Raw genomic sequence first — 57,671 nt, forward strand, 5'->3', positions numbered from 1 at the left:
TTTTTCCATGCTATCCCTCTCAAACCTTTAAAATCTGCATACCGACTCTTTAAAAAAGCCGGTATGTGAAAATACTATATTCTATTTAGAAATTGTTCCTTCAATGCCTTTTACAAACCAGTTAATTGAAAGCATTTGTTCATCCGTAAGTTTCTGACCTTTGGCAACTTTCAGGTTTCCTGACTGGTCATATATAGGTCCTTCAAATACATTGAGTTTTCCATTTATAATATTGCTTCTATCTTTTGAAACCAATGACTTTACATCACTGCTTACCATACTTCCGTAAGGCCCTATATCGATTATTGAATTATCTTCAATTCCACCCCAATATTGTGATGACTTCCATGTACCATCAGCTGCAGCTTTGACTGTTTTCACATAATACGGACCCCAGTTCCACACTGCTCCCCCAAGTACCGCTTTTGGAGCTTTGGACCTCATGTCCGAACTGAATCCAATTGCATACACTCCTCTTTCCTGGGCAGTCTGGGGCACAGTTGTAGAATCCAGATGCATTGCAAGCACATCAGCACCCGCATCTATAAGACTGTTGGAAGCTGTTTTTTCAGTTGCCGGATCACTCCAAGAATTTGTATATACCACTTTAACCTTTACGTTTGGATTTACCGATTGGGCTCCCAGTGTAAATGCATCAATATTTCTTACCACCTCAGGTATAGAAAATGGGGCTACAAATCCTATTACATTGCTCTTTGTATACTTTCCTGCAATGACTCCAGAAAGATATCTGCCTTCATAATCACGTCCAAAGTATGTACCTAGATTACTTGACGTTTTATATCCACTGCAGTGCATAAAAACTACATTCGGAAACTTTTTTGCCACATCAGTCATATAATCCATATATCCATAAGTTGTCCCAAATATAATTTTATTTCCTTTTTGGGCAAGCTGCGTAAATACTTTTTCTGAATCGGCAGTTTCAGGAACATTGTCCACATATGTCACTTCTGCATTTGGCATATGACTCATCAGATATTTTCTTCCCTGCTCCTGAGCAAAATTCCATCCTGCATCACCTATAGGGCCTTCATAGACAAAAGCAACTTTAATCTTTTTATTACTTGAAGCAGATTGCTCCTGTGTCTTGCTTTGACATCCAACTATAAAACTTGACATTGCCACAATGACACACAATAAAATCAGATTGATTTTTCTACATCTTTTCATAAAATTTTTCCTCCCATATTATAATTCATCATCAAAAAATTTTTGAGCAAAACAAAAAAGGGACCCCCTACGGATCTCAATTATTTACATCTTAATGTAACCATTTACGTATATCTTACAAATAAAACGCAATTTAGCAAAATGTATAATACCTCCCTCCGAAAGAATTAACAAAAACGTCAGGCAGGCTTCCTGGCTCAGATTCATTTTACTCCCTTATCTTCCCAGATACATTACCAGTGATATAAACAAGGTTTCATCCTCCATACAGTAGCGGTGGGGCTGCAGTGCTTCTTGCACTTTTCCTTTTAACTATTAAAAACAGCACCTAACATTAAATATTAAATTTTTAAAAACAATTTATTATCTTATTGTTAAGTATATGATATAAAATTTATCCAGTCAACTTATATTTAAACCAAATACTCCTAAAAAAGAAGTGAGCTACGTTTTCACATAAATCACTTCCTGTATATTATATCACGTATACAACACATTTTGACATAGTATATTATCTACTCACAATATCTGCATTTAAGCCTGCTTTCAAATTCTTCTATAAGTTTATCTCTAAATTTTGGATGAGCAATTTTTATAATCTCTTTATGTCTTTCTCTCAATGACTTTCCTTTAAGCTGGGCTATTCCATACTCAGTAACTATATACTGTATATCATTCCTTGAAGTTGTAACCGCCTCTCCCTTATTTAGAAAAGGAACTATTCTTGATATTTTTCCGCCTGCTGTAGTGGATGATATGGCCATAATGGATTTTCCGCCTTCAGCCATACTTGCCCCCCTTACAAAATCAATCTGTCCGCCGACACCGCTTATCTGCTTCACTCCTATACTTTCAGAAGATATTTGTCCAGTCAAATCTATCTCCACACAGGAATTTATACACACCATTTTATGATTTTTCATGATAACCATGGGATCATTTACATAGTCTACGGGATAACATTCAACCATAGGATTGTCATCTACAAAATCATATAATCTGTTACTTCCCATGAGAAAAGTAGTGATTATTTTCCCTCTGTGGATGCTTTTTCTGCTGTTTGTGATAACGCCGGATTCCACCAAGTCTACAACTCCGTCAGATATCATTTCAGAATGTATTCCCAAATCCTTTTTGTCTTTTAAGAATGAAAGCACTGCATCGGGAATAGCTCCTATTCCGAGCTGAAGAGTGGACCCGTCTTCTATTAGAGAAGCACAGTACTCGCCTATTTTCTTTTCCACATCCCCTATCTTAGGAGATTCCATTTCAATTATAGGTCTGGAACTTTCAACTATATAATCTATGTTTGAAATGTTTATAAAGCAGTCTCCTAAAACTCTAGGCATATTTTCATTCACTTCTGCAATAACCAGTTTGGCGCACTCTGCCGCCGGCTTTATATAATCATTGGACACTCCAAAACTGCAAAAACCATGTTTGTCCGGCTTGCTTACCTGAATCAGTGCCACATCTACGGGTATATAATTCTCTTTAAACAACTTAGGGACTTCATGAAAAAAGCAGGGAATATAGTCTGACCTTCCAGAGTTAACAGCTTCTCTTGTATTCTTGCCGAGAAATAAAGAAGTGTAGTGGATATATTCTTTCAGCCCTTCCTGTACATATTCACTTTCAGACATGGACAGCATACTGTACAGTTCCACATCTCTATATTTTGTCTTATTTCTTACCAGGGCATGTAAAAGCATCATAGGTTCTGCAGCCGCATGTCCAAAAACCACGTTGTCACCAGACTTAATTTTAGACACAGCTTCATCAGCATTAACCAGCTTACTTTTATACAAACTTTTTAATTTTACGGAAACCATTTCAACACCATCCTTTCAATTCAATATTAACATATTAGTATATAATATAAAACTTATCCAGTCAATAAAAGACAAACACGTCCGAGATGCGTATTTATATGGCAAATTTAAAATAGATAATTTTCTGTATATTTTGAATATTATCCATTTTAATGCTATAATGTGAATATATTTTTCCACTCCTTCTTCTGCATATTCACTTTGAGACATAGGTATCATATTATATAGTCCCAAATTCTTATATTTTTCCTTATCCTTTATCAATGAATGGAGAGGAAACAAAGGCTCTCCACGACCCTGTCCGAAAACTACATTATCACCATTCTTGATTTTAGATACAGCTTCATCTGAACTGACTAATTTATTCTTATATAAATTTTCCAGCTTCATAGAGATCATTTTAAAACCACCTTTTAAAAGATTTGATTTACTCTACTCAAAATAAAAAAGAGAATCCAAATGGATTCTCTTTTTTATATGTTAATACAACTGTTTACAAATCAAAAATATACTGCATAATGTACAAAAGTCATGCAAAATATCGCCTTCCGGCAATACTCCTTAACCTTCACATATGCAACAGTTTGCTTAAGCCATGTAATATCTCCCCCTCCGAAAAAATTAACAACATATTAGGCAGGCTTCCTGGCTCAGATTCATTTTACTCCCTTGTCTTCCCGGATATAACCAGTGACATAAATAAGGTTTCATCATCCATACAGTAACGGTGGGCTGCAGTGTTTTTTACACTTTTCCTTTTAACTGTTATTTAAATGTCCTCCAAAATAACAGCACCTAACAGTACATATTAAATTTTATAAAATACTTGATCTTACTTGTAGTATATCAAAAATTTTTACAAGTCAAATACATCTATATTAGTTACTGCTTTTGAAGATTCTTCAGCAAGTTTCCCTACTTCTTCTGCAACTACTACAAAGCCATTTATATTATTAGCTCTTTTATTTTTCCCTTTATCTTCTCATCCAATTTTACATTATAATTTTTTAGTGATACATTTATATTTAGGCCCAATGAAATTCTTACTGCTTCCTTTAACGCTACTATAAAAGGATCTACCTGATTGTATAATTCCATAAGCCCATTTATTTTCTTCTGATAATTTGATATTTTATCCAAATCATTATTTAGAAATGCCTTGTAAGTGTCAATAAAAAGGTTAGCTTTTATATTAGTAAGGCCCCCTATTATACCATCTCCACCGCAATTTAAATTAGGTATCAAATATTCATCAAATCCAGAAAATATAGAAAAATCTTTTTTATACGACTTAACTTTTTGTACATAACCTCTTACATTGCTTATAGAATCAGTCGTATCTTTTATACCGACAATATTTTCAAATTCGGTTACCAATTTAAGCACGAAATTCGGAGATAAGTTTGTAGATGTCCTTGCAGGAAAATTATAAAGCAAAATAGGGAGTTTAGTATTTTTGGCTATAGTTGAATAGTATTCATGGACATACTCCTCATTCAAACTGAAAAAATATGGGGTTATAATTAAAACGGCATCTGCACCACATTCTTTAGCATATTTATTTAATTCTATAACTTCCTTTATATCATTACTTCCTGTGCCAACTATTAGCTTTACCCTTCCACCAACAACTTCACTTATGAATTTTACATAGTCTTTTTTTTCTTTCAGTGAAAGATTAAAAAATTCTCCTACACTTCCCAGAGCAACAATACCATCCACTCCATCTGAAATCAACTTTTCAACTAAAATACTTTGATTTTTTGTATCTACTGTTCCATCATCATTAAAAATAGTAACCATAGGTGTAATTATTCCCTTAAACATTTCAATCTCTCCTTGTATAATTAATTTATTTTTGTATCATTTCTTTAGGAAATTCAGTAAACAACTCCGTACCCGTATCTGTCACCCGCAATATATCAGTTATATCCACAAAATCCATTCCCCTTAAACCCTTATGCAGGGCATCAAATACACTAAATTCCACAAAATACTTGCTGAAACCAACTCTAGGCGAATCAAATCCCATATCTTCTTTTATTACCTGCACTAATTTTTCACCTAAATTACTCTGAGGGAAAGCATATCCTACTACATTTGAAATAACACAGTTCTTTTTTATAAATGGTAAATCTATACCTAAAGTGATACAGACACACTTTCCACTGGCAGGAACAACAAGAGCCATACATTCAATACTCGTCAATCCGGTATAATAGATTAAATTTTCTCTATCTACCAACACAGCTATGCTATACCTGATTTTAAAAGTTCCTGCTGAAATTTAATGAATCTTTTATCATATATTTTCTCCATAAAACTCCCTCCTGCAGTTGTCCGTTTAAACTTCCTGTTCTATACTTTACAACATCTACAGTTATATACTTAAACCCAAAGCTCTTTAGATACATTTTCAAATAAATTATACATTTTTATACCCTAATGTTTCAGAAATCTTCATAATAATCTCTTTAAGATCTTTTGCAATAAGATTCATTTTTTCATGGTTCATCCTGCTTGTAGGTCCTGATATGCTAATAGAACCTACAGCTTCGCCATTATAATCCATTATAGGTGCTGCTACACACTTTAGACCAACCTCTATTTCTTCATTATCAATGCAGTACTTTCTTTTCCTTATTTTCTTTAACTCTTCTTTCAGCTCATTTGAATCCGTAATTGTATTACAAGTAAATTGATGGAATTTAATATTTTTCATAATTTCTTCTGCATCTTTTTCTGGCATAAAAGCTAACACTGCTTTTCCCACCCCAGTACAATATACATGTGCCCTTTTGCCAACTTGGGAACTCATTTTAATGCCACTTTCCCCTTCTACCTTATCTATATATATTATCTGATTTCCATCCCGCATGGCCAGGTGAGCGGTTTCGTCATATTTATATACTAATTTTTTCAGGTAAGGAAGTGAACTTGTTCTCAAATCCATACCATCTTCAACTAATTTTCCTAATTCAAAAAGCTTTATTCCCAACCTATATTTTCCATTTTCCAAATTTTGTTTCAAATACCCTCTGTTTTCCAACGTACTAAGAAGCCCAAAAGTAGTACTCTTGTGAAGATCTAATCGATTGGCAATCTGGGTCACTCCCAATTCATTTTCTCTCTTTGAAAAACATTCTAATATTTGTAAGGCTCTGTCCACCGATTGAATTAAATTTGATTTACTTTTTGGCATCTTATATACATTCCTTCCTTATTTTACATATAACATCTCAGTTACTTACATTTATTATACTTTTGTTTTACATAGCTGTCAGCTGATAATTTCACCATATCATACACTTTCTTTATGGGTATATTATATTCTTTAGCTTTAGCACAACATTCACCATATTCAGGAGATATATTCGAGATTTCGTCACCGTAAAATGCTATCTTTATTGAAATTTCACCTAAATCAGTGGATACCTTTTCCATTTTATAGTAAAGCATATATTTATGAAAATTAAATACTTTTACTCCAATAGTAGTAGTTTCTTCAAATATAGTCTTTAAAACTCTGTCTAAATCTTTTTTCTGTGCATTTACATTTAAAATGCTGGCAATTCTATTTTTCTTAGTAAAAGCAGTTTGCACATACACATCTTTTGCTCCCTGTGAAAATAGTTTTTCTGTTATATACTCATAAAATTGCGGGTTCATATCATCAATATTTACTTCTATTTTTACAGCTTCTCCTTCTTCAGTCAACTGTTTACTGTGACAATTTGCTTTTTCATCCTCTGCTGCTGAATCTCCTATACAAATTCTAAGTAAATTAGGTATATCTAAATCTCTAGTTCCTGCTCCATAACCACAATTTTGAATATTCATAAGAGGTATTTCTCCAAAATCACTGCAAATAGTTGATATAATAGCAGCTCCCGTAGGAGTAACCAATTCATTTTCTATACCATTTGAATAGACCTTAATTCCATGCAATAATTCAACAACAGCTGGTGCCGGAAGTGGTATAATTCCATGAGCACATTTGGCAAACCCAGTTCCCACGTGTATGGGAGAACAATATACTCTTTCAATATTTAACAAGTTCAGTCCAATAACGGCTCCACATATATCAACTATGGAATCCAACGCTCCCACCTCATGAAAGTGTATTGATTCTATAGTAGTATTATGTATCTTGGCTTCAGCCTGGGCTAGTCTTGTAAATATCTTCATTATTTTTTCTTTTACTTTTAAACCTAACTGACTGCTCTCTACAATAACTGCAATGTCACTCAAATGTCTGTGTACATGTTCTTCCTTTACTATGGCATTTACCTTGGTACAACATATTTCCTGTTTCATTACCTTTTTTTCTTCCAGATCAAAAGGTATATTTAGCTTTACAAGTTCCGCCTTTAAATCCTCCAATTTCAGTCCGGCATCTACTAATGCACCTAAAATCATATCTCCACTTATCCCTGCAGCACACTGAAAATAAGCAATCTTCATATCCTATTCCTCCTGGAAATTCCTTTATACATTCAACCTGTATCTACAACAAATAGATACAGGTGAATATATAATCAAGCTATTTTTAAACTATTCTTTTAATACGGATATATCAACACCCCTTTGACGAAGCCATTTAGGAAGTAGTTCTTTATCAACTCTTTCACTAACTTCAGGTGCCTTTTTGAGAAGTAACTCTGCAAGGGATTCACTTACATTCAATGCTCCCATTGCTCCATCAAATATGATAACATTCTTGGTCCCTGTAGCTGCATATGCAAAACTCATTGCTGTTTTAGTATCTTTGACAAGAGCTGCATAATCCATGTAATTCAAATTAAGAGGATCCCGATTAAACAGCTCTGCCTGTTCACTTCCTACAACTAATGTAGGTATATGTTGAGCAAAGAAAGCCGAAGGATACCCTGTCCATGCGTAATTATGAATACACATTTTTATGGCAGGATTTATAGGAGGTATGCTCCCCAATAGAGGTTTACCGTTCTTACCATAGAAAGCTTCAGTATACCAGGTGTATGGGGCCATAGGCCTATCCAAATCATAGAGATCCGTATTGGCACCTGCAAAATTAGCATATATTACTCCCGCCGAAAATACATAAGGAACAGGACAAGGGAAGTCAAGTACCGCTATACATTTATCTATTTCACCAAATAATGTCATTATCTTTCCATATTGCTTACATCCTATAAAAGTTACTTTATTATTCAATTCATACAAATCATTGTTTACATCTACACCCACAATACCATTTGGTGCAACGTCCAAAAATGCTGCAAATGCGAACTTTTTCTGTACAAAATCCGAATCAAAAAGAGCTCTTGCAACAAAATTTGCTCCCCTTGGTCCAAGATTTTGATGATAGGTGGATCTAGTTTCAATACGGGCATAAGACATTCCAAAAGGTTTTACTGCCTTATCCACCTGGCGATGAAAATGTACTTCACGAACGTCACTGTGATGTGCATGTACTATCCAGTCTGCATCATAAACCTTTTTAAGTCCATATAATGTACCTATTTCAGTTTCAATGGGAATTCCTTGATCTACTGGAGCTACCCCTATTGCCTTACCATTAAAATACTTATCCAGTTCATATCTTTTTATATATTCTTCGGTTTCACGAAAACGCATTCCAACACCTGCACGTAGACGCACATCCTTACATCCAGTTCGCTTTTCTATTACATCCTTGATGGTTTTTAAAAGTTCTGCATAAGGTTGTCCACCTAAAAGAGTAAATCCATGATGAGAGGCTAGAATATTAACTGAATGCTCAGGCTTTATCATACTCATGTCAACCTTCATAAGAGCTGCTTCTGCAGCTTTTCTTACTTTTTCTATACCATTTTCTCCTGGAAAGATCACATCAGGCAAATCAGGGAAAAGCTCTTTCAAGTGAATTGAAGTCATACCCGGAAGGTCAGCTGCTCTGGTTTTGACCAAGGATGGATCAATACCATACTGTGATGTTTTTGGAGATATTGGAGTAATTGCTGGTCTCATTATTTATCCTCTCCTTTCTTACATCCATCAATAATTTTGTCTAATACTTCTCTATCTTCTTCAAAATAAAATCCGCGTGAAGAATATTTCTTTTTAACTTCCTCTGGTAAATCCCATGCAGTAGCTGTTTTACCATACCATTGCCATCCACCTTCGACTGGATTGAGCTCACATCCTGCAGCATCCAAAAGCCTTAATATAGGTTGTATACATTCTATGGTACACCCTGTACGAATACCTGTTTCAAGTGAAACTTCCTCTGGAGTTTTTGCTCCTTTTAAAATAGCTGCAGCCACTTCTTCCGCTCTTACCCCTACACAATAGCAAAGGGTTTGCTCTGGATGAAGATGCGCTTTTACACAAAGATCTATTATGTCATCATAATTTACACTATTTACGTCTACACCTATCTCCAAAGGTTTATCCCTTTTTATCATAGTTATAGCATCAAATGGACATCTTTGTTCGCAATTTGCGCAACCCCTGCACCTGTCAGCATCAACTACAGCTTGACGATTTTTAACTTTTATTGCCAGAACAGGGCACACTTTTTCACATGTACGACATGCTTTACATTTATCATTATCTACATAAGGTAAAAGTGTAACTTTTTTCATTGTATTCATTCCCTCCTTAGTATAAAATAAATTACATAAATTTTATTTTCCTAATAATTCATTAGGTTTTATATTTTCCTCCTATATAAAAGTGGTACTCTAATATAGGAGGGGAATATACTCATTTTATTTGATCATTAAACAAATTTTATACTTACACTTCCAAGCCCATGAAAAGAAACTGTAAATATATCTCCTGCCTCGGCTTTTTCTGCTGCCGTAAATGCACCTGCAAGAATTATTTCACCTTTTTCAAGTGCAATATCAAAAGCACTTAATTTATTTGCGAGCCATGCTACAGCTGCTGCAGGATTCCCCCAAACTTCTGCACCTACTCCACTGCTTACCATCTCGCCATTTTTCTCAAACATCATTCCAATCAATTTCAAATCCAAATCTTTAATGGAAGCCATTTTGCTTCCTAAAACCAATCTGGCACTGGAAGCATTGTCTGAAATAGTATCTGCCAATTTAATGTGCCAGTCTTTAATACGGCTGTCGACAATCTCAAAAGAAGGAAAAACTCCTTCAGTGGCCCTGTATACATCTGCAATTGTTATTCCCGGTCCTTTAAGGGTTTCTTTTAGGACAAATGCCAGTTCTCCCTCTACTTTAGGGGCGATGAGCTCACTGCGATTTAATGTGTCGCCTTCAAGAATAAGCATATCATCTAGCAGATGACCATAATCCGGTTCATTTACACCCAGGAGTCTTTGCATTCCACGACTTGTAAGTCCAATTTTCTTTCCTATTATTTTGCGTCCTTGAGAAAGCTTCATATCAATTCCAGCAAGCTGTATATGGTATGCATCTTCAATGCTTAGATTAGGGTACTCCTCTGTAAGCTGTCCTATAGGAGTCTTATTCACCTCTGATGTCAACAGTTTTTTTGCTATTTCTTTATAATTCATATTCGAATCCTCCATCATACATTTTTTATTTCATTTTATTTCTCCATCGCTGACGCAAAGCACCAGCAATAGTTTCTGCCAATAAATCCTTTTTAAGTCCCTTTTGTATTCCCTTTATTAAAGTATCACATCCCAGTTTTGCCTCTTCATGAGGTCCTGGAAGAGCCACTATGTAACTCATGCCCACTTTTCCTACCCCAATGCGCACTCCTTCTTTATGATGTCTGTGATAATCCGGTTTAAATTTTAAAATCCATGGTGTACAAGCCTCTTCATCTATTCTCAATATAGCTTCGACACTAAAATCCTTGTCTTCAGCTCCAACACCGCCTGTAGTTACAATCAATCCATACCCTTCTTCCAGCGCTTCTTCTATACCATTGGCTGCAGCCAATACATCGTCTTTAAGAATGCCTCCAAATTTAACTTTGTATCCTGAGCCTTTCAGAGCATTTATAATATATGGAGAATTGGTATCCTCTATTTTGCCAGCTATAACTTCCGCACCTGAAGCAAATACCTTAGCACGTTTTGAAACTGCCTTTTTAATTTGTGTAGTAAGTCCGGCAGATTTTTCTAGGACATCCTTCGCCTCTTTAGAATCAAGCGCAATAAGCCCAAGTATACCTTCTGAATGTACTGCAGCATTATCTCCTACCTCCACTCCAGAAATTTGAGATAGTCTAAGTAATATTTCCTTTTCCTTTCCTATAACCGATTCAGCTTTAACTTTGCGTTTCATAATGTCAAAAGCCAAAAGTCCAGGTCTTACATCTACAACCATAATTTCTTTGGTTGTCATATTAAGTACATTGGCAACTTTTTCTGCAATTTCGCCAAGATTGGCATTTTTTAAATTTACATCATCAATCCAGAACGTAGTCTTTTCAAGTAAATCCCATTCCAATTAGAATCATCCTTTCAAATTTTCTATAACATCCAGGCTAAAATCAAGTATTGGAGCATCAATAATTGCCCTTCCTACATCAACAATATCAGCCCCACAATCTTTTATAATTTTAATATCTTCTAAAGTAATTCCTCCTGCATATGCTATCTTAATATTTTCACGCCATCCACTTTTTTTTGAAATATTTACAATAGACTCCAAATCCTCTATATTTCCTGTATCTACCATAAGTATTCCTGCTCCAGCTTCCACTGCCTGAACTGCTTCCTGAACTATAGGATCTATTTCCCCCCGAAGCTGTACAACCACAATCCTGCTGCTGTCATACTCTCTGGCTTTTTTTACAGCCTCTTTAACACATCCTAAAAGCCTGACGTAATTTTTATCTAAATAGATAAAAGGTTTATCTGTTATGCGGACTCCTATACCTCCTGAAACAATGGATTGACGAATATCCTTTCTGACTTCACCAGGGACTTTCTTGAATGCACCGCATACAATTTTTATATCATTACCAGCTTTTTTAAAAAATTCATATGCAGCAGTGGTAATTCCTGAAAATTTTCCAATAGTTCCTAAAAGTATTTCTTCAGCTCTTATAATCTGCTCCGCATCTCCAACTCCGGAAAATACACAATCTCCTATTCTAATTTTATTCCCTTCAGGGCACACTCTTTTAATTTCTATTTTTAATTCATCCGACAATTGTTTTAATCTGTCGGTTCCTGAGAAAACACCACTTTGCTTGGAAACTATTTTAAAATTCCACTTATAATCTTTTATCTCAGAAAAAAGATATTCCCTAAGTTCCACAATTATTGCCCCTCTCATAAAAATTATATACCACTATTTTATTTTAAAATATTTACAGTATTTCTCCCTATTTTATAGCAACTTTTTCTTTTTTAAAATCCTTACTTTCCACCAATAATGAAATTATTACTCCTCCTACAAGTGCAAGCAGTGGTGCACTGATTTTAAATATAGTTATGTTGCTCATTGCAATAACAAGTGCAAAGAATGAACCATATTTAAATTTATTAACCGAAAAAGCATCATGAAATGAGCTGTAAAGTACATTTATCATCGCAAGTCCTGCAATAATATTGGTTAAAGCTGCAGGTAAAGCTGAAACAAATGCCATGGCAAGACTTGCTATAAGTCCAAAAACTATAAATAATATTCCGTTTATAACACTGGCTGCATAACGACCTTCCTTGTCTTCTCCCGCTTCTTCGCTAGCACAGATTGCTGTCATAGGACCTGCAACATTTGCATTATGTCCTCCAAAGAAAGATGTAATCATACTCCCTATTCCACTTACTATAGTCATTACATTAATTGGAGGTTTATATCCTTGTGATATCAAAACACCAGTTGCCTGAGCATTCTCAGAACCTATAATCAATATGGCAAGAGGTATTGATACAGATAAAGTAGCTCCTAAACTAAATTGAGGCATAATAACCTGAGGTGCAATAAATCTAAAATCTTCTGCCTTGAAATGCAATGAACCAGTTGCTGCTACCGCTATCATTCCCAATACCAACGCGCCTAATACAGGTGGTACTTTTTTGCTGATTTTAGGTATTATAAAAAATCCTGCTAAGGTCAATAATCCTACTATTGGCATTGACTGAGTGGAGGTAATTATTCCTGTCCCAAATTTTATCATGGCCCCTGCTATCATTGCCATAACTATGGGAAGTGGAAGCCATCTCATTATCTTTCCAATTAACCCTGAAATACCTAGTAGAAGCACTATAATGCCTGCAATAAAATATGCACCAGAAGCTTCATATATATTAAATGTTTTGAGTACGGTTACAAGCATGACAGCAGCAGGTATATTAAAAGCTCCACATATAGGTTGTTTATATTTTAGAGCTAAAAATATACTGACTAGGCCTCCTATAAAATAAATGGAAAATAGCCATGAAATAGATTGTACATTAGTCAAACCACCGTCAGCAGCAGCCTTTATTACTAAAAGCGCAGGACCTGTACATCCAAAAATCGCAGCTACAGCACCAGCTGTTATTGTACTTCCATTAATATGCTTAGGTAATTCCCTCAAGCTATCTAAAATTTTGTATCCCTTTTCAAATCTGAATTCCTTTTCATTTTGTTGAATTTCCATAGTTTCCCCCCATATTCAATAAAATAATTTTTGTTCTGCATTATCGTATCTTGTTCTTGTATATTTTTATCCGAAAACCATCATTGCTAACACTCCTAACTTCATAAAGTTTAGAATAAAGCACTGCTACGTCCCTGGATAAGTTCTTCTAAGGTTCAGATAAAAAAAGTGTTCCACATGAGCAAACTCCACCTGAGCCTAAGAATCATTTGATAAAAAGACCAAATAAGATATAATAATATGTCTAATATACTTAAATCATATCCAGCTGGAATATAATTTTGTTCTATATTATCGTATTGTGTTTCGGATTATTTCTTATAGAATAATTATAGATAATTATTTTTAATATGTCAATAATTTAACTAAATCTTTTTAAATAAAAAAGCTCAGACACAATGACAAATATCTGCCATTATATCTGAACTCTGCTATTTATTATTTACAACATGTATTTTCACCGATGCATTGTCACCTATGGTGAATTTGCTTTTTAGATTACTGGAATTGTCAAACTTGATTTTTACAGGTATTTTTTGAACTGTTTTTTTATATTTACCCTTATCCGAATAGGAACTAGGCGTTAAAGCAGACTGGGACATATGCCCTATGGATTTTACCTTTCCTGTAAATTTTTGTGCTCCATACTCATCTATGCTTATATCCACTGATTGTCCTACTTGTAATCTCCTGGTTTCTGTTTCATCTATATTGGTGATTATGTAAAAATTATCCGGATCCGCCAGAAGTGCTATGGTTTTATCCGGGGATAAATTTTCTCCCACATTTGCCTGCTTTTTTACAATTATGCCATCAATAGGTGCTCTTATTAAAGATTGATCTATGCTTGAATCAGGAAGACTTCCCATATCCTGACGGGCCAGTATCTGATCTTTCACAACTGTATCACCTTCATCTCCATCAAATTGCAATAACTTTCCACGAATTTGCGGGCTTACATTGATTAAATCAGCAGTAACCTTTGCATCATCAGTAGAAACATAGTAAATATGCTCATATATATAATAAGAGATCGCACCGACTACTACTACTGCCACAGCTATCAATGCCCCAATAATTACTTTCTTTCGGTTTTTTCTCATGCTGGAAATTATATTAAACTTCATATTAACCCCACCTTCTCCATTACTTCAATCCAATTTCCGCAAACATACCCGGTTTCAAAAGCTCATTTTTATTATCCAAGGTTACTTTCACCAGCACATCCGAGCTCTGTGAATTCAGTTTTGAATTTATGACAGCTATTTTCCCTGAAAACTCATTGTCTGATACATCGGGTACTTTTACAGCTACACTTTGTCCCACTTTAATTTGATTTAAGATACGGGTCGGGGCATATGCATTTACATATAAATTATCCGTGTTAACTATTGAAATAAGTGTTTTACCTGGAGTTACCATATCTCCTACATTTACATTTCTTGAACTTGCCGTACCTGAAATAGGTGCTGTAATAACAGCAGCATCCAGAGCTGCCTGAGAAGCTTTTAACTCCGATTGAGCCTGAGCAAGCTGGGATTGATATCCGCTAATATTGGAGGTATCGGAATTGGCAGCACTTTGTGCACCAGATAAACTTGTCTGTGCGGCACTTACTGCCGATTGTGCCTCATCCACCTTGCTTTGAAGTTCTGTAGTATCCAATCTGACAACCACATCTCCTGCATTTACTTTCTTGCCTAAATCCGTAGATATCTCCGCAACTTTTCCCGCAATGTTTGAACTAACATCTATGCTGTCATTTGTTGCAATTTTCCCACCCATAATAAATACGGTGTCAGTGCTTGGCCCATTTATAATAATAGACTTGCTGCTGTTTTTATTAGGACTACATCCACTAAAAAGCAGCCCTACAACTAAACAAAATAATATAGCTCTTTTCATTTAGATCCTCCTATGAATTATATAATTTAAAGTTCATTTATATACTAACATTTATTCTATTACATGAACACCCTAACAGCAACATCGTTGTAACAAATCCTATGACTTTAACTTTTCCTTAAGACAGTTTTCCTAAAAAACACCCTTTACCTGACGCAGCTGTAAAGAGTGTTCTTATATTATTTAACTGGTATTTTTATAACATCAGAAATGGAATTCATTTTCATATCCTCTCTGATTAAAGTATTTTGGTATGTCGGTTGCCATTTCATTCACAATTTACTTGAATTTATATATACCCGTACCTGTATTTTGCTTAAACATGTTATACGCTTCAAGAGCCTGAGCAGCCTGTTCTGTTGCCATGGCATTATAGCCTGTTCCCTTTGTATGACTAAATCCGCCTCCAGATACTTCATAACTCAAAGGTGCATCTACAGGTGTCTTCCCACTTTTGGTAAAAGCAGCACTTCCAGGGTCTATTCCATTTGCACAAAGACCTATTATGACCTGTGAAATACTCTCGCTGTTGCTGACTTTCCATGAAGAAAATCATCCGTCGCTGTCCTGCATGGAGGACAATTTGTCAACCGCCCTTCCACCCTGTTCACAAGGCATCCTGAATAAAATTATATTTTTCTGTTTTTCGTAAAATAAAAAGGCCTTCTTTTGAGGGTCTTCATATATCATATTAATATATTTCACAATTTAAATAAAAATATATCTTATACCAGTCTTTCCTTCCAAAAGAACTATATATATCGCCAAACAGGTATAGGTATACTGGCTTGGAATCATCTTACTCTCCATACCTTCCCAAAGGTTGTCCCTTCAGTGGTTTCTCATGGGTTTCATCTTCCTTACAGTAGTGGAGGCTGCAGTGGTTTTTAACCACTTTCCCTATTAATTCCCGGGGAAGCCTGCTGCAAATATTATTTAATTTATAATTTTCATTACCTTGATGCCATATCACATTCAAGAATTTGTCAACATATTTGTTGAAATATTTTTATAATGTAATTATATTATTTATATACAAATTTTTACATAATAAGCTACTTTATAACTAAATATTCTTTTTATGGTGAATGCAATCTTCAATTTTACATTGTTTGATGCCTGTCATTGATGCCTTACTTTAACTTTATACTTAACAATTAATTAAATAAACAATCTACTTTATAAAAAATAGTATATGCAACAAGCACACTTATTGCATATAGCCCCATATAATACCTGTCTTGCTTATGCAAAAAAATAATATCCCGGGTTTTATTTCCCAGGATATATTATAACAATTATCTACATAATATTTGTCATCACTCTATTTACTTGATCCGAAAAGTTCAAAACTCAAACTATATTCAAAGTTCACATAAAGTTAAGGTTCATGAGTTAAGACCTCTTTTAAAATCTTTTCCATGAACTGGTATTACAGTGCACCTCCCATCAATATATGTAAAAAACTTATGGCTACCACTTTGCCTAACTTCAATAAGCCCAAATTTTTTGCCGATTTTTCAATATATACAAAGATGAAATTTCGTAAAACTACTTTTAAAAAGTATTTTTGCCAAACCCCATTTTATTTTACTGCATTTTAACCTATCATAGTTCCATATTCACTATTCACTGTCAATTGTTAATTAGAAAAAATTACCATCATGTAATATGGATTTTGCCCTTAATTATCTGATATAGGGCAGGATTAATTTTACCATATTTTCTATTAGATTCAATTCTTTTTTGGAACACCTCTCAAGCAGCTTGTACAATATAGCATTATCTTCTGTTTTAGATAACTGGTATTTCTTAAATTTTTCCTTTATCAGAGTATCTTTAGTTTCTTCTTTATGTTCTCCGTATATTAAATAATCAGTTGTAACGTGGAGACAATTAGCTATTTTAACTAAAGCCGTAAGGCTCATCTGTCTTTCTCCCCGCTCCAATTGTCCTATATAAAGCGTAGAGAGATCTACCATTTCAGCAAATTTTTCTCTTGTTAAACTAAATTCTTCTCTTTTTTCACGGATTCTATGACCTATTTCCCGTCCATTGATTAATTCCTCATTCTTCATTTGTCTTCACTCCTGTCCTTAGCCTCTTACTCTAACTTTATACGTAACGATTAATTAAATAAATAATCTATATGCCAAAAAATTATATATGCAATGTGCGCAATCATTGTACATATCATAAATAATATCTATATTATTTATTCAAATTGGAGTGCTAAATTTATTAAAATAAAAGAACAATTTAGATGAGCTTCTAAATAAAAAGTGCAAAAAAATTAATATCCCGGGTTTTGTTTTCCCAGGATATTTTACAAAAAATTATCTATATAATATTTTGTTTGGCAGCAGCCTGCTTTACCATATCGTATACCTTTTTAATAGGTATGCCATATTTTTCGGCCTTATCACAACATTCTCCATATTCAGGAGATATATTCGAAATTTTGTCACCATAAAACGCTATCTTTACAGAAAATTCCCCCAAATCCGTATTTACTTTCTCCACTTTATAGGGCAGCATGTATTTATGAAAATTGAACACTTTTACACCAATAGTAGTTGTCTCTTCAAATATAACCTTTAAGATGCTATCCATGTCTGCACCGCATGCATTGACACATAATATATTGGCAATTCTATTTTTCTTCATGAAAGCCGTCTGCAGATACACATCTCCTGCTCCTGCGGAAAATAATTTTTTGGATATGTATTCGTAAAACTGGGGATTCATGTCATCTATGTTGACTTCTATTTTTACGGCCTCCCCTTCTTTTGCCAAATTATTATTTTCATTGTCTTCCAATTGACCTATACAGATCCTAAGTAAATTAGGTATGTCAAGATCCCTGTCCCCTGCTCCATAACCACAGCTTTCCATATTCATAGGTGGGATTTCCCCAAAATCACTGCAGAGAGTGGAAATAACAGCAGCACCAGTGGGGGTTACAAGTTCCTTTTCCACTCCTTTTGAATATATCTTTATGCCGTGGAGCAGCTGTACCACAGCAGGTGCAGGCAGCGGTATAATTCCATGGGCACATTTTGTAAATCCTGTACCTATATGTATGGGAGAGCAGTATATTCTCTCAATCTTTAAAAGATCCAACCCGATAACCGCACCACATATGTCTATTATTGAATCCATTGCTCCCACTTCGTGAAAATGTACAGCTTCCACAGTGGTATTATGTACCTTGGCCTCTGCTTCCGCAAGATTTGTAAATATCTTAATTATATCTTCCTTAACTTTTTCTCCAAGTTCACTTTCCTGTACAATAGTTCTAATATGGCTTAAATGCCTGTGAACATGGCCTTCCTCTACAATAACCTGTACTTTTGTACCTCCTATTCCATTTTTCAATACATGTTTTGACTTTAAGTCAAAAGGTACTTTAAGCTTCATAAGCTCATTTTTTAAAACATCCAGCTTTAATCCGGCATCCACCAGTGCACCTAAAATCATGTCTCCACTTATTCCGGCAGTGCATTGAAAGTAAGCAATTTTCATGTTTGTTCCTCCTTAAAAAATGACCATGAAAGCAGCTGTTATGTAAATTTACTTTCATAGTCATAATAAACTAATTTATTCTATAATATTTTCATGCATATTTTGTCATTTTGTATTGTCACTGCACTTCCCCTGCTATTGGGTCCACAGCCATCCGTAATAATAAGTCCTAGATTCACATGGTATTTCATCATATTGGATAGTATGTTAAACATCCTATGAGAGGCGGATTTATCCTCCAGCATAGATTCTTCATATATTTTTTTAGCTGTGTTTTCATTGCTTCCAATTATAAATCCAGGTCCTCCAGGTACTGAAACAACCACCAGACCGCCTTCCAGGCATTCTATATCTTTATCTGAAGAAGATATATCCTCCCTGGGTGATCCAATTATTCCACCAGTAGACTGTCTAACACCATCAATATTGATGCTGACACCCAATGCTTTTATATAATCAGGTGATATGGTTTTCACTCTGTGAGCTAATTTATAATCAATAAAAAATGGATCCTTTAAACCATTGAATTTGATTTTTTTTAGTTCCAAAATCTTATCCAAACTTTCTTTCTTCTTGTTTTTATTACATACTCCGCATATAACTATGGGATATGATTCCACAGTTACAGTTTTTACTATAAAAGTAGTAACATCATTTATACTATACACAATCATTTAACTTAAAAAATTATACTTCAAGAGTTTCTTTTGTAACAAATTCACTACTGTTTATTTTTACCGGCTTCTCCACACCTGGTACAATCTCTTCTGCTTTTGCTATAATCTCTTCTTCAGACAACTTTTCAACTGGAGCTTTCAAATAGTCAAATGTAATGCCTACACTTGCAAGCTCTGCTTGAGCTTTTTCAGTAATATTATCAAAATCTATGTCAATGCCTAAATACTTGGCAATTGTTAAAACCACAGGGGAACATCCAATATGTTTTCCCGGAATCATGCCAGCTTTTAATGCATCAATTGTATATTTAGCAATAACTCCTTTAGGAGCCACTATACAAGGAATATGTTTTTTAAGGGTTTTTGCATACTCTCCTGAACCATGAGCCGTATCTCCTGCCTTGAATTGTCTGGTAGGGAATACTCTTCCATATTTTTCAGCAACTGTCATTCCAATTCCCACAGATATAAACTCTCCTGTATAACCTATAAGTACATCCTGATCCTTCATTATTTGAAGTTGTCCAAAAATAGGTAATAAAATCTCTTCCATAGTAACCACATTCATCATTTCAGTAGCAGAATTATTGTTAACAGCTCTACCTGTCATAACTGCATTATGCACTGGTATCATTTTTTTTGCGGGATTAGGTCCTCTAAAAAGTTTTCTTCCACTATAATATTTCTTCCACTGTGCGAGATGGGGTTCTTCGGAGATTAACTGATCTGTAACTTCCATCTCCTCCATTGGAAGCATTCCAAATTCCTTATGGATTTTTCCGTTATCTGATGCAGCCATTTTAACTATTGCACTGTCCAGCACAATACCATCACTGCTGGTAGTGCAGGCATCCATATCAAATACATTTATGCCCGCTGGTCCTTTTATTTGCTGAGCTATTTTTTTAATTGCCTCATCTATTTCAAGTCCTGAGTTTTCAATATCTTTTTTATCTACAAATACTATATTTAATGGAATTAAAATATCTCTGACCTGACCCTGCTTTATCATTCTATATAACAGCTTTTTCATGATTATTCCTCCTTAATGTTTTCCCAAAGGTGGTCTTCTATCTTCCACTTCTTCACAATCTGCAGTTTCCACCTCTTCAGTAGGATGTATAATGTTGATAACTTCTAAAATTGCTTTTTTAGCCTTTCCATTTTTGTCAATTCCCTTGACAATGACAGTGTGCATGGTTTCAGGAACTCTTGGTATAACAATGAGTTCAACCTTTTCAACATCTTCTCTTTTTGCCAGCTCTTCTACTGAAAGTTCAATTCTTCCTGTTCTAAGGGACTGCATTTTAGCAGATTTTAAATTTTCAAGCCCTTTTATTTCAATAGTTTTATCTGGAGTGTTTTTTACAGCTGCCCTCTTCATTTTTTCAATAAATTCAGGAAGCTTGGTATGCATCAATTTCATAACTCTCATCTCCTCATCTAAAATAATAATTTAATATCTTTTATATATGTCAGGAGCAATTTTAATGCCAAATATATAAATGTTTACTATTGCTTATAATTTCACCATCTATTATGTATAATAGATACTTAAAGTAATGAAATCTTTATATATTGATAATTATCAGATAATGTTTTGTTAGATTTCACCATAATATATGTTAGAATTATAACACTATCAAATTATAAATGCTAACGGATTTTAAAGCTTAGAGCCTGAAAATCTTCTCTAAAACTTAAAAATCCATTTACAAAATTAATTACATCTTCTAAGCAGTTCTTCCCAGTTTTTATCCACTTCTTTTTGAATTGCATCTATCATGTATTCATTCCCAGCTTTAAATAAATGTTTGAATCTTCCCTGCGGTTTTAACCATTCAGTTATAGGAAGCTTTTTCTTAGGTCTGTAATTCAGTACATATTTCCCGTCAATTATTTCGTACAGCGGCCAGAAACAAGTTTCAACAGCCAGGTCAACTATCTGGAGTTCTTTTTCCGTATCACATCTCCAACCTCTTGCACAAGGTGTAAGTACATTTATAAATGCAGGTCCCTTGGTATAAATTGCCTTCTCGGATTTTTCATAAAGATCCTTCCATTTTGAGGCAACAGTCTGAGCTGCATAGGGAACATGATGGGCAGCTATTACACTGGTCAGATCTTTCCTATACTGTTGTTTTCCAGGAACTGCTTTTCCCTGGGGGGAGGTAGTAGTGCTGGCACCGAAAGGAGTAGCAGATGATCTTTGAATTCCGGTATTCATATATGCTCCATTGTCATAACATACATAAAGCACATCGTGGCCTCTTTCCATGGTGGCAGAAAGTGATTGAAGACCAATATCATAAGTTCCGCCGTCTCCGCCAAAAGTTATGAATTTGTAGTTGTCTTTTATCTTGCCTTGTTTCTTCAATGAATCATAGGCTGTTTCAACGCCGCTTATAGTTGCCCCTGCATTGGCAAATGCTGAATGAATAAATGAATCCTTCCAGGCAACATAAGGATAAAGGCATGTGGAAACTTCCATACAACTTGTGGCATTTGCAACAACTGCCTTATCTTCCGGTTTTAATGCTTTAAGTACCCACTTTGCAACTATTGGTGCTCCACATCCGGCACACATTCTATGGCCTGCAGTTATTCTGTCTGCTTTTTTTGATAATTCTTTTAAATTTACTGCCATTTTATCTCCTCCTATTCTCTAACACTAAGATAGTTGTAAATTTCATATCTTCCTGCAGCTAAATCTTTTGTAAGTCCTGTGTAAACTTCTTTAATGCTGTCTGTAGTTACATCTCTTCCGCCTAATCCATAAATATAACTTTTTACAATCTTCTCATTGCCATCTCCATAAAGAGCACTTCTTATTTCCTTGAAAAGAGGCCCTCCCGTAGTGGCAAAGGAATCCGTTTTATCCAGAACGGCCAATGCTTTTACATTCTTTAATGCCTTTGCTATTTCAGGTGCCGGGAAAGGTCTGAATACTCTGAGTTTAACAAGTCCTGCTTTAATGCCATTTTCTCTCAGTTCATCCACAACTACTTTTGAAGTACCTGCTGAAGAGCCAATGACAACTATGGCAATTTCCGCATCATCCAATTTATATTCTTCAAAGAAATTATATTTTCTTCCTGTAATTTTTTCATATTCATCTGCAGTTTCAAGAATCACTTTTTTAGCATTTATCATTCCCTGAGCCTGCAGTCTTTTATGTTCAAAATAATACTGGTTCCCATCAAATGCTCCAAAAGCAACAGGAGTATCCCCAAGAAGAGAGTAGTCAGATTTGTACTCTCCAACAAATTTTTTTACTTCCTCTTCTTCAAGTAAATTCATGTTTTCAATTCCATGACTTGTTATAAAGCCATCATAGCATACCATTACAGGTAATTTTACATCAGTATTTTCTGCAATCTTAACTGCCTGTATAAAATTATCATATGCTTCCTGTACATTTTCACTATATATTTGAAGCCATCCTGAATCTCTGGCACCCATTGTATCGCTGTGGTCATTATGTATATTAATAGGCCCTGATAGTGCCCTATTAACTGCTGCCATAACTATCGGCCTTCTCAGAGATGCTGCAATATAAAGTGGCTCCCACATATATGCAAGTCCATTGGAAGATGTGGCAGTCATTACTCTTGCACCGGCAGCCGAAGCACCTATACAGGCACTCATTGCACTGTGCTCTGATTCAACTGGTATAAAGTCTGTCTTTACCTGTCCATTATTTACAAATTGTGAAAAATACTGTGGAACTTCTGTAGATGGAGTTATAGGATATGCTGCTACTACATCAGGTTCAATCTGCTTCATTGCAGTTGCAACAGCTTCGTTACCGCTTAAACTTACTCTCTTTGCCATATTCATCACCCTTTCTTATTATTCCGAAATCAATTTTATAGCATCAAATTTGCATTGAGCAGCACATAAGCCGCAGCCTTTGCAGTGATCATAATCAATACCTTTTATTTTTTCATTTTCAACCAATATAGACATATCCGGACAAAAAACCCAACATAAAAAACAGTTTTTGCATTTTTCCTGGTCCCAGACCGGTTTTGTAGTTCTCCAGTCTCCAGTTTTAAATTCACCGGCATTTCCCGCATCAAGAATTATTCCACCTGGAGTTGTATCCTGCCATTTGCACTCTGTGGAATAATAATTTTTATCGCTCATATTTTTTGTACCTCCTTCATAGATCTTTTCAACGCCGCCATATTACCATCTATTACCTGTGGTTTAGTTGCAAATTTGTGCTTAAATGATCCTTCCATATTTTTTATGAACTCTTCTTCTTCCATAACTTTTGAGATTTTAACTATTGCACCAAGCATAGGAGTATTGGGGAAATTCTTGCCCAGTTCTTCCTCAGATATTTTTCTGGCATCAATGGTATAAATATTACCTTTATAGTCATCAAAATATGATTTTATTTCTTCAGGTTTTTTTGATGTATTTACCACTACTGCACCGGACTCCTTTAATCCGGCTGTAACCTTTACACTATTTATGAGGGTTTCATCTACTACCACTACATAATCCGGTTTATAAATATTGCTGTGTATTTTAATAGGCAGATCACTTATTCTGTTGTACGCAGTTATAGGTGCTCCCATTCTCTCCGGCCCATATTCAGGAAATCCCTGAACATATTTACCTGTATTGAATGCAGCTTCTGCCAAAAGCAAAGATGCTGTTTTAGCACCTTGTCCCCCTCTTCCATGCCACCTGATTTCGATAATCTTACTCATTGTTTACCCCCTTATAAAATTCAACATAAAAAATTATACTTTGTTGTTTTACTGTAGCAAGTTTAATGCCAAACTGTAAATATTTCAAATTAACTTCATTTTTTTCTCTCTTAATACAATTTTAGTAGATGGAATGAATGTTGCATATATTAAAAAGTCATAAGCCATACTAAAAATTTGTCTATTAAAGTGTTGTAATTCCAACATTTTATAACAATATACTAACAGGAAAAGGTTTTTTATAAAATTAATGTTTGCAGAAAATATTCTGAATAGTTACTGTTTTTGGGCTATCCTAGAATTTATTTATTCAATATAGAAAACATTGGTATATGATGTGCTAAAATTCACTTATACACCAAAATTTATATAAGGGGGTAATAATTTGAAAAATATCTTAAAAAAACATTTGTTTGTAAAGGGTAGAAAGGAATTATCCGTAATGGTTCATAATTACAGAGAAAAAGCTGATGGTACACCTATTGTAATCCTTTGCCACGGTTTTACCGGTGACAAAATCGGCCCCAATCAGCTTATACTCAATCTGGCTAAAGGCATAGAGGCTGCAGGGTACATAGCAATACGTTTCGATTTTGCAGGTTCAGGTGAAAGCTATGGGCAATTTTCAAAAGACACTACAATATCAGGATGGCAGCAGGATTTAAACACTATAGTTTCCTGGATAAAAATCAGTCCGGAATTTTTCGGTTCTCCAATCATACTCTGTGGTCATAGTTTAGGAGGGTTAATTGCACTGTCATATCCCAGTGATACGGCAATTAAAGGACGAATGGCTCTCTCTGCAGCAATACATCCGATTGAAACATTTAGCTCGGAAGGCATACTTGGAAAAGAATTGTGGGACAAGGCAGTTTCCGGAAAAACCATTTCTAACTTCTTTAACAAAGCTTTTACTCTAGATGATGGTATCTTTGTCAAAGATATGCTCCAGGGAAACTATAAACCCTTAGAAGTTGCAGATACCTACTCAACTCCTCTGCTTATTATACATGGGACTGCAGATTGTGCCGTACCAATTTCAGGGTCGGAGGAATTGTACAAAAGATACAAGGGCAAAAAAGTTTTTCATAAGCTAAACGAAGTGGATCATGTATATATGAATAAACATGATGTACTACAATCCTTGATTGTAACGTGGTTAAATGAATATTTTTAGTAATCATGGCCGTAATTGGAGGTATATGCATGGGCACATTGACCCTGCAAAAATATTAGTATTTAAACAAATACGTTAATATCCTCTTGGATATTAACGTATCTTTATATAGCCATGTTTACTTGATATATAATTAAAAATCTTTCTGTTTCAATTTATATGCAACTTGATAGTACTTGATATCTATACCCTTTTTATTAAGCACTTTGGCTATTTTCCTGGGTCCAAGCCCCTTTTTCCTAAGTTCCAAAATAATATTATCCACTATTTCAGAATCACTATTTACTTCCAGCTTATTAGCGGAATTTTTGTTTTTATCAGCATTATTGGTATAAATGGAATCAACGGGCAGGTGTTCTACATCCACTGTAATATTTAAATTAGAATCCGTAACATTGCTTATAAGGGGTGCTGCACAATCTATACTTTGATTAACTATATCCCTGAATTGCCTTATATTTCTAGGATAATATTCATTTAATAATATTTTTTTTGCTTCATCTGAAAACATTACATTTAAATTTATATTATACTTATCATATACATTGGCTTCATATCTATTTATGAATTCAGTAAGTATTTGAATCTTATCCTCAATTGATCTTTCCCTGAGAGGAGGCAGATACAAATCATACTGACCCAGCCTCTGATACAGCTCCGGCAGCAGCACTTCCTCCAAATTTTTTGTAGAAGCTGCTATTACAATAACATTTACAGGTATATCACGATTTCCTCCGATTCGCCTTATAGTTCCTGATTCTATGGCTTTAAGCAGAAGGTTTTGATAATTGTTTAAAGCATGAGCCTCATCTAAAAACAAAATCCCTCCATTTGCCATTTCAAACAATCCCTTTTTATCTTTCGAACCGGTAAAAGAGCCTTCACTGCATCCAAATATCTCCATGGCAGCAATATCAGTATTGGTAAACTGAGCACAATTTATTTCAATAAATGGGGCATCTGGCTTTATCACCCCTATTTCCTTGGCATAATAGTAAATACACCTTGCCAGAAGGGTTTTCCCCGTTCCTGATTCACCAGTTATGATGCAATGCCTAGGTCCTCCAAGAGCTCCAACGGTTTTCCTGGCCTTTTCAATAGTTGTACTCAAACTTGAATTGGAGCCTATAATATTGGAAAATGCATCGTTTTTATTTTTTAATGAAATTTTACGCCTGAGATCTCTTATTTTATCGTTTAAATTTTCCATTTCAGTAATATCAGAAAATATTGCAAATCCACCTTCCAATTTTTCATCTATGAATATGGGCTTTGCTTTTACCATATACTTTCTTCCATTTGTATGTTTTACCTTCCCGTAAAACACCATGGTCCTTTTATCTATTACTTCCAGCAATGCAGCTTGAGGATAGTATTTAGATATATGATTTCCTATCATGCTTTCAGACTTACATTTTACATATTGTGCAGATATTTCATTGACAAAAACAAGATTCCCCTGTTTATCCACAACGTTTACTCCCTCATTCAAGGAGTTAATAATATCTGCAAATATATCATTTATCTGCGGATATTTAAAATATTTCATAATCTTATCAACACCAATCTAATTTTTAGGGTATTTTGATAAAACTGCACTGGATATTCTGTCAACTATAATATTTAAATCCTTTTCATTCTCAGCTAAACAATGAATACAAGCTTTAGCTGCTTCAACAGCCTCCACATAAGGTCCCGGTACATTTACCACCAGTGTATCTCCTTGTCTTGCTGCCACTAGTTTAGACCACATATGACCGTTTTTTCCGTATATCTCTTTATATTTATATTCACTTATACATTTTTCTATGGCACTGTGAGTAAAATCCTTTGCCAAGGTAGATACATACCTGTGGCCTCCTCCGGAACCACCTATAAAAATTACCAAATCTATATTTTTATCAACACATTTTTTAAGCTGCCCTATTATTTCATCTTCATCGTCAGATACTGGCTTCAAACGCATTATCTCACATTTAGGATACTGATCTAAAATCAACTGCATTATTGCCGAACTATTTGTATCGGTTACAACTCCGTTTAATACTTCATTCCCTGTTGGTATAATGACAACACTATTTATCAAGATTATTCCACCTTTCTTTTTGACACCCATACTGCTGCCCTTTTGGTATATTGTCTACATCCACTTCTAATATTTTCTTTGCAGAGTCAATTTTAGTAAGTTCCGTTGCTGTAATTCCCTCAACTGTGGAAATTGCCTTTATTATTCCACTTTCATCTTTTAATATGGCCTCTGGATCTATATTATAGACATCCATTTCTATAGATTTACCAGTTACTCCTATTACCCTTATGCCCCTTTGTATAAATTCCGAAAGCTTTTTTTCCAGTTCAAAAGGCTTAAGCCCTTTTACATCCACGCCCTTTATTCTTACCACTGTCTTGTCTATATATGCTATTACCGAATTATCCATCTTTGTTTCACTCCTATGAGTTAATTTTACCGCATAAAATTTGAATATACATTTGAAAAATATTTTAATAATTCTAAATTAACTGCCCATATTTATTTTTAATTTTATCACAATCTGTTAGAAAATGTCCATATATGTAGTCCGCCATTTTGCATACTCTTACAATAAATACTTCACATCACAGTTTATTTATAATACTTGCAAGATAACCTGCTCCAAAACCATTATCGATATTTACCACACTTACTCCGCTGGCACAACTGTTCAGCATGGAAAGAAGAGCGGTTACTCCTCCAAAGTTTGCCCCATATCCCACACTTGTGGGCACTGCAATAACAGGCTTATCTACCAGCCCGCCTACCACGCTTGCCAGTGCTCCTTCCATTCCTGCAATTACTATGACTACCTTTGCCTGTCTTATAATATCCATTTTATTGAACAACCTGTGTATTCCAGCCACCCCGGCATCGAACACCTTCTTGACTTTATTGTCGAATATTCTTGCAGTTTCAAATGCCTCTTCAGCTACGGGAATATCTGATGTACCTGCTGTAACTATGGCAATATAGGAATCAGTTTCTTCCTGTTCTTTTTTCCTTATAGTTATAGTCCTGCCTTCCTCATTGTATTTTGCATAGGGACAAAGTTCTTTTACCGCCTTATACATTTCCTCATTGGCCCGGGTTCCCAATATATTATTTTCCTTGGTAAGCATAAATTCTACTATTCCCCTTACCTGCTCCACAGTTTTCCCTGCACAATATATAACTTCGGGATATCCAACTCTTATTTCCCTGTGATTGTCTATCATGGCATATCCCAGATCTTTAAACGGCAAATCCTTTAATGCTTCCACCCCTTCATCCACATCTATTTTTTGTTTCTTAATATCTTCCAATAATTTTCTTAGTTCAGCTTCATCCAATTTTTTCACCTCTTAGACAAAATATATTAAATTTAAACATTGCTTTGATTTTAATTATATTAATTATGGTTGTAATTTTCAACTAATTATTCATAAGAGTTTAAAAATAACTAGCAGTTCACATATCACCGTGAACTGCCTACTTAAAACTAATAACCATAATTTATAAACTATTGATCTTCAAACTCGTTTCCCCCCATAAATTCTCTTAAAATGGAATTGCGGGGAACAAACTTTTTATCCACTTCTTTAAAAAAGTGAAGAAAACTTCTAAGTCTCAAGGATTCGTAATATACCGGACTGGAGCTTTTTATTTTTTCCAGCTCTTCAAGTGCATAATTTTTCAACACACAGAGTTCATATACCAATGTGGAGTTAAACATTACATCTGCATTTTCCTGAAATACAAAAATATTTTTTTCTTCGCCCCTTTTTATAGAGGGCCACATCTTTAGAGTATCTTCACCGCTATAACCCCTAAAATGATAATCTCTGACTATTCTTCTTATAATTCTCACATCAGTAGTAGCTATTCTATTATGGTTGTCTACATTTAACTGAGTAAGAGCACTTATATATATTTTGAATTTATTTTTTCTGGGAATAGCAGAAGTAAGAACTTCATTTAAACCATGTATTCCCTCAATTACAATTACGCCATTGCATGGCAGCTTTACCCTTTTACCAACCCACTCCCTGGCTCCCTTTTTAAAATTAAATACTGGAATTTCAATTTCCTTTCCCTCCATAAGAGTCTCCAGATGTTCATTAAAAAGTTTTAAATCCAGGGAATATATGGATTCAAAATCATAATTCCCATTTTCATCCTTGGGGGTATATTCTCTATTTACAAAATAATCGTCCAGTGAAATAGAAACTGGTTTAATTCCGTTTACCCTCAACTGAACTGCAAGTCTTTTTGCAAAGGTAGTTTTTCCTGAGGAACTAGGCCCTGCAATTAATACGATTTTTGCATCTTTTCTTTCACTTATCATATCAGCTATATTTGCTATTTTCTTTTCATGAAGGGCCTCCGCCACCCTTATAATATCTACAATTTCTCCACTTTCCACCTTATTATTTAAGGAACCTACATCTCCAACGTCCAATATATTTCCCCACTGTTCCGTTTCATAAAATATTTTACTTAATTTTTTATATTCCAAAAACTTAGGAAGATGATGTGGATCAGCTTCTACAGGATACCTGAGTATAAAACCAGGTTTGTAGTACATAAGATCAAACACTTTGAGTATCCCTGTAGAAAAGGCCATGGAACCATAAAAATAATCATATTTTCCGTCTAATTCATATAGTTTTACTTCTTCTGTATTCACATGATTTAAAAGTCTCACCTTGTCTTCCATATTATATCTTTTGAAAATTTCTATAGCTTTCTTCCTATCCATGCCTACTTTTTTTATAGGTATGTCCAATTTTATTATATTCCTCATTCTATTTCTTATTCTCTTTATATCTTTTTCTGAAAGTGGAGTGTCTTTATGAATTTCTCCAAATATCCCCTTGCTCAAAGAATGTTCTATAGTTACCTTGGCATTAGGAAATAAATCATATACAGACTTAATGAGTACAAATTGAAGAGTTCTAACATAAGTTTTATTTCCCAGGGTGTCTCTTATATCTACAATTTCAAAACTTCCAGATTCTTTTAATTGACTGGTGAGTTCAAAATATTCTCCATTTACTTTGGCCAATACTACAGGTATATCCTGCGGTTGATAATTGTCCTTAAATATTTTATATAAAATGGTATTATATTTGACTTGAACATTTTTACATCCCAATTTAAGATATAACATATGGTCCTCCCTGCTGCTAAAGGTATCAATATCCTTGTACCTTAAACTAGTAATCAGCTCATCCATAAATTTCATCCCCTTAATTTAGTGTCATTATTATTATACTTCATATTTACTTGGAAATGTTCTCGTTTTACTCATATTTTTTCGTATTAATGTAAGAATATAAGTAAGTATAAAAATTTAAGAGTATATAACTTGAAAGGTGGTATTTTATGTTTACAGTGCTTTTTAGAACAATTATATTATATTTGCTTGTAGTAGTATCCATGAGACTTATGGGGAAAAAACAAATAGGAGAAATGGAACCCTTTGAATTGGCCATAGCAATAATGATATCAGAACTAGCTTCCCTACCAATGCAGGATACGAGAATATCCATAACTCATGGAGTAATCCCCATAATAACTCTTCTAACCCTACAGTCTCTGCTGGCGCTGTTTCAACTTAAAAGTGAAAAAATGAGATTACTTTTCAGCGGCAAACCCAGTATATTGATCGACAAAGGCAAATTGGACTTAAAGAAGTTAAAGGATGAAAAATTCAACATAAATAATTTGATGGAAGAATTGAGGATGCAGGGATATTATAATTTATCGGATATAGAATATGCCATACTCGAAACCAGCGGCCGGCTTTCCGTCATACCCAAAACGGAACTTGAACCTGTAACAAAGATGGATTTAAAGATAAAACCTGCCCAGGAAAGTTTACCCATAACCTTGGTGTTAGATGGTAAGGTGAATTTTAAAAATTTAATCATAGCAAATAAAGATGAAAGCTGGTTAAATCAGATGATGAAAAAAAACAGTGTATCTTCTATAAAGGATATACTGGTAGCTATGCTGGATTCAAAAGGAAAATTTTATTGTCAGTTAAGAGAAAAAAATAAATAGGACGTGATTACATGAAAAGTATAATAATATCTTTTAGCATATTTGTAGTAATGGTTTTTTGTATAATATTCTCAGTAAATTATTTAAATACTATATGTACAAAATTAGAAAATTCAAATATACAAATAGAAAAATCCATTCAGTCAAATTCCTGGGATGAAGCATATAAAAATTCTCAAAACTTTATGGCAGATTGGAAAAAATATTCTTCCAATCTATCCATTTTTTCAAATCATGATGAGATAGAAGACATCAACAATGAATCCTGGAAACTTATCCATCATATAAATCATAAAAATTCGGAAGAATCTCTATCCTCTACAAATGTAATACAAAATTCTCTGAATCATATACTGGAAATGCAGCGGTTAAATATTCAAAATTTATTCTAAACTTTCAAATTGAATAGTAATATTATATTGCTGTTATAGGTTGTTTTAAACTGCAACAATTGAATATCATATTAAACCAAACTGTGGAAAATAATAAATAATAGGTTATAATATAAAGTAGATAAATAAGCCAATTGACTTTTGTAACTATAAAATATCTTATATTGAAAGGTGGAATATTAAATGGCATTAGTTACTACTAAAAATATGTTTAAGAAGGCATATGATGGAAAGTATTCAATAGGTGCTTTTAACATTAACAACATGGAAATAATTCAAGGTGTTGTAAATGGAGCAAAAGCTAAAAATTCCGCTGTGATTTTACAGTGCTCAGCAGGTGCAATAAAATATGCAGGACCAAAATACTTAAAGGCAATGGTAGATGCAGCTATAGAAGAAACGGGAATTGATCTTGCTCTTCATTTAGATCATGGTCCTGATTTTGAAACTGTAAAATTATGTGTGGAAACAGGTTTTACTTCAGTAATGTTTGATGGTTCACACTTAGATTATGACGAAAATGTAGCAAAGACTAAAGAGGTCGTAAAATATGCTCATGAATATGGAGTTGTAGTAGAGGCAGAACTTGGTGTACTGGCAGGAGTTGAAGACGATGTATCTGCGGCTAAACACGTATATACGGATCCAGACCAGGCAGCCGATTTTGTGGATAAAACAGGTGTTGATTCACTGGCAATAGCTATAGGCACTTCCCATGGGGCCTATAAATTTCCACCAAACTTTAAGCCTAAATTAAGATTTGATATACTGGAAGAAGTCCAAAATAAATTGCCAAATTTCCCTATAGTTCTTCATGGAGCTTCAGCAGTAGATCAGGAAGCTGTATCGACATGTAACAAATATGGGGGAAACTTAGCTGGTGCTAAGGGAATTCCAGTAGATATGCTTAGGAAAGCTTCTTCTATGGCAGTATGTAAAATAAATATGGATACAGATTTAAGATTGAGCATGACTGCTGCTGTAAGAAAAACTTTTGGAGACAATCCAAAAGTCTTCGATCCCAGAAAATATTTAGGAGCAGGAAGAGATGCCATACAAAAGGTAGTTGAAGATAAAATAATCAATGTGTTGGGTTCGGAAAATTCTTTAAGATAAACGTTACTTAGCATATATTAGGAGACTTTCTTTAGATTTGAGAAGGTTTCCTAATTTTTTATAACATCATCTCTTTTGTTTTTATATAATTAATTTTTTGCGGCTAATTTTTATGGTATAATTCAAATAGCAGTGATTTATCCAAATGGGTAAACTCCACTTGAACCCGAAATCACTTGATAGTGGGAGATGAGTTTTTATGCAAGAATATGAAACAAGAATAATAAAAATAAATCCGGAAGATATACGCCTAAAGTTAAGCAACGCTAATGCCTTAAAAATTAAAATGGAAAATCAGACAAATTTCATATATGACTTTGAAGATGGAAAATTGATAAATAACAAAGGTTATGCTCGAATAAGAATTGTAGAAGATTTAATACATAATTCCAGCCATTTTTACATGACTACAAAAAAACTTTTGAGTCAGGAAACATATAAAATAATGGAGGAAAATGAGACGGAAATATTGGACTGGAAAGCTGGTGAAAAAATTTTTGAATCTCTGGGGCTAAAATTATTACACTCAATAAAGAAATACAGGGAAAGTTACAAATACAAAGATAGTTTAATTGAAATTGATATAAATGATACATCTTTCTGCCCATTTGCCTATGTAGAAATAGAAACCAAAAATGACAGGGATCTTGTTGAAATAGTACATTTACTGGGATATTCCATAGAAGATACTACCTCAGAAACTATATATGAAATACTACATAAGATCACGAAAGATAACAAACTACTAGATACTTAAAAATACAAGAACAGGTGAATATATGTTTGGTTATATAACTCCTTATAAAATGGAGCTTAAAATAAAAGATTATGAAAAATTCAAAGCATATTATTGTGGTTTGTGCAGATCCATAAAGCATAACATCGGAAATGTTCCAAGGATTTTTTTAAATTATGACATGACTTTTCTGACAATACTTTTGGATTCTCTAGAAAATGACAGGCAAATTTATGTAAAAAAAAGGTGTATTCTCCACCCCATGCGAAAAAAAGTTATTTTGAAGGACAATATTTCTTTAAAGTATGCCGCTTTTTGCAATATATCTCTTACTTATTTCAAACTTTTAGACAATGTGAATGATGATATGTCTACTACAAGTAAAATATTATCATTTTATTTAAAAAAATATTTAAATGCCATGCCTGAAGGTTTCAAGAAAAATTTCACAGATATAAACCATAAACTTCAAAATTTATATAGCCTTGAAAAAAATTCAGAAAATAAATCTATAGATGCTTTAGCTCATCCTTTTGGAGAACTTACGGGGTTTATATTAAGTTCTTTTAAAAATAACGAAAATAAGGATAATCTTTATTTTCTTGGATATAATCTGGGAAAATGGATATATATTATAGATGCATTAGATGATTTGAGGTCAGATATATCCCATGGAAAATTCAATGCTATAAACCAGTGTTTTAACTGCGAAAATTTATGCTGTGAAAAGTTCTTGAAAAAAATAGAACCACGGATAGATTTTATTTTAGGCACTTGTGCTGCACAATGTATGAATGCTTTTAATAAACTTCCTATAAAAAGGAATGAGGAATTGCTTTATAATATAATACAATATGGACTTTTAGATAAAATGGATAAAGTTTTTAGAAGGGGCGTTTACAAAGATGAGAAATCCATATGAAGTACTGGGAGTAAAAGAAAATGCTTCAAAAGATGAAATAAAAAAAGCTTACAGAAATCTGGCTAAAAAATACCATCCTGATCAGTATGACAACAACCCATTGAGGGATTTAGCCGAGAGTAAGATGGCTGAAATAAATGAAGCTTATGACTACCTGATGAAAAATGGCTCGAATAGCACATATAATAATACAAATGACAATACCTACAGTGGAGGTAACTCCACCATGTATCAATCTGTAGAAAATGACATCTATAATGGCAATTTTAAAAATGCTGAATCCACACTTAATGGAATAAATACAAGAGATGCTGAGTGGAACTATCTAATGGGAATTTTGAATATGAGAAGGGGCTGGTATAATGATGCCTATAATAATTTAAGCACCGCTTGCAGGTTGGAACCCAATAATTTCAAGTATCAAAGTGCATTCAACAAATTATCGGGAATGAATAATTCCTACAGACAGCCTTATTATGGAAACCAGAGAAGAGATCCTGACATATGTAATATTTGTGCTACATTGTACTGTCTGGATTGTCTTTGCGGCGGCGGAGACTGCGGCGGATGTTAATTAAATAGTGGGGTGATTTTTAAAATGGCAGGAAAAACAAATACCGCTTCCAATATAGCTAAAGGAGGACTTTTAACTACTATTGGAGTTATTTTGGTTTATTTAAGCGGCATAGTTCCTTTTAATAAAACTTATCTGCTGGCTTTGTCTTCATTGCTCATTCCCTTGGCTGTGTTAATTACAGATTGGAAAAATTCCATTACGGTTTATGTTGCTACCTCCCTTTTATCTCTTTTAATATGTGGACTCAAGCTGACGGTATTGTCTTATATAATATTTTTTGGTCTTTATGGACTTGTTAAATATTATATTGAAAGGTTCAGGAAACTGCCTTTTGAAATCATATTGAAGTTGATTTTTTTTAACCTATGTATACTTTTGTTATTTTTAATATACAATCTGTTTTTCCCCGGGCTTTTAAAAATAAAATTTCCTCTGTATATAATTATAATAGGAATACAGATAGTATTTTTAATATATGATTATCTATTAACTCTATTTATAAATTATATAGACAAATATATCTTAAAAAGACTTAAATAATACAAATTTTACCCTATTATACTATTGACATATAAATTTTTGATGATATAATATTTAGTGTTGAGATTCACATAATGTTGCCCATTAGCCAAACGGTAAGGCACCTGTCTCTGGAACAGGCATGTGTTGGTTCGAATCCAGCATGGGCAGCCATAAGAGAACTCTTTATCTAAAGGGTTCTCTTTTAAAATAAGTTTTTAAATTATTTCTTGACAAAGTATTACTTAATATTATAAAATGTGAAATAAATCAATATGTAGCTTTGAAGAAGGAGTAGTAGTATTTATACCACTAAAGAGAACTGTTGTCAGGTGAAAAACAGTGTGAAGATGATATGAACTCACCTTAAGAGCTTATCTGAAAAAATCAGATACGGTAAAAAGCCGTTATTTTTTAAGGGAAATCAATTTGTTGGTTTAATTAGAGTGGTACCGCGGAAGCTTAGCTTTCCGTCTCTTAAAATTTAAGAGACGGAAAGCTTTTTTAATTTTATCTAAGATTAAAAGCAAAGGAGAAGATTTTATGTACAGTGTTAAAGTTGATAAAAAGTGGCAAAAAGAATGGGAAGAAACAAATCTTTATAAATTTGATGAAAATCATATGGATAATAAATTATACGTTCTGGAGATGTTTTCCTATCCATCTGGAAGCAAATTGCATGCCGGTCATTGGTTTAACTACGCTCCTGTAGATTCCTGGGCTAGGTTAAAAAAAATGCAGGGATACAATGTATTCCAACCTATGGGATTCGATGCATTTGGTCTTCCTGCTGAAAATTACGCTATAAAAACTGGAATTCACCCAAAAGATTCTACTGAAAAAAACATTAAAACCATGGAAGAGCAACTTAAATCCATGGGAGCAATGTTCAATTGGGAAAATGAAGTTATTACCTGCCATCCTGATTATTATAGATGGAATCAATGGCTATTTTTACAGCTGTATAAACACGGATTGGCCTATAGAAAAAATGCACCTGTAAACTGGTGTCCCAGCTGTAAAACAGTGCTCGCCAATGAGCAGGTAAAGGAAGGTTGCTGCGAACGCTGCGGCACTGAAGTCACTAAGAAGGATTTAACACAATGGTTCTTTAAAATTACGGACTATGCAGAAGAACTGCTCCAGGATCTGGATAAAATAGATTGGCCATCAAAAACAAAAGCCATGCAAAGACACTGGATAGGCAAGTCTACAGGCACAAATGTTACCTTCAAGGTAGTAGATTCTACCGTAGAATTCAGTGTATTTACTACAAGGGTTGATACCCTATTTGGTGTTACCTACGTAGTTATATCCCCTGAAAACAACTTGGTTGATGAAATAACTAAAGAGGTCTATAGAGATAAGGTTGAAAAATATAAAGAGCTGGCTAAAAAACAGACTGAAATTGAAAGGCAGTCAATTACAAGAGAAAAAACCGGTGTATTTACTGGTTCTTACGCTATAAATCCTATAAATGGGAGAAATGTTCCTATATGGGTAGGAGATTATGTACTCAGCACCTACGGTACTGGTGCCGTAATGGCAGTTCCAGCCCATGATGAAAGAGACTTTGAATTTGCTACGAAATATAAGCTGCCTATTGAAAGAGTTATAGATGGAGGAGATTCCCTTCCATATGTAGAATATGGCAAAATGATTAACAGTGATAAATTTAACGGGTTGTCCACAGTAGATGGTAAAAAAGCTGTAACTGAGGAACTGGAGAAGATGGGCCTGGGTTCCGGAAAAGTAAATTACAGGCTGAGAGACTGGCTGGTATCAAGGCAAAGGTACTGGGGAACTCCTATTCCAGTAGTATATTGTGACAAATGTGGAATAGTCCCGGTACCAGAGGATCAACTTCCAGTAGAACTTCCTTACGATGTGGAATTTTCTCCTGATGGAAAATCACCTCTTTTAAAGTCAAAGGAATTTATAAACACCACCTGTCCTCACTGTGGAGGACCTGCAAGAAGAGAGGCTGATACCCTGGATACCTTTGTGTGTTCTTCCTGGTATTACTTGAGATATGCAGATAATAAAAACAGTACAAAGGCTTTTGACAAAGATAAGATAGATAAAATGCTTCCCGTAGATATGTATGTGGGTGGACCCGAACATGCATGCATGCATCTTCTATATGCCAGATTTATCACTAAAGCACTTAGAGATATGGGATTTTTAAACTTTGATGAACCCTTCCTGTCTTTAAGACATCAGGGCATAATACTTGGACCTGATGGTCAGAAGATGAGTAAATCCAAGGGCAATACCATATCTCCAGACAGCTGTATACAACAATACGGCTCAGATGTGTTTAGAATGTATCTGATGTTTGGCTTTGATTACTCCGAAGGTGGCGCCTGGAGCGAAGACGGAATTAAGTCCATGAATAGATTCATAGATAGAATAGAAAGACTTATTAATTCAACAAAGGATGCCCTTAAAAATAAAGATGGCAATAAAACTTCCATGGATAATGCAGAAAGAGAATTAAATTATATAAGAAATTTTTCAATAAAATCCGTATCGGAAGATACTGCCAAATTTCAGTTTAATACGGCTATTGCCAGAATTATGGAGTTTACAAATGGACTTTCCAAGTACATCCAGGAAGATAAAAAGAATCTTTCCTTTTTAAAAGACAGTATACTTGATTTTATAAAGATCTTGGCTCCCTTTGCTCCCCATTTTTCAGAAGAACAATGGCATAATATGGGGATGGGATATTCCATATTCAATCAAAAATGGCCTGAATTTAATCCTGATGCACTTATAAAAGATGAAGTGGAAATAGCTATTCAAATAAACGGTAAGATAAAGGCCAAGATAAATATACCTACAAATTTAAGTGAAAAAGAAATAAAGGAATTATCTCTTTCAAATGGCAATGTCAAACCTTTACTGGAAGGTAAGGATTTAAAGAAAGTCATAGTAGTAAAGGGAAGGCTTGTAAATATAGTTGCAAAATAACACAATAGCAGCGGACAGTTTATTTGAACTGCCCGCTTATTATGTTCAGATTTGAGCCTCCCATTGTTATCTTCAGAGGAATTTACTATTACCTATAGATCTGGAGCAGTTTTTCTGTGGAACGTAATAAATTTACCAGTTCAAAAACTTCCCCTTCTTCGGTCAATTTGTTTAATTGTACCTGATACCTGGTAGCTTCAGCTAATTTACCCATAGATGACAAAGTCAGTATATTATTCATTATATCCGAAACCAAACTGGATTTTACTTCAAATAACTTCTGGGCATCTTTTATTTCATCCTTAATTTCAAGCATTTGCTTGTCAAGTTGAAATGCAGCATCAGCTGCACTTTTAAGTTTGAGTTTAATTGCATTCGGTATGTCATGTTTATATTTGTAATTTAGGGAATGTTCTGCGGTAGCCCAAAAGTTCATGGCTAAGGTCCTTATTTGAAATTCTGCCAGTATTTCTATTTCCCCATCTGACATATTAACCGGATATTTAATTACCATATGATAGCTTCTGTAACCACTTTCTTTTACATCAGTGATATAGTCCTTTTCATACATTATCTGCATGTCTTTTCTCTTTCTTACTATACTAACTACCCTTTCTATATCGTCTACAAATTGACACATTATTCTAATGCCTGCTATATCCTCCATTTCATATCCTATTCTGTCTAATGGTATGTTAAACTTAGTTGCCTTCTCCAGTATACTTGATATTTCCTTTACTCTTCCTGTAACAAACTCTATTGGTGAATATTCGTTTTTTCTTCTATACTCTTTTCTTATGCTTTTAAATTTTACTTTAAGCTCTTCAACAGCTTGATTATATGGTAGTAAAAATGTTTTCCATTCTCTTATTGCCACATAAATCACCCCTAACAGATATTATAAAATTAATGATATAGTACAATAATACTATTATATCAAAAATATGGAAAGTATAAAAACTATGATTTCATTTGAATTTTTGATATAATAATAATAAGATCTAGCTTATATTACAGAATTTATATGATTGATAATAAAGGTGATACAATATGTCTAAAGAAATATTTTCACAACCGGAAAATTCTGACTACAAAAATGGACTCAATGGACTCTGGGAAAAGGACAAACAAAAATCATTGCTCTACAATAAAAAAATAATCTGCCCTGTTTGCAACAGTTCATTTAACGCTAGAGCCATCAAAAAATCCTCATATAGGATAATAAAAAGGGATTCTGACTTTTTTATAAGATATTCTATAATAAATCCCTATTTTTATGATGTATGGGTATGTGACAGCTGCGGTTATGCTGCCATAAAAAATGACTTTGAGCACTTAAATGACTATGATACTGATATAATAAAGGAAAAAATTTCCTCTAAATGGCATAGCAAAAATTATCCTGAAGTATATGATATTGATCTGGCTATACAAAGATACAAACTATCTCTATTAAATTATTATACCATAGATGCCAGAGCCAGTAAAAAAGCAATGAATTTTCTTAAGATTGCATGGATGTACAGGCTTAAGGAAGATACTAAAAATGAAATGAATTTTTTAATACAGGCATTGGATAATTTTAATGATGCATATTACAACGAGGATTTTCCCATATGCGGCATGGATAGATTCACTACAATGTACCTTATAGGGGAACTGATGAGGCGTACAGGAAAAGAAGAGGATTCATTAATATGGTTCAGCCAGGTGCTGACTTCTACTATGGCATCTTCAAAGATTAAAAATATGGTCAGGGATCAAAAGGATTTGATAAAAGATTCTCTAAATGATAAATCACTTGATGGAGAACAATCCCAAAATATTTCAAAGGAAAATAAAACTCATGGATTATTTATGAAATTTCATAAATAACCTATACAATTAAAGGGGTTTCTGCAAATAAAGCTGCATTTCACAGAGCAAAACTTATTTGCAGATTATTTTTCTGGGATCAAAATCTATATAATCCGCAGAAGTCAATATATACTCTACCCCATTTAAAATCCCTGTTATAGCTTTTAAGGAAGCTTCTCCATGAAGATGTCCATATATAACCTTTTCCACTCCATACTCTTCAAATATATCCCTAAATCCTGAATTCATGAACTTTTCACCTATAGGCGGATAATGGATCATAATTATAAATTTACTATATCCGGCTTCTACTGCACAATCCAGTGAATTTCTCATTCTCATGAGTTCCCTGTTATATATTTTTTCATCATGCTGAGAAAAGTTTTCACTGCCGGGGCAACTCCATCCCCTAGTACCGCACAATGCATAATCTTTATATGTAAAAAAATTGTTCTGTATAAAATTCATATTCTCATACAAATTATTCAATTTTGTAATTCCAGTCCACCAATAGTCATGATTTCCCTTTATCATTATTTTTTTCCCAGGCAGATGATGAATCCAATCCAAATCCAAAAATCCATTTCCCATATTCATGGACCAGGATATATCTCCTGCTATAAGTACTGTATCTTCACAAGTTATCTTATTATTCCAATTTAATTCTATCTTTTTATGATGCTCAATCCAATTATCTCCAAATATATCCATGGGCTTATTACCAGTCATATCCAAGTGTAAATCTGATATTGCAAATAAAGCCAAATAATCACCTTCCTATATTTTTGTCTATATCTATTACATATGCTATGACTTTTGCCACTGCATCATATAATGCAATAGGTATATCATCCCCTATATCTACATTGCTCAAGAGATCAGCAAGCTCCTTATCATAAACTATAGGTACACTGCTTTCTCTTGCCTTATTCAATATATTATCCGCTATCTGACCTATACCTGCAGCAGTAACTATAGGTGCATCGTAACTCTCTTCATATTTTAAAGCCGCTGCCTTTTTTCTCCCATTCATTTTTGCTCCTTTCCGTTCCCTTACATTCCCCCTAGGTGCAGGAAAAAGATGTCTTGACCTCGGGGAACGAATTAAATCAGACTCTGGTATTGAGTATGCCTATATCATTATCCTCAAAGAATTCCCTGCAGGTTGATATGTTCATTTCTTCCACCTTCTCATGGAATTTAACATCTATATTATAACCTACATCTGATAAGCTCTCTAGTATTTTTTTATGTTCCCTGCTCAATAAATCAAGCCATTTTTTATTGCATTTAATATCTATGTCCATGTTATGATTATTTACGGCCAAATAGGCATCTACTACGCCCATATTTTCAGTATTTATGGAAGCAGCTATTTTAACATTTGTGGAGTCTATTTTTTTGCCTTTTTTTCTTTCATCTTTAATCATAAGCTTGCATTGATAATCCTTATGATTCAAGTTAATAGGCAAATCCATATAATAATATGAATTGGAAATAGTGTTAAATATTTTAAAATCATTTATATTATTGTTTAATATGCGGACTATATTTTCATTGGTATCACCTTTACCGCTATTTTTCTGATCTAAGATTCCCTTTATAATATCTTTCATATCATCGGTTTTTATGTCTATCTGAGCTTTTATCTGTTTTTCAATTTGCTCTATATCATCTTGTTTTATCATGCTGTTACCATGAGAAATATGAGGCATGATCTTGTCTCTTACAAGAGAAGTCAAAATGCTGCCTAAATGATCTTTACCCATATTTTCTTGCTTGTTATCTGCTGATATGTTTTTATATATCTGTGTCTCATTGCCGGTTTCAATGGGTTTATTTTTTATACTGCTTTCTCCTTTTAAGGTCACCTCACCACTTTTTAAGGCTTCCCCACCTTTTAAAGTTTCAGCACCATTTAAGTCTTCCTCAGCATAAAGTTTTTGATTATCTGCCATGGTTTTCAAAGTATCCATTTTCACACTGCCATTATTTCCTCCGCTTTGCTGCATGATTGATTGGTTTTTATTAACATTCACACCGTTTTTATTAGTACTATCCATATTATTATCTTTTAAACTATTTAAGACATCTTCAACTTTATTCTGCAATTGAACATTTTCCCACTTATTTTGCTGGACAATTTGCTTTGGTAGAAGCTGTCCTAGGTTTTTAATCTCATTATATATAGTTCCCTGATTTTTAAATACACTGTTAAAACTTTTTATATTATTTTCACTTAATTCCATATTATTTTCCAAAAAAGTCAGTAAATCATCTCTACTCATACTTTTTAACTGGTTAAAAAAATTTTTAAGGGTAGTGCTTATAGAGCTACCCTTCTGATCGTTAAGTGATATATTTTTACTAAGTAAATACTTCTGTATAAATACATCTTCTTCCTCTGGGTTCTGCTTTATTTTATTTATAAAATCCAATGTACTTTTTATATTTGAAATATTATTTTTTGTAAGTGGTATATCACGCTTGACCATTTTATCTATGAGTTCATAATCTTCATTACTGAGATTATAATCATTTTCTTTAATAAAGAGGCTAATGGGATCCTTGTCACCATTATTATGATCTTGTTCTGGGTTAACAATTCTCAATTTAAGTTTTCCATTTTCAAATCCTTCTACTTCTAATCTTATCAGTTGGTTTTCCAATACATTTTGAAAATTTTCTATTTCCCCAGAAAACTGCCAGCCATCTAAGAGTTTTAAAAGTATTTCACCTGTGGACTTATTCAGTTGTACAACTCTAGCAGAAAATTTCTCTCCTATTTCAAAAGACAGTTTTGTGGATATCTTTCTGTTGTTCACATTATAGGTACTGTTTATATTCCATATTCCTGCCAAATTCATCACCCTTTATAATTTACTATAAAAATCTTCCCTTTAATCTATATATAATTTATCGTTCAAAATCCTTATTTCATAAATAAAAAAATCCGGGAATATCCCGGATCTTCTTATTATTAATTATTATACCCGTTAATTTTTATTTTCTGCCAGTTTCCCATCCTTTATCTGCTCCTGCTTCAATATTGGAGATACACTTTTATAAAGGACAAGTGTCAAGGCCGTAAGAGCTATTCCCTTTAACAGATTAAATGGAATAATAGCAAATAGTACCAATGTATTTAAATCCGTTATACTTCCATTTATCTTTCCTGCTACTGCTACCATTGCACTTATAGGGAAATTAAGTACTTTTTCATAAAGAGGAAGCAATATAAAATAATTTAATAGTGCGGCAGCTACCGACATGGTGATGGTTCCAACTCCCAGGCTGATCATAGCTGACTTTTTAGTCTTCTTTTTACTGTATATATACCCTGCTGTAAAAACTAAAACCGATCCTACTGCAAAGTTGGCAACTTCTCCTATGAAGGCAGTCTTTCCATCAAATATTCCATGAAGTATGTTCTTCAAAAATTCTATAGCAATTCCAGCCCCTGGTCCCAGTGCAAAAGTCCCCATTAAAGCTGGCAGGTCACTTATATCAATTTTCAAAAAGGATGGAAATATTGGAATCGCAAACTCTATAAACATAAGCAGAAACCCTACTACCCCTAATAATGACACCTTTATCAACCTATTTAATTTGTTACCTTTCATCGTTAACACCCTCCTAAAACATTGAGTATAATCTACCAGGTAAATAAACATAATAAAAAAACCTGATAAATAGAATATCAGGGCTAATAAACATTATATTTTCACTTCTTTCATCCAGACTTTACTGTCGGCCTCGGAATTTCACCGAATCATACCACTTGTGGCTCGCGGGCTATACCGCCGGTGGGGAATCACACCCCGCCCTGAAGATTATCTTTTAAATTTTCAAGTTCATTATAATACTTTTATCTATATATTGCAATACGTTTTTTTAGATCACATTATGAAAAATATAGTCTATTGGTATATAATTAAATTGTAAAATGCAAATAATACTATAAAAATATATAAAGTTGGGTGATGATAATATGAAACCTGTACACATGTTTGTTACAAGCTGGTGTCCTTATTGCAAACAGGCACTTTCATGGATGAATGAGCTTCAGAGCAAAACTCCCGAATATAAAAATGTAGATGTAAAAATAATTGATGAAGAAAAACAGCCTGAAATAGCTAAAAAATATGACTATTATTATGTACCTACATATTTTGTGGGAAATACTAAAATTCATGAGGGAGTTCCATCAAAGGAAATCATAAAAGAGGTTTTTGAAAAGTCCCTTCATTAGGAAAGATTATATTTATTAAAGGATTTAGTGTTTAAAATGCACTAAATCCTATTTTTCTCTATGGTATACTTAACCTTTGTTCCATTTATTTCATGCTGAGAGAAATCCTCTTTCTCTTTTCATCAACATCAAGTACGGTTACCTTCACAACGTCTCCAACCTGTACTACATCAAGTGGATGTTTTACAAATTTATCAGAAAGCTGACTTATATGCACCAGGCCATCCTGATGTACTCCAATATCCACAAAGGCACCAAAATCAGCTACATTTCTAACTGTACCTGTAAGCACCATTCCAGGTTTCAGCTGGTTAAGATCTATAATACCAGTTTTAAGCACTGGTTTTGGAAGTTCCTCTCTTGGATCTCTCCCTGGTTTTTTTATCTCTTTTATTATATCTTCCAAGGTAGGTACACCTACCTGCAGCTTTTCAGAAAGAGTTCCTATTCCCACTTTCTCAACTCGGTCATCTATATGGGAAATACCTGAATTTTTAAGATCTTCTGCGGTATAACCAATAGTCTCTAAGAGCCCTCTTGCTGCATTATAGGATTCTGGATGCACCGATGTGTTGTCTAAAGGATCACTGCTTTCCATTACCCTCAAAAAACCGGCACATTGCTCGAATGCCTTGTCTCCAAGCCTTTTCACCTTTAAAAGCTCTTTCCTGTTTTTAAATTTACCATTTTCTTCTCTATAAGCCACAATATTAGCTGCTATAGTTGAATTTATTCCTGATATATAAGATAAAAGAGCCGGTGTTGCTATATTCAAATCCACTCCTACACTGTTTACACAGTCTTCTACTACACCCTTTAAGGATTCATCCAATTTTTTAGGAGTGACATCGTGCTGGTACTGTCCTACCCCTATGGATTTAGGATCTATCTTCACAAGTTCTGCCAGTGGATCTTGAAGCCTTCTGCCTATGGATATGGCCCCTCTTAAAGATACGTTTATGTCTGGATATTCTTTTGCTGCAAGTTCGGATGCAGAGTAAATAGAGGCTCCTGCTTCAGATACTATTACATAATAAAGTTCCCTATCTTTCTCTTCTTTTACTTCTTTTATAAGCCTTCCAATGACTTCTTCAGATTCCCTGCTGGCAGTTCCATTCCCAAGGGATATTACATCTACATGACATTTATAGACTAAGTCTTTAAGTTTTCTTATAGAGCCTTCTATGTCATTTTGAGGTGCAGTGGCATAAACTATAGCAGTATCAAGCAGCTTACCTGTATCATCCAATACCGCAATCTTACATCCATTTCTAAAACCAGGATCATAGCCAAGTACATTTTTACCTTTTATAGGAGGCTGCATTAAAAGTGCCTTTAAATTTGCCTTAAATATTTTTATTGCCCCTTCTTCTCCCTTGTCTGTAAGTTCTGATCTTATTTCTCTTTCAATGGAGGGATAAATAAGCCTTTTGAGAGAATCCTCCACACTTTTCTCTATATACGTATCAGTTGTACTGTTGCCTTTTAGGCATTGATTTTTCAGATAGATAATTATATTGTCCATATCACAGGTTATTTTTACCGATAAAACCTTTTCCTTTTCACCTCTGTTTATTGCAAGTATTCTATGGGCAGGAATGGACTTTACAGCTTCTCTATAATCATAATACATTTCATAAGGAGTTGGTTCCTTACTTTCACCTTTAGTTTCAATTATGCCGCTGTCATGGACAAATTTCCTTATCCACTTTCTATACTGCGCATTGTCTGAAACAACTTCACTTATTATATCTACAGCACCATCCAGTGACTCATCTGCTGACTTTACTCCCTTTTCTTCATTTATAAATTGTTTTGCATATTGTTTTATATCCTCTTTAAAGTCTCCACTTAAAATGACTTTTGAAAGTGGTTCCAGTCCCTTTTGTTTTGCAATAATAGCTCTAGTTCTTTTTTTAGGTTTATAAGGTCTGTATATGTCTTCAACCTCTGTAAGTGTGGTGGATTTTTCTATTGATTTTTTTAAATTTTCTGTAAGTTTATTCTGCTCTCCTATTATCCTTATTATATCTTCCTTCCTGATTTTAAGGTTTCTAAGATATGTAAGTCTTTCTTCAAGTTTTCTTAAGATCACATCACTCATGCTTCCAGTGAGCTCTTTTCTATATCTGGCTATAAAAGGTACAGTGTTCCCCGAATCTAAAAGTTCAATTACATTATTTATGTATTTTTTATTTACATCCAGCTCTAAAGCCAATGTATTTATTATATTATCCATGTTTTCCTCCTGATAGCTTTTTGTTTGAAATAATATAGCTAAAAATATATTACAACAGTTATATACATTTTGGCAAATTAATATATTTATAAAGACATTAATTGAAGGGGTTTATTTATAATGAAAAATTTCATACTGCATTTACTTTTGACTGTATCATGCTTAATCTGCTCATTAAGTTTTCAATATTGCTATTTTATAACTCCCCTGAATTCAAATGAGGTAAAAGACAACATATCCTATTTATCTTCTGACTCATTTAAAGGCAGGCTTGCCGGAACTTTGGAAAACTATGAAGCAGTTAACTTTATAAAAAATTATTTTGAAAGCCAGCACCTTACTCCATATAAAAGCAACTATCTGGAAGGTTTCAATGTTCTTTATCCCAGAAGAATAGCTGGCACACCCTACCTTAGAGTACTAGATAAAAATGGTTTCATAATAAAGCAATATAACTACGGTGTGGATTATAAAGAGGATATGTTAAATTTTAAAGATAATAACATATCTTTTAAAAAAGCTGATATTCTCATGGAAAGAGGGAATAACTTTCAAATACATAAGGATAACAAATATTTTATATTCTACAATCCAGAGGATGATAATCTGAATTTCAGAAGTTCCTTTATTGCAAACTCCAGCCAGAATATGTATATAATGATAAAAAGACAAACTGCACAGGATATAAAAAAATATGTGGATTCAGGATGTGAAATCAGTTGTTTTATACCTTTCGAAAACAAATCAACTTCCATATACAATATAATAGGATACATAAAAGGGAAAAAACCAAATCTTCCGCCTCTTGTTTTATCTGCACATTTCGACCATCTTGGTACTGATTTATCCGGCAAAGTATACAGTGGTTCACTGGACAATGCATCCGGTACTTCCTTTTTACTTGGACTTGTAAAATATATAAACTCTCTTGGAAGACCAGATAGGAATATAATAATTGCATCTTTTAATGCAGAAGAATTTGGATGTCTGGGGTCAAAAGAATTTGTTCAAAAATATTCAAATGATCTAAAAGGAAGTAAAGTAATAAATTTTGACATGATAGGAAGCAATAAAAAGATACCGCTTACTATAATGGGCGGCAAATGGGATACAAAAAACTCGAATTTTATAAATGAAATAGCTAATTTATGCCGCAAAAATAAAGTGGACTTTAAATATACTTTTGAAAACTGCAGTGACCACGAATATTTCAGAACTTATAATATAGATGCCGTAACCCTGTCAGATGAGGATATGTCAAAAATCCATACGCCTGAAGATAAAGATCGGTATATAAATACACAATCCATCGATAGATGTTTTAACATAGTCTCAAAGGAAATCAAGAATTATGCTTTTAAGGATAATTTCTATGTTTTGTATTGCCGCAATTTATTTATACTATCCCTCATAAGCCTACTTATAATATCCAAGTTATGTATTAGCAGAAGTTTTTAGATGATTTTTCCTGGATTCAATAAAAAACACTATGCCAATAGTAACTAAAAATATAATTAAACCGCAGCTGAAAAATCCAAATCTTCCACCGAATTTTTCCATTACTATACCTGCAAAGGCACTCCCGAGAGGGGTGCTTCCTATATTTAAAAGAGAATATATACTCATTACCCTTCCTCTATACTCATCTTCAGTATTAAATTGAAGTATGGTATTGGCCTTGTTTAAGAAGATAAGATTAAAAAATCCTATTAGTATAAAAATTATACCTACAGATACATAGCTCCTTGTAAATAAAGTTATTATCTGCAAAATGGCAATTATAAAAGAATCTATAATAAGATAGTATTTATTCCTGATTCTTCTGCCTTGCCCTGCCATAAACATGGCTCCAAAAAGAGATCCTAGTCCTATAAGGCTTAGAAATAAACTATAGACTTTAGAACTGCCATTCATAACTTCTTTTGCAAAAACAGGCACAATAACATTGCTGTTAAATGCAAAAGTACATACTATAGCCATTATAAACATGGTAGATACAAGTATTCTCTTATTCATTGTATATATTATGCCGTCTTTGAGATCCTTAAACAGGCTGGATTTTTTATTTTTAACTACAGGATTACCTTTGGTCTTTATTTTAACTACACCATATATTACGGGTATGAAGCTAAAAGCATTTACCAGAAAGCACTGAAGCACTCCAAAGTCATCCATAAGTATTCCTGCTACTGCAGGTCCAATTATACGTGACATATTAAATATAGTGGAATTTAGAGATATTGCATTGGGTAAATCACTTTTTCCCACAAGTTCAATGAAAAAAGACTGCCTTGTAGGCATGTCAAAACTTGTTATAATTCCATTTACAGCAGCCAGCGCTGCAAGTATCCAATATTTGCTATCATCATTATATACAAAAAAACTCAATGCAAAAGCCTGCACCATATAACACACCTGAGTTATAAGAAGAATGTTTTTCTTTGGATGTCTTTCCACTATGACACCGCTTAAAAGTGTTATCAAAAGTACGGGAGCATATTGAAACACACCTATAAGCCCAAGTAAAAAGGGAGAATTAGTTATTTTATAGACATACCAGCTTAAAGCCGTATTTTGAATCATAGTTCCCATAAGTGAGAGAAATTGTCCTGATAAAAAGTACCTGAAATCCCTGTGGTTAAGAGAAACAAAGGTACCCTTAAATTTTATTCTAGTACCCATATTATTATAATCCTTTCGCAAATATTTAAAATTAAGATACTGTCAAATTTTTATCATCGGACAGTATCTTAATTTTATCTATTTTGCCTGCTGTTTTAAATACTCTTTTATAAAATCATCTATATCCCCATCCATTACAGAAGATATATTTCCACTTTCAACACCTGTTCTATGATCCTTTACAAGGGTATAAGGATGAAATACATAGGATCTTATCTGACTCCCCCATCCCATGTTTTTCAGTTCTCCTGTTAAATCCTCTATCTTATCCTTATGTGCCCTTTCCTTTAGCTCCACCAGCTTTGACTTTAACATCCTCAGTGCCTGCTCTTTATTATAATGTTGACTTCTTTCATTTTGGCACTGTACAATTATACCCGTAGGTATATGAGTTATTCTCACGGCAGATTCAGTTTTATTTACATGCTGTCCACCTGCACCAGAAGATCTGTAGGTATCAACCTTTAGATCCTCTGGTCTTATATTTATATTCTGACTATCTGTGAGCTCAGGGAGCACTTCCACTGATGTAAAAGAGGTCTGTCTCTTTCCATTAGCATTAAATGGGGATATTCTAACCAGACGATGAATTCCCTTCTCAGATTTTAAATATCCATAGGCAAATTCTCCAATAATCCTCAGGGTAACACTTTTTATTCCTGCATCGTCAGCTTGAAGTATATCCAGGGTTTCAATTTTATAACCTTTTTTTTCTGCCCATCTTGTATACATTCTAAGAAGCATTTCCGTCCAGTCCTGTGCATCCTTTCCTCCCACACCCACATGCAAATTTAGTATGGCATTGTTTTTGTCATACTCACCACATAAAAGTATTTCCGTTTTAAATTTTTCTATATTAATTTCTATATCTCTTATTTCATTTACAATGTCTTTAGGCAAAATGCTCTCATCTTCTGATGTAATTTCAATTAAAACCCGGGCATCTTCTATTCTCTGCAATAGCTTATTGTACTCACTGAGTTTATGCTCTAAATTTTTTTCTTCAGTAGATATTTTTTGTGCATTTTGGGGATCATCCCAGAAACCAGCCTCCTGCATTTTCATTTGAAGCTCTTCTATTCTATTTTTAGAACCTTCTATGTCAAAGTGAATCCCTTATTTGTCTTATATCTTGTTCTAAACCATCTAATTTATTCAAACTTTCTTCCAGCTGAAATACCATTTAATCACTCTCCATTATACATTTACAACTTTAGGCAGTCCTTCCACAGCAATTTTTATATTTTTTCCCACTGCCACAAGGACAAGGATCATTTCTTCCTACAGTCTTTTCCTTTCTTACGGGTCTTTTCTTTACCACACTATCTTCTTGTTGATTAGTGCTTAAATTTTTAGCTACTCTTTCTCTTTCAGGGGCTCTCTCTATTTGTACATGGAGCAAATACTTGATAGTATCCACCTTGATATTGTAGATCATTTCATTAAACATTTCGCTGCCTTCAAATTGATATGCCTGGGCAGGCTCCTGCTGTCTGTATGCCCTGAGTCCAATAGCCCTCTTTAAATGTTCCATGTCATCTATATGATCCATCCATCTTGTATCAACAACCCTCAGCAGAATAACCCTCTCAATTTCCCTCATCTGCTCTGGAGTAAATTCTCTTTCCTTTTCTTCATAAATCTTTACACCTATGTCTGTAAATTTAGCTTTAATTTCTTCATTGGCAAGATTTATAATGTCTTCTTCTTTAACAGAACCCTTAGGTATATACACTTCTTCCATATAGTCAATTAATTTTACTATTTCATCTTCAAAGTCCTCTTCTACACCAGATATATGAGAATCCACGATAGAAGATACCATATCCTTTATCATCTTCAGCATATCTTCTCTCAAATCCTCGCCTTCAAGAACCTGAGATCTCTGTCTATATATAATTTCTCTCTGTTTATTTATTACATCATCATATTGTAGTAAAGTCTTTCTTATGTCAAAATTATTTCCTTCCACTTTCTTCTGCGCATTTTCTATAGCATTTGTAACCATTCTGCTCTCTATAGCCTCATCATCTTTAAGTCCTAATTTTTCAACTATACCCTGAAGTCTGTCTGAGCCAAATATTCTCATAAGATCATCCTCCAGAGATACATAAAACCTTGACACTCCTGGATCTCCCTGACGGCCTGAACGTCCTCTAAGCTGGTTATCAATTCGTCTGGATTCATGCCTTTCCGTACCTATTATCTTGAGTCCCCCTAGGGCAACTACACCTTTACCAAGTTTTATATCAGTACCACGGCCAGCCATATTAGTTGCTATGGTAATAGTTCCTTTTTCACCTGCATGAGAAATTATATCTGCCTCTTTCTCATGGAACTTTGCATTTAAGACTTGATGTGGAACTCCTCTTTTCTTAAGCATATCTGAAAGCAGCTCTGATTTTTCTATACTTACCGTACCTACAAGCACGGGCTGGCCTTTTTTATATGTTTCATATATTTCGTCAGCTATAGCCTTAAATTTCCCCTTAGCATTTTTATAGACTATGTCCGGTAAATCCTTCCTTATAACCGGTTCATGGGTAGGTATAGCTATTACATCCAGTTCATATATCTCTCTAAATTCATTTTCCTCGGTTTGGGCAGTACCTGTCATACCAGATAACTTATTGAACATCCTAAAATAATTCTGATATGTAATAGTAGCCAGAGTTTTAGATTCCCGCTCAACCTTGACTCCCTCTTTAGCTTCTATAGCCTGATGAAGTCCATCACTATATCTTCTTCCCTCCATCATTCTTCCTGTAAATTCATCTACTATTAATACTTCACCATTTTTTACCATGTAGTCCTTATCTCGCTTCATTATATAGTTAGCCTTTAGGGACTGGACTACATAATGCTGTATTTCCATATTTTCCGGATCTGCATAATTATCAAAATGAAAGAAATCTTCAGCTTTTTTTACTCCTGTATCCGTAAGTATTACCGCATTTGCCTTTTCATCTACAGTATAATCTTCTTTTTGCAGGGATTTTGCAAAACTGTCTGCCACATTATAGAATTCAGTTGACTTTTCACCCTCTCCTGAAATAATAAGCGGTGTTCTTGCTTCATCAATTAAAATTGAGTCAACCTCATCCACTATGGCAAAGTTCAATCCTCTCTGAACTCTTTCTTCTTTATATATAACCATATTGTCCCTCAAATAATCAAAACCAAATTCACTGTTTGTTCCATAGGTTATATCACAATTATAAGCTTCTTGTCTCTGAGACTGATCCATATCATGTAAAATTACACCTACTTTAAGGCCCAATGCTTCATATATTGGTGCCATGGAATCTCTATCTCTTTTTGCAAGGTAGTCATTTACTGTAATTATATGCACCCCTTTACCTGTAAGGGCATTTAAATAAGCTGGTGCAGTGGCAACCAATGTTTTACCTTCACCAGTTTTCATCTCCGATATTCTTCCTTGATGCAGCACTATTCCACCTATTAACTGCTCTTTATACTGTTTTAAACCCACATTTCTATATCCTGCTTCTCTAACAACTGCAAAAGCATCAGGCAGTATTGAATCCAAAGATTCACCTTTAGAAATTCTATTCTTAAATTCAGCTGTTTTAGCTTTAAGTTCCTCGTTAGTTAATTTCTTCATTTTTGAATCCATGCTATCTATTTTATCCGCTATAGGGATAACTCTTTTTACTTCTCGCTCACTGTACGATCCAAATATTTTTTGAAAAAGTTTCATTTTTTTCATCCTCACCACGTTAAATTTTATAAAAATCCATGCTTTATAAATTATATCATCTAATTATTAGCTATTCAACTCATATGGGCAATAGTTTACTTTAGTTTAATAATATAAGCTGTATTTTAAAGTATAAAAAGAGGAAGCATTTGCTTCCTCTACGCTGCTAATTAAAATTCAGGTTCTATTAACCCGTAATTTCCATCCCGTCTTCTATAAACCACATTTACTTCTCCATTTTCAGCATCTCTGTATACGAAAAAGCTATGACCCAAGAGCTCCATTTGAAGAACTGCCTCTTCTGATGACATAGGTTTCACTGCAAATCTTTTAGTCCTTACTATTTTATGTTCTTCATCGTCTTCTTCCACATCATTTTGTATGAATTGGAATCTTAAAGATTTAGAATTATTTCTTCTCAAAAGTTTTGTTTTCTGTTTACGTATCTGTCCTTCTAACTTATCTAAAACCAAATCTATTGAAGCATACATATCCTCATTTTCTTCTTCTCCTCTTAGTATAACTCCTGCAAAAGGAATTGTGACCTCAATTTTTTGCCTATTTTTTTGTACACTTAATGTAGCATGAGCTTCTACATCAGGGTTGAAATACTTATCAAGCCTAGATAGTTTTTTCCTCACAACATTTTTCAATGCATCAGTTATCACAATATTTTTTCCAGTTACAGTTATTTTCATATTTTCAGCCCCTTCCTTATTGTTGTCCTAAACAAATTAAACATGTTCAGGGTTAATTTACTTTTATTTATTAATATTATTGTAATACTACTTAGTATAAATTACAATAGTCACTGACTTACACCTTTTCTGTTTTTAATAGAATTAATAGTTACACTGCATTTATTTAAACATTTTTATGGTGACATTATATTTATCCGTGAAAATATGAAATTGATAAGCAACTGCCCATTAAAAATTTACGTAAAAAAACCTGCACCTTATAAATTAAAAGTACAGGCTTTTCACTATATATCTACTACTTCAAATTTTGCTCATATGCTTCAATCATTTTTTTAACCATATTTCCACCTATTGAACCAGCTTCTCTAGAAGTTAAATCTCCATTATATCCATTTTTTAAATTTACTCCAACTTCTTTCGCTGATTCCATCTTAAATTGATTCAGGGCTTCTTTAGCCTGTGGAACTACTGGTTTATTACTGTATGCCATAATACTCACTCCTTTTTATAGTAAACTTTACTGCTTACAATTACAGTTTGTACTTTACTACAAAAATTATTCCAGGTAATTAAATGAATTTTTATAATTATTTACAATTTCAAATCAAGCTTTGTTAACATTAGCTTCTTCTACAAATTCCATCTGTTCAGTTGTTTCTATGTTTTCTACATGGTCGCCATCTTGTTTTAAGGTGTTTTCTTCAATAACATCATCGCAAGCATTTCCTTTATTTAACAATACCAGGCATTTTGAAACCTTTTTATTGACTATCCCCACACCTAATAGAACAACTGCGATTCCTCCATATACAGCAATTGGTTCAAATATTCCCGGAAGCAGCTGGGATGGTACTAACTGTTTAATAACAGCAGCAGAAGAATATCCCTGAGCTACATAATTATTAACAGTACTTCTAAACAGGATAATATTATTAACTAATAATGCAACTCCAACAACTGCTATAACTAAAGAAACAACATAGAAAACAACTGAAACAGAAAATTTTCTTGATTTTTTTGACACATTTTTATCTTTAAGCTTCATAATAAATTATCTCCATTTCCACTTTTATATTCTTCTATTAATTAATATTAATGCATCATTATTGCATTTAAGTGTCAACATTGTTAACAATTTATAACCAGTAGAACAATTTTCTATGAATAGCCAAGCATTTTTAAATTCAAACGAATATGACAGCCCATAAAATGCTGTCATATGGCACTGTATAGTATAAATTATATTTTAAAAAATAAATATATATGGAGAGATATATTAAAGGAGAGATTTTATATCCATGCAGAATTCAAATCTTAATGATTCAAGTTTTCTGGATAATATTAGAACAGATAGGGGTACAGCTGATTTAAAAGATTTTTTTAGTCAGCTGTCAAAAAAGAATTTAAAAGAAGCAGTAGACTTTATCAATTGTAAAAACCTGCAGTTTTCCACTTTATTTATTCTTAAGGATGAAATTGAGAGGTACAATCTGTTTGATAGCCTGACTCCAAAAAATAGAACAGCATTATTGATTGTGAGGGAAATACTCACTGATAAAAAAAATAATTTATCACAGGATTATTTATCTTTTGATTATGTACAGGTAATCCATTCCACCTTGAAGTGGATATTGGAATCTGGCTTTGGTGATGACGGTATGAATGATGAATATGATCGTATTCTGGATATTACTTCTATACTCCTGACTAAAATGTACAGAGATAAAACATTACTGCCCATTATGGCAGATATGATTTTTGAGAGATATAAAAATGGATTTTTAATTCATGATTTGGTATGGGCCTTTTTTCAGGCAGCAGATCCACACTCTCTTATTATTATTGGAGAAAGATTACTATCATCTAATGCAAAAGATGTCGAGCTGTCATGCAGGCTGTTAAATTTTATACCGGAAATAGATAAAGGCATCAGCAAGGAGAAAAAGTATGCCATTTTTCTAAATTGGATGAAAGAAAATAGTGCATATTTAAAATATACAGGAGAAAGTTTTCAGCAAACTGCAAATCCCAAACCCTACAGGATAGTTCTTGAAGGCAAGTATTTATGCAGGAATATTTGTTGTAATACCGGAAAAGCATTGTGTCATTTATCAGAAAAAGAGTACAAACTACTAAATGAGTTTAATAGTTTAGATCACAGTACAAAGGTACTGCTTTCAAATTTTTCATTGAGAGTACATCATAAGAATATATATTTATGGAACATGTGGCACCGCTATTCTCTAGATGATCAGATAAAGATTGCCAGAATAGGAGGTGTACAATGATTAAAATTTCAGGCACTGAACTTGATATAAATACAATAATAGATCAGTACAAAAACCACAGTATAGAAAGATATACTCTCAACAAACTTTTTTCAAGCGTCCATATCTACGATTATAATTCACTAGATGAATTAAAATTTGAACTCAATATGAGAAAAAATATTGTAAATGCATCCATAGAGCTGGATAGAAGTGATTTCAGTTTCAGTGTTTTTCGTAAATCAAGATGCAATACGGATTTCTGGGAAAGAACAAAGCAAGGTGGTTTTTTGCTGAAGGAAGGAGTAAAGCCTTCAGTTGCAATTAATGACATTTACAAAAACAGCCGTAAATACGCTACAGAATGTGCTACAGCCATGGTTATTGTATATTATAGAGCATTCCTCGACTCCTTCTCGGAGAAATTTTTTGATGCTACTTTTTCAAGGATATATTTGATGAACTGGTATTATGTAGATGACCATTTAAAATTGCATACCAGCGATACCATAGCAGACGATTTGCCTGGGGACTGCAGGTACTTTCAAAATCCACAGGTGAATCCGTTAACTCCGGAGTGGCAAGGGGAAAATGTAATTGATCTGGGAAATGGAAAATACTACGGTCATGGAATAGGTATAAGAACCAGTGATGAAATAATTGCAGCATTGAATACAAGGAGAATTATTTGGGCAACTGAATCAGCCTATTTGCTTGATTCTGCCAAAAGGCCAAATTTTCAGCAACTGGCACATATTTATTAAATAAAAACCTAGTATTATAAAATGTACCCCTTGTGTTCAAGGAATCCAGTACTCAATACCTACATTCATGGACTTGCACTACATTGATATCGTTAACCCCTCAATAAAGTCTAGAGCAGTTGCCCACTCTAGACTTAAAACTATTGAGCTGTGCTTGCTGTATTTTGTACAGGAGTTACAGCGCCTTGTATACTAGCTATAGTTTGTTTTAATTTTTCGTTTTCCTGTTGTAACTTATCCTTTTCACTTTGGAGCTGTGAATTTTGAG

At 33.8% G+C, this 57,671-nt stretch carries 60 protein-coding genes, 1 tRNA gene, 4 riboswitches and 1 other annotated feature (2 of these 66 cut by a window edge); of the genes, 15 read left to right on the top strand and 46 right to left on the bottom strand.

The window, feature by feature from the left end; translation table 11 throughout:
* From AB8U03_RS03235 to AB8U03_RS03370, 28 genes are all read right to left on the bottom strand, one after another.
* Positions 1 to 9, bottom strand: partial view of an ABC transporter ATP-binding protein gene (locus AB8U03_RS03235; RefSeq protein ID WP_369703113.1) — the 5' portion only. The gene continues 1,509 nt to the left of window position 1, outside the view; only the first 9 of its 1,518 coding nucleotides appear in the window; its start codon is at positions 7 to 9; its stop codon lies off the left edge, out of view.
* 72 nt (positions 10 to 81) lie between these two features.
* Positions 82 to 1,194 carry a BMP family ABC transporter substrate-binding protein gene (locus tag AB8U03_RS03240; RefSeq protein ID WP_369703114.1) on the bottom strand — a complete coding sequence of 371 codons (1,113 nt, stop codon included), beginning with the start codon at positions 1,192 to 1,194 and terminating at the stop codon, positions 82 to 84.
* A 165-nt stretch (positions 1,195 to 1,359) separates the two neighbouring features.
* Positions 1,360 to 1,541, bottom strand: a riboswitch (cobalamin riboswitch).
* Between the two features lie 168 nt (positions 1,542 to 1,709).
* Complete coding sequence (locus AB8U03_RS03245) at positions 1,710 to 3,026, bottom strand: acetyl-CoA hydrolase/transferase family protein (protein WP_369703115.1); 1,317 nt, start codon at positions 3,024 to 3,026, stop codon at positions 1,710 to 1,712.
* Positions 3,027 to 3,041: 15 nt separating this feature from the next.
* Positions 3,042 to 3,425, bottom strand: coding sequence for a hypothetical protein (locus AB8U03_RS03250; protein WP_369703116.1), 384 nt, complete (start codon positions 3,423 to 3,425; stop codon positions 3,042 to 3,044).
* Positions 3,426 to 3,644: 219 nt separating this feature from the next.
* Positions 3,645 to 3,840: riboswitch (cobalamin riboswitch) on the bottom strand.
* A 131-nt stretch (positions 3,841 to 3,971) separates the two neighbouring features.
* Positions 3,972 to 4,853, bottom strand: a complete 882-nt coding sequence (locus tag AB8U03_RS03255) for a dihydrodipicolinate synthase family protein (protein WP_369703117.1) — start codon at positions 4,851 to 4,853, stop codon at positions 3,972 to 3,974.
* 25 nt (positions 4,854 to 4,878) lie between these two features.
* Positions 4,879 to 5,274, bottom strand: coding sequence for an aminopeptidase P family N-terminal domain-containing protein (locus AB8U03_RS03260; protein WP_369703118.1), 396 nt, complete (start codon positions 5,272 to 5,274; stop codon positions 4,879 to 4,881).
* A 177-nt stretch (positions 5,275 to 5,451) separates the two neighbouring features.
* Complete coding sequence (locus tag AB8U03_RS03265; RefSeq protein WP_369703119.1) at positions 5,452 to 6,228, bottom strand: IclR family transcriptional regulator; 777 nt, start codon at positions 6,226 to 6,228, stop codon at positions 5,452 to 5,454.
* A gap of 41 nt (positions 6,229 to 6,269) precedes the next feature.
* Positions 6,270 to 7,490, bottom strand: a complete 1,221-nt coding sequence (gene larC, locus AB8U03_RS03270) for a nickel pincer cofactor biosynthesis protein LarC (protein WP_369703120.1) — start codon at positions 7,488 to 7,490, stop codon at positions 6,270 to 6,272.
* Between the two features lie 90 nt (positions 7,491 to 7,580).
* Positions 7,581 to 9,017 (bottom strand): hypothetical protein, encoded by a 1,437-nt coding sequence (locus AB8U03_RS03275; RefSeq protein ID WP_369703121.1) that lies wholly within the window; start codon positions 9,015 to 9,017, stop codon positions 7,581 to 7,583.
* Positions 9,017 to 9,634 (bottom strand): 4Fe-4S binding protein, encoded by a 618-nt coding sequence (locus tag AB8U03_RS03280; protein ID WP_369703122.1) that lies wholly within the window; start codon positions 9,632 to 9,634, stop codon positions 9,017 to 9,019. The genes AB8U03_RS03275 and AB8U03_RS03280 overlap by 1 nt, the downstream gene beginning before the upstream one ends.
* A gap of 137 nt (positions 9,635 to 9,771) precedes the next feature.
* Positions 9,772 to 10,545 (bottom strand): 2-keto-4-pentenoate hydratase, encoded by a 774-nt coding sequence (locus tag AB8U03_RS03285; protein ID WP_369703123.1) that lies wholly within the window; start codon positions 10,543 to 10,545, stop codon positions 9,772 to 9,774.
* A gap of 25 nt (positions 10,546 to 10,570) precedes the next feature.
* Complete coding sequence (locus AB8U03_RS03290) at positions 10,571 to 11,452, bottom strand: molybdopterin-binding protein (RefSeq protein ID WP_369703124.1); 882 nt, start codon at positions 11,450 to 11,452, stop codon at positions 10,571 to 10,573.
* Between the two features lie 6 nt (positions 11,453 to 11,458).
* Entirely contained in the window at positions 11,459 to 12,268 is an 810-nt protein-coding gene (locus tag AB8U03_RS03295; RefSeq protein ID WP_369703125.1) for a beta/alpha barrel domain-containing protein, read from the bottom strand.
* Between the two features lie 67 nt (positions 12,269 to 12,335).
* A complete protein-coding gene (locus tag AB8U03_RS03300) occupies positions 12,336 to 13,595 on the bottom strand; it encodes a benzoate/H(+) symporter BenE family transporter (protein ID WP_369703126.1) in 1,260 nt (419 codons plus the stop codon).
* Between the two features lie 431 nt (positions 13,596 to 14,026).
* Positions 14,027 to 14,722: an HlyD family secretion protein gene (locus tag AB8U03_RS03305; RefSeq protein WP_369703127.1), complete on the bottom strand. Its 696-nt coding sequence runs from the start codon at positions 14,720 to 14,722 to the stop codon at positions 14,027 to 14,029.
* 19 nt (positions 14,723 to 14,741) lie between these two features.
* Complete coding sequence (locus tag AB8U03_RS03310) at positions 14,742 to 15,500, bottom strand: efflux RND transporter periplasmic adaptor subunit (RefSeq protein ID WP_369703128.1); 759 nt, start codon at positions 15,498 to 15,500, stop codon at positions 14,742 to 14,744.
* 279 nt (positions 15,501 to 15,779) lie between these two features.
* A complete protein-coding gene (locus AB8U03_RS03315; protein WP_369703129.1) occupies positions 15,780 to 15,926 on the bottom strand; it encodes a hypothetical protein in 147 nt (48 codons plus the stop codon).
* Between the two features lie 126 nt (positions 15,927 to 16,052).
* Complete coding sequence (locus AB8U03_RS03320) at positions 16,053 to 16,190, bottom strand: hypothetical protein (RefSeq protein WP_369703130.1); 138 nt, start codon at positions 16,188 to 16,190, stop codon at positions 16,053 to 16,055.
* 64 nt (positions 16,191 to 16,254) lie between these two features.
* Positions 16,255 to 16,439: riboswitch (cobalamin riboswitch) on the bottom strand.
* 449 nt (positions 16,440 to 16,888) lie between these two features.
* Entirely contained in the window at positions 16,889 to 17,017 is a 129-nt protein-coding gene (locus AB8U03_RS03325; protein WP_369703308.1) for a type II toxin-antitoxin system HicA family toxin, read from the bottom strand.
* Positions 17,018 to 17,188: 171 nt separating this feature from the next.
* Entirely contained in the window at positions 17,189 to 17,578 is a 390-nt protein-coding gene (locus tag AB8U03_RS03330; protein ID WP_369703131.1) for a helix-turn-helix domain-containing protein, read from the bottom strand.
* Between the two features lie 262 nt (positions 17,579 to 17,840).
* Entirely contained in the window at positions 17,841 to 19,025 is a 1,185-nt protein-coding gene (larC, locus tag AB8U03_RS03335; RefSeq protein WP_369703132.1) for a nickel pincer cofactor biosynthesis protein LarC, read from the bottom strand.
* 80 nt (positions 19,026 to 19,105) lie between these two features.
* Positions 19,106 to 19,699 carry a hypothetical protein gene (locus tag AB8U03_RS03340; protein ID WP_369703133.1) on the bottom strand — a complete coding sequence of 198 codons (594 nt, stop codon included), beginning with the start codon at positions 19,697 to 19,699 and terminating at the stop codon, positions 19,106 to 19,108.
* Between the two features lie 13 nt (positions 19,700 to 19,712).
* Positions 19,713 to 20,735 carry a hypothetical protein gene (locus AB8U03_RS03345; RefSeq protein ID WP_369703134.1) on the bottom strand — a complete coding sequence of 341 codons (1,023 nt, stop codon included), beginning with the start codon at positions 20,733 to 20,735 and terminating at the stop codon, positions 19,713 to 19,715.
* Between the two features lie 12 nt (positions 20,736 to 20,747).
* Positions 20,748 to 21,128 (bottom strand): hypothetical protein, encoded by a 381-nt coding sequence (locus AB8U03_RS03350; RefSeq protein WP_369703135.1) that lies wholly within the window; start codon positions 21,126 to 21,128, stop codon positions 20,748 to 20,750.
* Between the two features lie 294 nt (positions 21,129 to 21,422).
* Positions 21,423 to 22,349 carry a thiamine pyrophosphate-dependent enzyme gene (locus tag AB8U03_RS03355; protein WP_369703136.1) on the bottom strand — a complete coding sequence of 309 codons (927 nt, stop codon included), beginning with the start codon at positions 22,347 to 22,349 and terminating at the stop codon, positions 21,423 to 21,425.
* 11 nt (positions 22,350 to 22,360) lie between these two features.
* Entirely contained in the window at positions 22,361 to 23,536 is a 1,176-nt protein-coding gene (porA, locus tag AB8U03_RS03360; protein WP_369703137.1) for a pyruvate ferredoxin oxidoreductase, read from the bottom strand.
* 18 nt (positions 23,537 to 23,554) lie between these two features.
* Positions 23,555 to 23,851, bottom strand: a complete 297-nt coding sequence (locus AB8U03_RS03365) for a 4Fe-4S binding protein (RefSeq protein WP_369703138.1) — start codon at positions 23,849 to 23,851, stop codon at positions 23,555 to 23,557.
* Complete coding sequence (locus AB8U03_RS03370; RefSeq protein ID WP_369703139.1) at positions 23,848 to 24,426, bottom strand: 2-oxoacid:acceptor oxidoreductase family protein; 579 nt, start codon at positions 24,424 to 24,426, stop codon at positions 23,848 to 23,850. Before AB8U03_RS03370 ends, AB8U03_RS03365 begins: the two co-directional genes overlap by 4 nt.
* A gap of 385 nt (positions 24,427 to 24,811) precedes the next feature.
* On the opposite strand from AB8U03_RS03370, the gene AB8U03_RS03375 reads away from it, so the two are divergent.
* Entirely contained in the window at positions 24,812 to 25,603 is a 792-nt protein-coding gene (locus AB8U03_RS03375; protein WP_369703140.1) for an alpha/beta hydrolase, read from the top strand.
* A 133-nt stretch (positions 25,604 to 25,736) separates the two neighbouring features.
* Here the strand turns inward: AB8U03_RS03375 and AB8U03_RS03380 are convergent, their stop codons facing one another.
* The 5 genes from AB8U03_RS03380 to AB8U03_RS03400 all read right to left on the bottom strand — a co-directional run bounded on the left by AB8U03_RS03380 (position 25,737) and on the right by AB8U03_RS03400 (position 30,786).
* On the bottom strand, positions 25,737 to 27,152 hold the full coding sequence (locus AB8U03_RS03380; RefSeq protein ID WP_369703141.1) for a sigma 54-interacting transcriptional regulator: 1,416 nt from the start codon (positions 27,150 to 27,152) through the stop codon (positions 25,737 to 25,739).
* An 18-nt stretch (positions 27,153 to 27,170) separates the two neighbouring features.
* A complete protein-coding gene (locus AB8U03_RS03385; RefSeq protein ID WP_369703142.1) occupies positions 27,171 to 27,689 on the bottom strand; it encodes a molybdopterin-binding protein in 519 nt (172 codons plus the stop codon).
* Positions 27,679 to 28,041, bottom strand: a complete 363-nt coding sequence (locus tag AB8U03_RS03390; protein ID WP_369703143.1) for a hypothetical protein — start codon at positions 28,039 to 28,041, stop codon at positions 27,679 to 27,681. Before AB8U03_RS03390 ends, AB8U03_RS03385 begins: the two co-directional genes overlap by 11 nt.
* Before the next feature lie 178 nt (positions 28,042 to 28,219).
* Positions 28,220 to 28,966, bottom strand: a complete 747-nt coding sequence (gene larB / locus AB8U03_RS03395; RefSeq protein ID WP_369703144.1) for a nickel pincer cofactor biosynthesis protein LarB — start codon at positions 28,964 to 28,966, stop codon at positions 28,220 to 28,222.
* Positions 28,967 to 29,136: 170 nt separating this feature from the next.
* Entirely contained in the window at positions 29,137 to 30,786 is a 1,650-nt protein-coding gene (locus tag AB8U03_RS03400; protein ID WP_369703309.1) for a nucleoside kinase, read from the bottom strand.
* A gap of 215 nt (positions 30,787 to 31,001) precedes the next feature.
* Between AB8U03_RS03400 and AB8U03_RS03405 the strand changes: the two genes are divergently transcribed.
* The 9 genes from AB8U03_RS03405 to leuS all read left to right on the top strand — a co-directional run bounded on the left by AB8U03_RS03405 (position 31,002) and on the right by leuS (position 38,920).
* Complete coding sequence (locus AB8U03_RS03405) at positions 31,002 to 31,682, top strand: DUF421 domain-containing protein (protein WP_369703145.1); 681 nt, start codon at positions 31,002 to 31,004, stop codon at positions 31,680 to 31,682.
* Between the two features lie 11 nt (positions 31,683 to 31,693).
* Positions 31,694 to 32,074, top strand: coding sequence for a DUF4363 family protein (locus tag AB8U03_RS03410; protein WP_369703146.1), 381 nt, complete (start codon positions 31,694 to 31,696; stop codon positions 32,072 to 32,074).
* A gap of 183 nt (positions 32,075 to 32,257) precedes the next feature.
* Positions 32,258 to 33,190, top strand: coding sequence for a class II fructose-1,6-bisphosphate aldolase (gene fba, locus AB8U03_RS03415; protein WP_369703147.1), 933 nt, complete (start codon positions 32,258 to 32,260; stop codon positions 33,188 to 33,190).
* Positions 33,191 to 33,389: 199 nt separating this feature from the next.
* Positions 33,390 to 33,947: a class IV adenylate cyclase gene (locus AB8U03_RS03420; protein WP_369703148.1), complete on the top strand. Its 558-nt coding sequence runs from the start codon at positions 33,390 to 33,392 to the stop codon at positions 33,945 to 33,947.
* A gap of 22 nt (positions 33,948 to 33,969) precedes the next feature.
* Positions 33,970 to 34,848, top strand: coding sequence for a DUF5685 family protein (locus AB8U03_RS03425; protein WP_369703149.1), 879 nt, complete (start codon positions 33,970 to 33,972; stop codon positions 34,846 to 34,848).
* On the top strand, positions 34,832 to 35,422 hold the full coding sequence (locus tag AB8U03_RS03430) for a J domain-containing protein (protein WP_369703150.1): 591 nt from the start codon (positions 34,832 to 34,834) through the stop codon (positions 35,420 to 35,422). The genes AB8U03_RS03425 and AB8U03_RS03430 overlap by 17 nt, the downstream gene beginning before the upstream one ends.
* A gap of 24 nt (positions 35,423 to 35,446) precedes the next feature.
* A complete protein-coding gene (locus tag AB8U03_RS03435; RefSeq protein ID WP_369703151.1) occupies positions 35,447 to 35,965 on the top strand; it encodes a hypothetical protein in 519 nt (172 codons plus the stop codon).
* A gap of 78 nt (positions 35,966 to 36,043) precedes the next feature.
* A tRNA-Gln gene (locus AB8U03_RS03440) sits at positions 36,044 to 36,118 on the top strand.
* Between the two features lie 100 nt (positions 36,119 to 36,218).
* Positions 36,219 to 36,425 (top strand) — a binding site (T-box leader).
* A 62-nt stretch (positions 36,426 to 36,487) separates the two neighbouring features.
* The gene (leuS, locus tag AB8U03_RS03445) at positions 36,488 to 38,920 is read left to right on the top strand and encodes a leucine--tRNA ligase (protein WP_369703152.1); all 2,433 of its coding nucleotides are present in this window, start codon (positions 36,488 to 36,490) and stop codon (positions 38,918 to 38,920) included.
* 88 nt (positions 38,921 to 39,008) lie between these two features.
* Here the strand turns inward: leuS and AB8U03_RS03450 are convergent, their stop codons facing one another.
* Positions 39,009 to 39,797: a GTP pyrophosphokinase gene (locus tag AB8U03_RS03450; protein ID WP_369703153.1), complete on the bottom strand. Its 789-nt coding sequence runs from the start codon at positions 39,795 to 39,797 to the stop codon at positions 39,009 to 39,011.
* A 173-nt stretch (positions 39,798 to 39,970) separates the two neighbouring features.
* Here AB8U03_RS03450 and AB8U03_RS03455 point away from each other — a divergent pair, with 173 nt between their 5' ends.
* Positions 39,971 to 40,795, top strand: a complete 825-nt coding sequence (locus AB8U03_RS03455; RefSeq protein ID WP_369703154.1) for a DUF2225 domain-containing protein — start codon at positions 39,971 to 39,973, stop codon at positions 40,793 to 40,795.
* 54 nt (positions 40,796 to 40,849) lie between these two features.
* On the opposite strand, the gene AB8U03_RS03460 is transcribed toward AB8U03_RS03455, so the two are convergent.
* From AB8U03_RS03460 to AB8U03_RS03475, 4 genes are all read right to left on the bottom strand, one after another.
* Positions 40,850 to 41,542: a metallophosphoesterase gene (locus tag AB8U03_RS03460; protein ID WP_369703155.1), complete on the bottom strand. Its 693-nt coding sequence runs from the start codon at positions 41,540 to 41,542 to the stop codon at positions 40,850 to 40,852.
* A gap of 4 nt (positions 41,543 to 41,546) precedes the next feature.
* A complete protein-coding gene (locus tag AB8U03_RS03465; protein WP_369703156.1) occupies positions 41,547 to 41,810 on the bottom strand; it encodes an EscU/YscU/HrcU family type III secretion system export apparatus switch protein in 264 nt (87 codons plus the stop codon).
* 76 nt (positions 41,811 to 41,886) lie between these two features.
* Positions 41,887 to 43,644, bottom strand: a complete 1,758-nt coding sequence (locus AB8U03_RS03470; protein ID WP_369703157.1) for a hypothetical protein — start codon at positions 43,642 to 43,644, stop codon at positions 41,887 to 41,889.
* Positions 43,645 to 43,773: 129 nt separating this feature from the next.
* A complete protein-coding gene (locus AB8U03_RS03475; protein WP_369703158.1) occupies positions 43,774 to 44,400 on the bottom strand; it encodes an ECF transporter S component in 627 nt (208 codons plus the stop codon).
* A 98-nt stretch (positions 44,401 to 44,498) separates the two neighbouring features.
* A riboswitch (FMN riboswitch) is annotated at positions 44,499 to 44,615 on the bottom strand.
* Positions 44,616 to 44,768: 153 nt separating this feature from the next.
* On the opposite strand from AB8U03_RS03475, the gene AB8U03_RS03480 reads away from it, so the two are divergent.
* Entirely contained in the window at positions 44,769 to 45,029 is a 261-nt protein-coding gene (locus AB8U03_RS03480) for a glutaredoxin family protein (RefSeq protein WP_369703159.1), read from the top strand.
* 85 nt (positions 45,030 to 45,114) lie between these two features.
* On the opposite strand, the gene AB8U03_RS03485 is transcribed toward AB8U03_RS03480, so the two are convergent.
* Complete coding sequence (locus AB8U03_RS03485) at positions 45,115 to 47,268, bottom strand: Tex family protein (RefSeq protein ID WP_369703160.1); 2,154 nt, start codon at positions 47,266 to 47,268, stop codon at positions 45,115 to 45,117.
* Positions 47,269 to 47,388: 120 nt separating this feature from the next.
* On the opposite strand from AB8U03_RS03485, the gene AB8U03_RS03490 reads away from it, so the two are divergent.
* A complete protein-coding gene (locus tag AB8U03_RS03490; RefSeq protein WP_369703161.1) occupies positions 47,389 to 48,726 on the top strand; it encodes a M28 family metallopeptidase in 1,338 nt (445 codons plus the stop codon).
* On the opposite strand, the gene AB8U03_RS03495 is transcribed toward AB8U03_RS03490, so the two are convergent.
* From AB8U03_RS03495 to AB8U03_RS03520, 6 genes are all read right to left on the bottom strand, one after another.
* Positions 48,703 to 49,950 (bottom strand): MFS transporter, encoded by a 1,248-nt coding sequence (locus AB8U03_RS03495; RefSeq protein ID WP_369703162.1) that lies wholly within the window; start codon positions 49,948 to 49,950, stop codon positions 48,703 to 48,705. The genes AB8U03_RS03490 and AB8U03_RS03495 overlap by 24 nt on opposite strands.
* A 78-nt stretch (positions 49,951 to 50,028) precedes the next feature.
* Positions 50,029 to 51,133, bottom strand: a protein-coding gene (gene prfB / locus AB8U03_RS03500) for a peptide chain release factor 2 (protein ID WP_369703163.1) whose coding sequence is annotated in 2 segments (ribosomal slippage) — positions 50,029 to 51,066 and positions 51,068 to 51,133 — 1,104 coding nt in all. Because the reading frame shifts where the segments join, the coding sequence is not laid out codon by codon here.
* A 30-nt stretch (positions 51,134 to 51,163) separates the two neighbouring features.
* Positions 51,164 to 53,671 (bottom strand): preprotein translocase subunit SecA, encoded by a 2,508-nt coding sequence (secA, locus tag AB8U03_RS03505; protein ID WP_369703164.1) that lies wholly within the window; start codon positions 53,669 to 53,671, stop codon positions 51,164 to 51,166.
* Between the two features lie 170 nt (positions 53,672 to 53,841).
* Positions 53,842 to 54,369: a ribosome hibernation-promoting factor, HPF/YfiA family gene (gene hpf, locus AB8U03_RS03510; RefSeq protein WP_369703165.1), complete on the bottom strand. Its 528-nt coding sequence runs from the start codon at positions 54,367 to 54,369 to the stop codon at positions 53,842 to 53,844.
* Positions 54,370 to 54,667: 298 nt separating this feature from the next.
* Positions 54,668 to 54,862, bottom strand: coding sequence for an alpha/beta-type small acid-soluble spore protein (locus tag AB8U03_RS03515; protein ID WP_369703166.1), 195 nt, complete (start codon positions 54,860 to 54,862; stop codon positions 54,668 to 54,670).
* Between the two features lie 114 nt (positions 54,863 to 54,976).
* A complete protein-coding gene (locus AB8U03_RS03520) occupies positions 54,977 to 55,417 on the bottom strand; it encodes a hypothetical protein (protein WP_369703167.1) in 441 nt (146 codons plus the stop codon).
* A gap of 253 nt (positions 55,418 to 55,670) precedes the next feature.
* On the opposite strand from AB8U03_RS03520, the gene AB8U03_RS03525 reads away from it, so the two are divergent.
* A complete protein-coding gene (locus tag AB8U03_RS03525; protein ID WP_369703168.1) occupies positions 55,671 to 56,660 on the top strand; it encodes a hypothetical protein in 990 nt (329 codons plus the stop codon).
* A complete protein-coding gene (locus AB8U03_RS03530; protein WP_369703169.1) occupies positions 56,657 to 57,403 on the top strand; it encodes a protein-glutamine gamma-glutamyltransferase in 747 nt (248 codons plus the stop codon). The genes AB8U03_RS03525 and AB8U03_RS03530 overlap by 4 nt, the downstream gene beginning before the upstream one ends.
* Positions 57,404 to 57,543: 140 nt before the next feature.
* Here AB8U03_RS03530 and AB8U03_RS03535 read toward each other — a convergent pair whose 3' ends face one another.
* Positions 57,544 to 57,671, bottom strand: partial view of a hypothetical protein gene (locus AB8U03_RS03535; RefSeq protein ID WP_369703170.1) — the end only. The gene runs 472 nt beyond the window's last position; the window shows 128 of its 600 coding nt (coding positions 473–600); its start codon lies beyond the right edge, outside the window; it ends in the stop codon at positions 57,544 to 57,546.

It is taken from the genome of Clostridium moutaii (genome assembly GCF_041205085.1).
GTDB classification, from domain to species: Bacteria; Bacillota; Clostridia; order Clostridiales; family Clostridiaceae; genus Clostridium_B; species Clostridium_B moutaii.

Excerpts from the sequence above, each read along its gene's own strand:
- AB8U03_RS03390 (WP_369703143.1), bottom strand. The coding sequence starts at position 28,041 with ATGGATAATTCGGTAATAGCATATATAGACAAGACAGTGGTAAGAATA.
- larC (WP_369703120.1), bottom strand. The coding sequence starts at position 7,490 with ATGAAGATTGCTTATTTTCAGTGTGCTGCAGGGATAAGTGGAGATATG.
- AB8U03_RS03275 (WP_369703121.1), bottom strand. The coding sequence starts at position 9,017 with ATGAGACCAGCAATTACTCCAATATCTCCAAAAACATCACAGTATGGT.
- AB8U03_RS03405 (WP_369703145.1), top strand. The coding sequence starts at position 31,002 with ATGTTTACAGTGCTTTTTAGAACAATTATATTATATTTGCTTGTAGTA.
- AB8U03_RS03455 (WP_369703154.1), top strand. The coding sequence starts at position 39,971 with ATGTCTAAAGAAATATTTTCACAACCGGAAAATTCTGACTACAAAAAT.
- AB8U03_RS03245 (WP_369703115.1), bottom strand. The coding sequence starts at position 3,026 with ATGGTTTCCGTAAAATTAAAAAGTTTGTATAAAAGTAAGCTGGTTAAT.
- AB8U03_RS03465 (WP_369703156.1), bottom strand. The coding sequence starts at position 41,810 with ATGAATGGGAGAAAAAAGGCAGCGGCTTTAAAATATGAAGAGAGTTAC.
- AB8U03_RS03520 (WP_369703167.1), bottom strand. The coding sequence starts at position 55,417 with ATGAAGCTTAAAGATAAAAATGTGTCAAAAAAATCAAGAAAATTTTCT.
- AB8U03_RS03285 (WP_369703123.1), bottom strand. The coding sequence starts at position 10,545 with ATGAATTATAAAGAAATAGCAAAAAAACTGTTGACATCAGAGGTGAAT.
- AB8U03_RS03370 (WP_369703139.1), bottom strand. The coding sequence starts at position 24,426 with ATGAGTAAGATTATCGAAATCAGGTGGCATGGAAGAGGGGGACAAGGT.
- AB8U03_RS03355 (WP_369703136.1), bottom strand. The coding sequence starts at position 22,349 with ATGGCAGTAAATTTAAAAGAATTATCAAAAAAAGCAGACAGAATAACT.
- AB8U03_RS03495 (WP_369703162.1), bottom strand. The coding sequence starts at position 49,950 with ATGGGTACTAGAATAAAATTTAAGGGTACCTTTGTTTCTCTTAACCAC.
- AB8U03_RS03485 (WP_369703160.1), bottom strand. The coding sequence starts at position 47,268 with ATGGATAATATAATAAATACATTGGCTTTAGAGCTGGATGTAAATAAA.
- AB8U03_RS03255 (WP_369703117.1), bottom strand. The coding sequence starts at position 4,853 with ATGTTTAAGGGAATAATTACACCTATGGTTACTATTTTTAATGATGAT.
- hpf (WP_369703165.1), bottom strand. The coding sequence starts at position 54,369 with ATGAAAATAACTGTAACTGGAAAAAATATTGTGATAACTGATGCATTG.
- AB8U03_RS03420 (WP_369703148.1), top strand. The coding sequence starts at position 33,390 with ATGCAAGAATATGAAACAAGAATAATAAAAATAAATCCGGAAGATATA.
- AB8U03_RS03470 (WP_369703157.1), bottom strand. The coding sequence starts at position 43,644 with ATGAATTTGGCAGGAATATGGAATATAAACAGTACCTATAATGTGAAC.
- AB8U03_RS03300 (WP_369703126.1), bottom strand. The coding sequence starts at position 13,595 with ATGGAAATTCAACAAAATGAAAAGGAATTCAGATTTGAAAAGGGATAC.
- AB8U03_RS03475 (WP_369703158.1), bottom strand. The coding sequence starts at position 44,400 with ATGAAAGGTAACAAATTAAATAGGTTGATAAAGGTGTCATTATTAGGG.
- AB8U03_RS03240 (WP_369703114.1), bottom strand. The coding sequence starts at position 1,194 with ATGAAAAGATGTAGAAAAATCAATCTGATTTTATTGTGTGTCATTGTG.
- AB8U03_RS03350 (WP_369703135.1), bottom strand. The coding sequence starts at position 21,128 with ATGAAATTGATGCATACCAAGCTTCCTGAATTTATTGAAAAAATGAAG.
- AB8U03_RS03515 (WP_369703166.1), bottom strand. The coding sequence starts at position 54,862 with ATGGCATACAGTAATAAACCAGTAGTTCCACAGGCTAAAGAAGCCCTG.
- AB8U03_RS03530 (WP_369703169.1), top strand. The coding sequence starts at position 56,657 with ATGATTAAAATTTCAGGCACTGAACTTGATATAAATACAATAATAGAT.
- AB8U03_RS03265 (WP_369703119.1), bottom strand. The coding sequence starts at position 6,228 with ATGCCAAAAAGTAAATCAAATTTAATTCAATCGGTGGACAGAGCCTTA.
- AB8U03_RS03380 (WP_369703141.1), bottom strand. The coding sequence starts at position 27,152 with ATGAAATATTTTAAATATCCGCAGATAAATGATATATTTGCAGATATT.
- AB8U03_RS03320 (WP_369703130.1), bottom strand. The coding sequence starts at position 16,190 with ATGATATATGAAGACCCTCAAAAGAAGGCCTTTTTATTTTACGAAAAA.
- AB8U03_RS03250 (WP_369703116.1), bottom strand. The coding sequence starts at position 3,425 with ATGATCTCTATGAAGCTGGAAAATTTATATAAGAATAAATTAGTCAGT.
- AB8U03_RS03410 (WP_369703146.1), top strand. The coding sequence starts at position 31,694 with ATGAAAAGTATAATAATATCTTTTAGCATATTTGTAGTAATGGTTTTT.
- AB8U03_RS03400 (WP_369703309.1), bottom strand. The coding sequence starts at position 30,786 with ATGTTATATCTTAAATTGGGATGTAAAAATGTTCAAGTCAAATATAAT.
- AB8U03_RS03425 (WP_369703149.1), top strand. The coding sequence starts at position 33,970 with ATGTTTGGTTATATAACTCCTTATAAAATGGAGCTTAAAATAAAAGAT.
- AB8U03_RS03305 (WP_369703127.1), bottom strand. The coding sequence starts at position 14,722 with ATGAAGTTTAATATAATTTCCAGCATGAGAAAAAACCGAAAGAAAGTA.
- secA (WP_369703164.1), bottom strand. The coding sequence starts at position 53,671 with ATGAAACTTTTTCAAAAAATATTTGGATCGTACAGTGAGCGAGAAGTA.
- larC (WP_369703132.1), bottom strand. The coding sequence starts at position 19,025 with ATGAAAATTGCTTACTTTCAATGCACTGCCGGAATAAGTGGAGACATG.
- AB8U03_RS03525 (WP_369703168.1), top strand. The coding sequence starts at position 55,671 with ATGCAGAATTCAAATCTTAATGATTCAAGTTTTCTGGATAATATTAGA.
- porA (WP_369703137.1), bottom strand. The coding sequence starts at position 23,536 with ATGGCAAAGAGAGTAAGTTTAAGCGGTAACGAAGCTGTTGCAACTGCA.
- fba (WP_369703147.1), top strand. The coding sequence starts at position 32,258 with ATGGCATTAGTTACTACTAAAAATATGTTTAAGAAGGCATATGATGGA.
- AB8U03_RS03310 (WP_369703128.1), bottom strand. The coding sequence starts at position 15,500 with ATGAAAAGAGCTATATTATTTTGTTTAGTTGTAGGGCTGCTTTTTAGT.
- AB8U03_RS03340 (WP_369703133.1), bottom strand. The coding sequence starts at position 19,699 with ATGATTGTGTATAGTATAAATGATGTTACTACTTTTATAGTAAAAACT.
- leuS (WP_369703152.1), top strand. The coding sequence starts at position 36,488 with ATGTACAGTGTTAAAGTTGATAAAAAGTGGCAAAAAGAATGGGAAGAA.
- AB8U03_RS03345 (WP_369703134.1), bottom strand. The coding sequence starts at position 20,735 with ATGAAAAAGCTGTTATATAGAATGATAAAGCAGGGTCAGGTCAGAGAT.
- AB8U03_RS03490 (WP_369703161.1), top strand. The coding sequence starts at position 47,389 with ATGAAAAATTTCATACTGCATTTACTTTTGACTGTATCATGCTTAATC.
- AB8U03_RS03280 (WP_369703122.1), bottom strand. The coding sequence starts at position 9,634 with ATGAAAAAAGTTACACTTTTACCTTATGTAGATAATGATAAATGTAAA.
- AB8U03_RS03430 (WP_369703150.1), top strand. The coding sequence starts at position 34,832 with ATGAGAAATCCATATGAAGTACTGGGAGTAAAAGAAAATGCTTCAAAA.
- AB8U03_RS03435 (WP_369703151.1), top strand. The coding sequence starts at position 35,447 with ATGGCAGGAAAAACAAATACCGCTTCCAATATAGCTAAAGGAGGACTT.
- AB8U03_RS03480 (WP_369703159.1), top strand. The coding sequence starts at position 44,769 with ATGAAACCTGTACACATGTTTGTTACAAGCTGGTGTCCTTATTGCAAA.
- AB8U03_RS03330 (WP_369703131.1), bottom strand. The coding sequence starts at position 17,578 with ATGAAGAATGAGGAATTAATCAATGGACGGGAAATAGGTCATAGAATC.
- AB8U03_RS03365 (WP_369703138.1), bottom strand. The coding sequence starts at position 23,851 with ATGAGCGATAAAAATTATTATTCCACAGAGTGCAAATGGCAGGATACA.